General features: G+C 39.2%; 61 protein-coding genes (1 of these 61 running past the window's edge). 19 read left to right on the plus strand and 42 right to left on the minus strand.

Features of this window, described 5'->3' with window-relative positions:
* Positions 1-681: 681 nt before the first annotated feature.
* From rplQ to GQR56_RS10800, 18 genes are all read right to left on the minus strand, one after another.
* Positions 682-1,083, minus strand: coding sequence for a 50S ribosomal protein L17 (gene rplQ / locus GQR56_RS10715; protein ID WP_008168098.1), 402 nt, complete (start codon positions 1,081-1,083; stop codon positions 682-684).
* 39 nt (positions 1,084-1,122) lie between these two features.
* Positions 1,123-2,109 carry a DNA-directed RNA polymerase subunit alpha gene (gene rpoA / locus GQR56_RS10720; RefSeq protein WP_008168100.1) on the minus strand — a complete coding sequence of 329 codons (987 nt, stop codon included), beginning with the start codon at positions 2,107-2,109 and terminating at the stop codon, positions 1,123-1,125.
* Positions 2,110-2,133: 24 nt separating this feature from the next.
* Positions 2,134-2,754, minus strand: coding sequence for a 30S ribosomal protein S4 (gene rpsD, locus GQR56_RS10725; protein WP_002959461.1), 621 nt, complete (start codon positions 2,752-2,754; stop codon positions 2,134-2,136).
* Positions 2,755-2,775: 21 nt separating this feature from the next.
* Positions 2,776-3,162, minus strand: coding sequence for a 30S ribosomal protein S11 (rpsK, locus tag GQR56_RS10730; protein WP_002959471.1), 387 nt, complete (start codon positions 3,160-3,162; stop codon positions 2,776-2,778).
* Between the two features lie 12 nt (positions 3,163-3,174).
* On the minus strand, positions 3,175-3,531 hold the full coding sequence (gene rpsM / locus GQR56_RS10735; RefSeq protein ID WP_007584664.1) for a 30S ribosomal protein S13: 357 nt from the start codon (positions 3,529-3,531) through the stop codon (positions 3,175-3,177).
* A 124-nt stretch (positions 3,532-3,655) separates the two neighbouring features.
* Positions 3,656-3,769, minus strand: a complete 114-nt coding sequence (gene rpmJ, locus GQR56_RS10740; RefSeq protein WP_002959476.1) for a 50S ribosomal protein L36 — start codon at positions 3,767-3,769, stop codon at positions 3,656-3,658.
* Positions 3,770-3,791: 22 nt separating this feature from the next.
* Positions 3,792-5,120: a preprotein translocase subunit SecY gene (secY, locus tag GQR56_RS10745; RefSeq protein WP_024610253.1), complete on the minus strand. Its 1,329-nt coding sequence runs from the start codon at positions 5,118-5,120 to the stop codon at positions 3,792-3,794.
* Positions 5,121-5,130: 10 nt separating this feature from the next.
* Positions 5,131-5,565 carry a 50S ribosomal protein L15 gene (gene rplO, locus GQR56_RS10750; protein ID WP_002959480.1) on the minus strand — a complete coding sequence of 145 codons (435 nt, stop codon included), beginning with the start codon at positions 5,563-5,565 and terminating at the stop codon, positions 5,131-5,133.
* A 4-nt stretch (positions 5,566-5,569) separates the two neighbouring features.
* Positions 5,570-5,752: a 50S ribosomal protein L30 gene (gene rpmD, locus GQR56_RS10755; protein WP_002959482.1), complete on the minus strand. Its 183-nt coding sequence runs from the start codon at positions 5,750-5,752 to the stop codon at positions 5,570-5,572.
* A 2-nt stretch (positions 5,753-5,754) separates the two neighbouring features.
* The gene (gene rpsE / locus GQR56_RS10760) at positions 5,755-6,261 is read right to left on the minus strand and encodes a 30S ribosomal protein S5 (RefSeq protein WP_002959485.1); all 507 of its coding nucleotides are present in this window, start codon (positions 6,259-6,261) and stop codon (positions 5,755-5,757) included.
* Between the two features lie 9 nt (positions 6,262-6,270).
* On the minus strand, positions 6,271-6,621 hold the full coding sequence (gene rplR / locus GQR56_RS10765) for a 50S ribosomal protein L18 (protein ID WP_002959486.1): 351 nt from the start codon (positions 6,619-6,621) through the stop codon (positions 6,271-6,273).
* 9 nt (positions 6,622-6,630) lie between these two features.
* Positions 6,631-7,164, minus strand: coding sequence for a 50S ribosomal protein L6 (gene rplF / locus GQR56_RS10770; RefSeq protein WP_002959488.1), 534 nt, complete (start codon positions 7,162-7,164; stop codon positions 6,631-6,633).
* Between the two features lie 13 nt (positions 7,165-7,177).
* A complete protein-coding gene (gene rpsH / locus GQR56_RS10775; protein WP_007376462.1) occupies positions 7,178-7,570 on the minus strand; it encodes a 30S ribosomal protein S8 in 393 nt (130 codons plus the stop codon).
* A 21-nt stretch (positions 7,571-7,591) separates the two neighbouring features.
* A complete protein-coding gene (gene rpsN / locus GQR56_RS10780; protein WP_024610256.1) occupies positions 7,592-7,897 on the minus strand; it encodes a 30S ribosomal protein S14 in 306 nt (101 codons plus the stop codon).
* A 10-nt stretch (positions 7,898-7,907) separates the two neighbouring features.
* Positions 7,908-8,447, minus strand: a complete 540-nt coding sequence (gene rplE / locus GQR56_RS10785) for a 50S ribosomal protein L5 (protein ID WP_024610257.1) — start codon at positions 8,445-8,447, stop codon at positions 7,908-7,910.
* Between the two features lie 16 nt (positions 8,448-8,463).
* Positions 8,464-8,778 carry a 50S ribosomal protein L24 gene (gene rplX / locus GQR56_RS10790; protein WP_002959496.1) on the minus strand — a complete coding sequence of 105 codons (315 nt, stop codon included), beginning with the start codon at positions 8,776-8,778 and terminating at the stop codon, positions 8,464-8,466.
* A 10-nt stretch (positions 8,779-8,788) separates the two neighbouring features.
* Positions 8,789-9,157 (minus strand): 50S ribosomal protein L14, encoded by a 369-nt coding sequence (rplN, locus tag GQR56_RS10795; RefSeq protein ID WP_002959498.1) that lies wholly within the window; start codon positions 9,155-9,157, stop codon positions 8,789-8,791.
* A gap of 272 nt (positions 9,158-9,429) precedes the next feature.
* Entirely contained in the window at positions 9,430-11,400 is a 1,971-nt protein-coding gene (locus tag GQR56_RS10800; RefSeq protein ID WP_166111190.1) for an AsmA family protein, read from the minus strand.
* 232 nt (positions 11,401-11,632) lie between these two features.
* Here GQR56_RS10800 and GQR56_RS10805 point away from each other — a divergent pair, with 232 nt between their 5' ends.
* From GQR56_RS10805 to GQR56_RS10820, 4 genes are all read left to right on the plus strand, one after another.
* Positions 11,633-12,022 carry a hypothetical protein gene (locus tag GQR56_RS10805; protein ID WP_166111193.1) on the plus strand — a complete coding sequence of 130 codons (390 nt, stop codon included), beginning with the start codon at positions 11,633-11,635 and terminating at the stop codon, positions 12,020-12,022.
* An 8-nt stretch (positions 12,023-12,030) separates the two neighbouring features.
* Positions 12,031-12,231 (plus strand): helix-turn-helix transcriptional regulator, encoded by a 201-nt coding sequence (locus GQR56_RS10810; RefSeq protein WP_166111196.1) that lies wholly within the window; start codon positions 12,031-12,033, stop codon positions 12,229-12,231.
* Positions 12,232-12,386: 155 nt separating this feature from the next.
* On the plus strand, positions 12,387-13,550 hold the full coding sequence (locus GQR56_RS10815; protein WP_024610259.1) for a hypothetical protein: 1,164 nt from the start codon (positions 12,387-12,389) through the stop codon (positions 13,548-13,550).
* A gap of 280 nt (positions 13,551-13,830) precedes the next feature.
* A complete protein-coding gene (locus GQR56_RS10820) occupies positions 13,831-14,511 on the plus strand; it encodes a TorF family putative porin (RefSeq protein WP_024610260.1) in 681 nt (226 codons plus the stop codon).
* A gap of 273 nt (positions 14,512-14,784) precedes the next feature.
* Here the strand turns inward: GQR56_RS10820 and GQR56_RS10825 are convergent, their stop codons facing one another.
* Both GQR56_RS10825 and GQR56_RS10830 read right to left on the minus strand, forming a co-directional pair.
* Positions 14,785-18,363 carry a M1 family aminopeptidase gene (locus GQR56_RS10825; RefSeq protein ID WP_166111199.1) on the minus strand — a complete coding sequence of 1,193 codons (3,579 nt, stop codon included), beginning with the start codon at positions 18,361-18,363 and terminating at the stop codon, positions 14,785-14,787.
* A 9-nt stretch (positions 18,364-18,372) separates the two neighbouring features.
* Entirely contained in the window at positions 18,373-19,254 is an 882-nt protein-coding gene (locus GQR56_RS10830; protein ID WP_166111202.1) for an ABC transporter ATP-binding protein, read from the minus strand.
* Between the two features lie 187 nt (positions 19,255-19,441).
* Between GQR56_RS10830 and GQR56_RS10835 the strand changes: the two genes are divergently transcribed.
* A complete protein-coding gene (locus GQR56_RS10835; protein ID WP_166111205.1) occupies positions 19,442-20,119 on the plus strand; it encodes a nitroreductase family protein in 678 nt (225 codons plus the stop codon).
* Here the strand turns inward: GQR56_RS10835 and GQR56_RS10840 are convergent.
* The gene (locus GQR56_RS10840) at positions 20,112-20,420 is read right to left on the minus strand and encodes a metalloregulator ArsR/SmtB family transcription factor (protein WP_024610263.1); all 309 of its coding nucleotides are present in this window, start codon (positions 20,418-20,420) and stop codon (positions 20,112-20,114) included. The genes GQR56_RS10835 and GQR56_RS10840 overlap by 8 nt on opposite strands.
* Positions 20,421-20,518: 98 nt before the next feature.
* Between GQR56_RS10840 and GQR56_RS10845 the strand changes: the two genes are divergently transcribed.
* Positions 20,519-20,707 (plus strand): DUF2892 domain-containing protein, encoded by a 189-nt coding sequence (locus tag GQR56_RS10845; protein WP_024610264.1) that lies wholly within the window; start codon positions 20,519-20,521, stop codon positions 20,705-20,707.
* Positions 20,707-21,051, plus strand: a complete 345-nt coding sequence (locus GQR56_RS10850) for a rhodanese-like domain-containing protein (protein WP_024599484.1) — start codon at positions 20,707-20,709, stop codon at positions 21,049-21,051. Before GQR56_RS10845 ends, GQR56_RS10850 begins: the two co-directional genes overlap by 1 nt.
* A 22-nt stretch (positions 21,052-21,073) precedes the next feature.
* Here the strand turns inward: GQR56_RS10850 and GQR56_RS10855 are convergent, their stop codons facing one another.
* The 4 genes from GQR56_RS10855 to GQR56_RS10870 form a co-directional block, all read right to left on the minus strand.
* The gene (locus GQR56_RS10855; RefSeq protein WP_166111208.1) at positions 21,074-21,469 is read right to left on the minus strand and encodes a DUF1801 domain-containing protein; all 396 of its coding nucleotides are present in this window, start codon (positions 21,467-21,469) and stop codon (positions 21,074-21,076) included.
* A gap of 42 nt (positions 21,470-21,511) precedes the next feature.
* Positions 21,512-22,057, minus strand: coding sequence for a PH domain-containing protein (locus GQR56_RS10860; protein ID WP_166111258.1), 546 nt, complete (start codon positions 22,055-22,057; stop codon positions 21,512-21,514).
* A 66-nt stretch (positions 22,058-22,123) separates the two neighbouring features.
* On the minus strand, positions 22,124-22,741 hold the full coding sequence (locus GQR56_RS10865; protein ID WP_166111261.1) for a LysE family translocator: 618 nt from the start codon (positions 22,739-22,741) through the stop codon (positions 22,124-22,126).
* A gap of 64 nt (positions 22,742-22,805) precedes the next feature.
* Positions 22,806-23,213 carry a DUF3224 domain-containing protein gene (locus GQR56_RS10870; protein ID WP_166111264.1) on the minus strand — a complete coding sequence of 136 codons (408 nt, stop codon included), beginning with the start codon at positions 23,211-23,213 and terminating at the stop codon, positions 22,806-22,808.
* 88 nt (positions 23,214-23,301) lie between these two features.
* Between GQR56_RS10870 and GQR56_RS10875 the strand changes: the two genes are divergently transcribed.
* Positions 23,302-25,080: an ABC transporter transmembrane domain-containing protein gene (locus GQR56_RS10875; protein WP_166111267.1), complete on the plus strand. Its 1,779-nt coding sequence runs from the start codon at positions 23,302-23,304 to the stop codon at positions 25,078-25,080.
* 44 nt (positions 25,081-25,124) lie between these two features.
* On the opposite strand, the gene GQR56_RS10880 is transcribed toward GQR56_RS10875, so the two are convergent.
* Complete coding sequence (locus tag GQR56_RS10880) at positions 25,125-25,757, minus strand: OmpA family protein (protein ID WP_166111270.1); 633 nt, start codon at positions 25,755-25,757, stop codon at positions 25,125-25,127.
* A 189-nt stretch (positions 25,758-25,946) separates the two neighbouring features.
* Here GQR56_RS10880 and chrA point away from each other — a divergent pair, with 189 nt between their 5' ends.
* Positions 25,947-27,101, plus strand: a complete 1,155-nt coding sequence (chrA, locus tag GQR56_RS10885; RefSeq protein ID WP_166111373.1) for a chromate efflux transporter — start codon at positions 25,947-25,949, stop codon at positions 27,099-27,101.
* On the opposite strand, the gene GQR56_RS10890 is transcribed toward chrA, so the two are convergent.
* From GQR56_RS10890 to speA, 3 genes are all read right to left on the minus strand, one after another.
* Entirely contained in the window at positions 27,058-28,317 is a 1,260-nt protein-coding gene (locus tag GQR56_RS10890) for a mechanosensitive ion channel domain-containing protein (RefSeq protein ID WP_166111273.1), read from the minus strand. The genes chrA and GQR56_RS10890 overlap by 44 nt on opposite strands.
* A gap of 235 nt (positions 28,318-28,552) precedes the next feature.
* Entirely contained in the window at positions 28,553-29,431 is an 879-nt protein-coding gene (locus tag GQR56_RS10895) for an acyltransferase (RefSeq protein ID WP_166111276.1), read from the minus strand.
* Positions 29,432-29,533: 102 nt separating this feature from the next.
* Positions 29,534-31,414, minus strand: coding sequence for a biosynthetic arginine decarboxylase (gene speA, locus GQR56_RS10900; protein WP_024610274.1), 1,881 nt, complete (start codon positions 31,412-31,414; stop codon positions 29,534-29,536).
* A gap of 198 nt (positions 31,415-31,612) precedes the next feature.
* Here speA and speE point away from each other — a divergent pair, with 198 nt between their 5' ends.
* Positions 31,613-32,476: a polyamine aminopropyltransferase gene (speE, locus tag GQR56_RS10905; protein ID WP_024610275.1), complete on the plus strand. Its 864-nt coding sequence runs from the start codon at positions 31,613-31,615 to the stop codon at positions 32,474-32,476.
* 56 nt (positions 32,477-32,532) lie between these two features.
* Here the strand turns inward: speE and GQR56_RS10910 are convergent, their stop codons facing one another.
* Together GQR56_RS10910 and GQR56_RS10915 are read right to left on the minus strand one after the other, a co-directional pair.
* The gene (locus GQR56_RS10910; protein WP_024610276.1) at positions 32,533-33,765 is read right to left on the minus strand and encodes a hypothetical protein; all 1,233 of its coding nucleotides are present in this window, start codon (positions 33,763-33,765) and stop codon (positions 32,533-32,535) included.
* Positions 33,755-34,378: a plastocyanin gene (locus GQR56_RS10915; protein ID WP_024610277.1), complete on the minus strand. Its 624-nt coding sequence runs from the start codon at positions 34,376-34,378 to the stop codon at positions 33,755-33,757. The genes GQR56_RS10910 and GQR56_RS10915 overlap by 11 nt, the downstream gene beginning before the upstream one ends.
* 158 nt (positions 34,379-34,536) lie before the next feature.
* Here GQR56_RS10915 and GQR56_RS10920 point away from each other — a divergent pair, with 158 nt between their 5' ends.
* Positions 34,537-36,579, plus strand: coding sequence for a glycoside hydrolase family 97 protein (locus GQR56_RS10920; protein ID WP_024610278.1), 2,043 nt, complete (start codon positions 34,537-34,539; stop codon positions 36,577-36,579).
* A 68-nt stretch (positions 36,580-36,647) separates the two neighbouring features.
* Here GQR56_RS10920 and envZ read toward each other — a convergent pair whose 3' ends face one another.
* Together envZ and ompR are read right to left on the minus strand one after the other, a co-directional pair.
* Positions 36,648-37,955 (minus strand): two-component system sensor histidine kinase EnvZ, encoded by a 1,308-nt coding sequence (gene envZ, locus GQR56_RS10925; RefSeq protein ID WP_166111279.1) that lies wholly within the window; start codon positions 37,953-37,955, stop codon positions 36,648-36,650.
* Between the two features lie 5 nt (positions 37,956-37,960).
* On the minus strand, positions 37,961-38,680 hold the full coding sequence (gene ompR / locus GQR56_RS10930; RefSeq protein ID WP_024610279.1) for a two-component system response regulator OmpR: 720 nt from the start codon (positions 38,678-38,680) through the stop codon (positions 37,961-37,963).
* 194 nt (positions 38,681-38,874) lie between these two features.
* Here ompR and greB point away from each other — a divergent pair, with 194 nt between their 5' ends.
* From greB to GQR56_RS10950, 4 genes are all read left to right on the plus strand, one after another.
* Entirely contained in the window at positions 38,875-39,354 is a 480-nt protein-coding gene (gene greB / locus GQR56_RS10935; RefSeq protein ID WP_024610280.1) for a transcription elongation factor GreB, read from the plus strand.
* Between the two features lie 114 nt (positions 39,355-39,468).
* A complete protein-coding gene (locus tag GQR56_RS10940; protein WP_024610281.1) occupies positions 39,469-39,780 on the plus strand; it encodes a hypothetical protein in 312 nt (103 codons plus the stop codon).
* A gap of 49 nt (positions 39,781-39,829) precedes the next feature.
* The gene (locus tag GQR56_RS10945) at positions 39,830-40,411 is read left to right on the plus strand and encodes a CBS domain-containing protein (RefSeq protein ID WP_024610282.1); all 582 of its coding nucleotides are present in this window, start codon (positions 39,830-39,832) and stop codon (positions 40,409-40,411) included.
* A gap of 178 nt (positions 40,412-40,589) precedes the next feature.
* Positions 40,590-42,914 carry a Tex family protein gene (locus GQR56_RS10950; RefSeq protein ID WP_166111282.1) on the plus strand — a complete coding sequence of 775 codons (2,325 nt, stop codon included), beginning with the start codon at positions 40,590-40,592 and terminating at the stop codon, positions 42,912-42,914.
* A 169-nt stretch (positions 42,915-43,083) separates the two neighbouring features.
* Here the strand turns inward: GQR56_RS10950 and GQR56_RS10955 are convergent, their stop codons facing one another.
* The 3 genes from GQR56_RS10955 to bioH form a co-directional block, all read right to left on the minus strand.
* Positions 43,084-43,935 (minus strand): putative metalloprotease CJM1_0395 family protein, encoded by an 852-nt coding sequence (locus GQR56_RS10955; RefSeq protein ID WP_166111285.1) that lies wholly within the window; start codon positions 43,933-43,935, stop codon positions 43,084-43,086.
* A 4-nt stretch (positions 43,936-43,939) separates the two neighbouring features.
* Positions 43,940-44,248 carry a hypothetical protein gene (locus GQR56_RS10960; protein ID WP_166111288.1) on the minus strand — a complete coding sequence of 103 codons (309 nt, stop codon included), beginning with the start codon at positions 44,246-44,248 and terminating at the stop codon, positions 43,940-43,942.
* Positions 44,249-44,338: 90 nt separating this feature from the next.
* Positions 44,339-45,076, minus strand: a complete 738-nt coding sequence (gene bioH, locus GQR56_RS10965; RefSeq protein ID WP_166111292.1) for a pimeloyl-ACP methyl ester esterase BioH — start codon at positions 45,074-45,076, stop codon at positions 44,339-44,341.
* A gap of 74 nt (positions 45,077-45,150) precedes the next feature.
* On the opposite strand from bioH, the gene GQR56_RS10970 reads away from it, so the two are divergent.
* Positions 45,151-45,828, plus strand: a complete 678-nt coding sequence (locus GQR56_RS10970; protein ID WP_166111295.1) for a ComF family protein — start codon at positions 45,151-45,153, stop codon at positions 45,826-45,828.
* Between the two features lie 68 nt (positions 45,829-45,896).
* Here GQR56_RS10970 and GQR56_RS10975 read toward each other — a convergent pair whose 3' ends face one another.
* Together GQR56_RS10975 and GQR56_RS10980 are read right to left on the minus strand one after the other, a co-directional pair.
* Positions 45,897-48,017 carry a TonB-dependent receptor gene (locus GQR56_RS10975; RefSeq protein ID WP_024610288.1) on the minus strand — a complete coding sequence of 707 codons (2,121 nt, stop codon included), beginning with the start codon at positions 48,015-48,017 and terminating at the stop codon, positions 45,897-45,899.
* Between the two features lie 714 nt (positions 48,018-48,731).
* The gene (locus GQR56_RS10980; RefSeq protein ID WP_166111298.1) at positions 48,732-51,284 is read right to left on the minus strand and encodes a M14 family zinc carboxypeptidase; all 2,553 of its coding nucleotides are present in this window, start codon (positions 51,282-51,284) and stop codon (positions 48,732-48,734) included.
* Between the two features lie 146 nt (positions 51,285-51,430).
* Here GQR56_RS10980 and nfuA point away from each other — a divergent pair, with 146 nt between their 5' ends.
* Positions 51,431-52,006, plus strand: coding sequence for a Fe-S biogenesis protein NfuA (gene nfuA, locus GQR56_RS10985; RefSeq protein ID WP_007584966.1), 576 nt, complete (start codon positions 51,431-51,433; stop codon positions 52,004-52,006).
* Positions 52,007-52,015: 9 nt separating this feature from the next.
* Complete coding sequence (locus GQR56_RS10990; protein ID WP_024610290.1) at positions 52,016-52,285, plus strand: hypothetical protein; 270 nt, start codon at positions 52,016-52,018, stop codon at positions 52,283-52,285.
* A gap of 14 nt (positions 52,286-52,299) precedes the next feature.
* On the opposite strand, the gene dinF is transcribed toward GQR56_RS10990, so the two are convergent.
* Entirely contained in the window at positions 52,300-53,634 is a 1,335-nt protein-coding gene (gene dinF, locus GQR56_RS10995; RefSeq protein WP_166111301.1) for an MATE family efflux transporter DinF, read from the minus strand.
* Between dinF and GQR56_RS11000 the strand changes: the two genes are divergently transcribed.
* A complete protein-coding gene (locus GQR56_RS11000; protein ID WP_166111304.1) occupies positions 53,614-54,639 on the plus strand; it encodes a polysaccharide deacetylase family protein in 1,026 nt (341 codons plus the stop codon). The genes dinF and GQR56_RS11000 overlap by 21 nt on opposite strands.
* Positions 54,640-54,651: 12 nt before the next feature.
* On the opposite strand, the gene GQR56_RS11005 is transcribed toward GQR56_RS11000, so the two are convergent.
* The 3 genes in view from GQR56_RS11005 to GQR56_RS11015 are tightly spaced (at most 10 nt apart) and all read right to left on the minus strand, a layout consistent with a single transcriptional unit that may run on beyond the window.
* Positions 54,652-55,683, minus strand: coding sequence for a chemotaxis response regulator protein-glutamate methylesterase (locus GQR56_RS11005; protein WP_166111307.1), 1,032 nt, complete (start codon positions 55,681-55,683; stop codon positions 54,652-54,654).
* Between the two features lie 10 nt (positions 55,684-55,693).
* Positions 55,694-56,311: a chemoreceptor glutamine deamidase CheD gene (gene cheD, locus GQR56_RS11010; protein WP_166111310.1), complete on the minus strand. Its 618-nt coding sequence runs from the start codon at positions 56,309-56,311 to the stop codon at positions 55,694-55,696.
* Positions 56,295-57,020, minus strand: the 3' portion of a protein-coding gene (locus GQR56_RS11015; RefSeq protein WP_166111313.1) for a protein-glutamate O-methyltransferase CheR. The gene runs 105 nt beyond the window's last position; only the last 726 of its 831 coding nucleotides appear in the window; its start codon lies off the right edge, out of view; the stop codon is at positions 56,295-56,297. The genes cheD and GQR56_RS11015 overlap by 17 nt, the downstream gene beginning before the upstream one ends.

Raw genomic sequence — 57,020 nt, forward strand, 5'->3', positions numbered from 1 at the left:
CGTTTCCCGTCTCAGTGGGGTCGCATTATAGGGAGATCCGAAAACAGATCAACCCTTTTTTGAAGAAAACTTGAAATAACATACTGTTCGGTGAGAATTTAAGCTAAATGCTTAAAAAGAGGACTAAACACTGCCAGTTTACTTATTTTAATGAATAGATAAGTACTTAAATATAATTATTAACTCTAAATTCGTATGATATTTTCAAATAAATTTCTGCTTGAGCATAATCTATATCTTTAATTCAGGAACTAAGCTCATCTGAAATGCATAAAGGTTCATTGTGGTTTTTATGTATCTATAGCTATCTAAACGCAATCTTACACCGTTGTTCATTTATTAAAATTATTTGTATTTAAATCAATTCACATATTCACTATATAAAGTTAATCGTTAAGTAACTCCTCTGAGTTATTCATTAAAAGTTGAGACTCTTTTACTTATACTAAAAACTTTAGAGAACTGGGCTGCACTACTATAGAGCCTATAAAATCTATCGCTAGAATAAGTTGGGGTTGCAGATGTATAAATTTAAAAAAGGAATATGCCAGGATCAGGCTAAGCTAAATACTATATATGCAGGTAATAAATGAAGGATGTTTAAATTAATAACCAAAGATTATATAAATTTTAGGCAGTAAAAAGCCGAGCATAGGCTCGGCTTTTAGGTTTCTTTAAGACTTACTCTGCAGACTGTGCGTCTTCTTGAACTGCTTCGCTAGTCGCTGGGCGACCAACTAGTTCAATATAAGCCATTGGTGCATTATCACCAGTACGGAAGCCACACTTAAGAATGCGAGTGTAACCACCTGGACGATCCGCATTACGAGGACCGATTTCACTGAATAACTTACCAACAACTTCTTTATCACGCGTGCGAGCAAACGCTAAACGGCGATTTGCTACACTGTCAGTCTTAGCCAGTGTGATTAAAGGTTCAATTACACGACGTAACTCTTTCGCTTTAGGCAAAGTAGTTTTGATGATTTCATGTTTCACCAAAGAACCTGCCATATTGCTAAACATCGCTTTACGATGGCTACTGTTACGGTTTAATTGACGACCACTCTTACGATGGCGCATGACCCTATCCTTCTAACTAAACTAATATAGTGATTTAGATTATTCAGCTAGACTTGCAGGTGGCCAATTTTCTAGGCGCATGCCCAGAGAAAGACCACGTGAAGCTAGCACGTCTTTAATTTCAGTTAGAGACTTCTTACCTAGATTAGGCGTTTTAAGAAGCTCAACTTCAGTACGTTGAACTAAATCACCGATATATTGAATTTGCTCGGCTTTCAAACAGTTTGCTGAGCGTACTGTTAGTTCAAGATCATCAACTGGACGAAGTAGAATAGGATCGAATTCTGGCTTCTCTTCTTTCTCTTCTGGCTCAGTTACATCACGTAAATCTACGAATGCATCTAATTGCTCAGCTAAGATAGTAGACGCACGGCGGATCGCTTCTTCTGGATCTAAAGTGCCGTTTGTTTCCATATCAATGATTAACTTGTCTAAGTCTGTACGTTGCTCAACACGGGCTGATTCAACCGAGTACGCAATACGTTCAACTGGACTAAATGATGCATCAAGCAACAATCTACCAATTGGACGCTCATCGTCATCAGAGGATAAACGACTAGATGCAGGCACATAACCACGACCACGTTCAACACGAATACGCATGCTGATCTCGCTGTTATTTGTTGTTAAATTACAAATAACGTGATCTGGATTAGCAATTGTTACATCGCCATCGTGCTGAATATCAGACGCAGTAACAGGACCTACACCAGATTTAGTCAGGGTCAGAAAAACTTCATCTTTGCCTTCTAACGTTACTGCTAAGCCTTTTAGGTTTAGTAGTATTTCAATGATGTCTTCTTGTACGCCTTCTTTCGCGCTGTACTCATGCAATACACCGTCGATTTCAACTTCAGTTACTGCACATCCAGGCATAGATGAAAGCAATATACGGCGTAAGGCATTACCCAGAGTATGACCGAAGCCACGCTCTAATGGTTCTAAAACTATTTTAGAACGCGTTGGGTTAATAGCGTCGATATCGACTAACCTTGGTTTTAGAAATTCTGTTACAGAACCCTGCATTTTATCCTCTCTTAACTCTTAACTTTACTTAGAGTAAAGTTCGACGATTAGTTGTTCATTGATGTCCGCAGACAAATCTGAACGCTCAGGTAGACGCTTAAAGCTGCCTTCCAATTTCTTACCGTCAACTTCAACCCAAGTCGGCTTTTCACGTTGCTCAGCCAACTCTAGAGCAGCGATGATACGTGCTTGTGTCTTAGACTTCTCACGGATTACAACAGTATCTTCTGGTGTAATTACGTATGAAGGAATGTTCACAACACGACCATTAACTAAAATCGCTTTATGGCTTACTAACTGGCGTGCTTCTGCACGTGTGCTAGCAAAACCCATGCGATATACAACATTGTCTAAACGTTGCTCTAATAGCTGTAACAAGTTTTCACCTGTATTGCCTTTAAGGCGAGCAGCTTCTTTGTAATAGTTACGGAATTGCTTTTCTAATACACCGTAGATACGACGTACTTTTTGCTTTTCACGTAATTGTAAACCGTAATCAGATAAGCGACCTTTACGAGCGCCGTGCTGACCAGGTGCAGTCTCAAGTTTACACTTAGAGTCGATAGCTCTTACGCCGCTCTTAAGGAACAGGTCAGTACCTTCACGACGACTCAGCTTGAGCTTAGGGCCCAAATATCTTGCCATGTTATTTCTCCTAACCTATTGTTAAACGCGACGTTTCTTCGGTGGACGACAACCATTATGTGGTATAGGCGTCACGTCAGTAATGTTGGTAATACGGTAACCAGCAGCATTCAAAGCACGTACAGCAGATTCACGACCTGGACCTGGACCTTTAATGAAAACTTCTAGATTTTTTAAACCGTATTCTTGAGCAGCAGTACCTGCACGCTCTGCAGCAACCTGAGCAGCAAATGGTGTAGATTTACGTGAACCACGGAAACCTGAACCACCGGCAGTAGCCCATGATAGTGCATTACCTTGACGGTCGGTAATCGTTACAATAGTGTTGTTGAAAGACGCATGAACATGAGCCATACCATCAGCAACTTGTTTTTTAACCTTTTTACGACGAATTGGTGTCTTAGCCATAATACTATCCCCTTATCGCTTAATAGGCTTACGAGGACCCTTGCGGGTACGCGCGTTAGTCTTAGTTCTTTGACCACGTAGTGGTAAAGAGCGACGGTGACGTAGGCCACGATAACAACCAAGGTCCATAAGGCGCTTGATATTTAAAGTAACTTCACGACGAAGATCACCTTCAACAGTGTACTTGCCAACTGCATCACGCAGTACGTCAAGAATTTCGTCTGAAAGTTCACCGATTTTTGTGGTTTCGGCGATACCAGTCGCTACTAAGATAGCCTTAGAGCGAGTCTTACCTATGCCATAAATAGCTGTTAAACCAATAACCGCATGTTTATGATCAGGGACGTTAATGCCAGCAATACGGGCCACTAACACATCTCCTATATTCGAATTTGGTAATCATCTGTTTGAAAAGCCCGTAAGGATACTCAAACGAAGACCAAATTACTACTAAAAACACAGGCCGAGAAAACTCAGCCTGCACGCTGTTTACTTAACCTTGCCTTTGCTTATGCTTAGGCTCACTGCAAATTACGCGTACTACACCAGCACGTTTAATAACTTTACAGTTACGGCATATTTTCTTAACGGAAGCACGTACTTTCATTGCTCAACTCCGTAAACTGACCTTATCGACCGTAGCCTTTAAGGTTCGCTTTTTTCAGCACAGAATCATACTGATGAGACATCAGGTGAGTCTGTACTTGTGCCATAAAGTCCATGATCACTACAACGATAATCAAAACTGATGTACCGCCGAAGTAGAATGGCGTTTGCCACGCCATCGTCATGAATTCAGGCACCAGACAGATAAAGGTTATATACAAAGCACCTGCCAATGTCAGGCGTGTCATCACTTTATCAATGTATTTAGATGTCTGCTCACCTGGACGAATACCTGGGATAAATGCGCCAGATTTCTTAAGGTTATCTGCTGTTTCACGAGGGTTAAAAACCAACGCTGTGTAGAAAAAGCAGAAGAAGATAATAGCCGCAGCTAGTACAAGTGAGTACAACGGTTGACCTGGGGTCAACGTAGTAGCAACAGCTTGTAATACATCAGCGACTGGACCTTCACCTTGGCCGAACCAGCTAGCAATTGTACCAGGGAACAGAATTATACTGCTAGCGAAGATTGGTGGAATAACACCCGCCATATTTACTTTTAGTGGTAAATGCGTGCTTTGAGCAGCAAATACTTGACGACCTTGTTGGCGTTTAGCGTAGTTAACAACAATACGACGTTGTCCACGTTCAAAAAACACTACAAGATAAGTAACAGCGAATACGATTACCGCAACCATCAACAGTACAAAAACATTCAAATCACCTTGGCGCGCCATTTCGACTGTCGAACCAATAGCAGACGGCAAGTTAGCTACAATACCAACAAATATTAGAACTGAGATACCGTTACCGATACCACGTTCTGTAATTTGTTCACCCAACCACATAAGGAACATAGTACCAGTTACTAAACTCACCACTGCGGTGAAGTAGAAACCCATACCAGGGTTAACAACTAACCCCTCCATCATGCCCGGTAAGCTAGTAGCAATACCGATAGATTGAATAGTAGCTAGCACAAGCGTGCCATAGCGTGTGTACTGGCTAATTTTTTTACGCCCTTGCTCACCTTCTTTCTTAAGCTCTATAAACGGAGGATACATATGCGTTAATAGTTGCGTAATAATCGAAGCCGAGATATACGGCATAATACCCAGTGCTAACACTGAAGCTCGCTCAAGCGCACCACCGCTAAACATGTTGAACATCTCAACAATGGTGCCCTTTTGTTGCTCGAAGAAATCGGCAAGTACAGCGGCGTCAATCCCAGGGATCGGCACAAATGAACCTAGACGGTAAATTATGATAGCACCCAATACGAAGAGTAATCGACGCTTCAATTCCGAAAGTCCACTTTGTGCACTTTGTGTATCTTGACCTGGTTTAGCCATTAGTACTTCCTTAGTCTTCTACCTTGCCTCCGGCAGCTTCAATAGCTTCGCGTGCACCTTTAGAGGCTTTAAGACCTTTAACTGTAACAGCGCGTGAAACTTCACCAGATTTAACAACTTTAACGAAAAGAACGTTCTTTTTAACTAGACCAGCTGCTTGTAACGCGCTTAGGTCTACCACATCGCCTTCAACTTTAGCGATTTCAAAAAGGTTTATTTCTGCAGATACTAAAGATTTGCGAGAAGTAAAACCAAATTTAGGTAGACGACGTTGCATAGGCATTTGACCGCCTTCGAAACCAACGCGTACTTTACCGCCTGAACGTGATTTTTGACCTTTGTGACCACGACCGCCAGTCTTACCTAGACCAGAACCGATACCACGACCAACACGTTTAGGGGCAGTTTTTGAACCTGCAGCAGGTGAAAGTGTATTCAAATGCATCGAATTAACCCTCTACCTTAACCATGTAAGAAACCTTGTTTATCATACCACGTACACATGCTGTGTCTTCTAACTCAACAGTGTGGTTGATACGACGTAAACCAAGACCGCGTAATGTAGCTTTATGTTTCGGTAAACGACCGATAGAGCTTTTTACTTGTGTTACTTTTACAGTTTGATTTGCCATGGTTACCCCAGTATTTCGTCTACGCGAAGGCCACGTTTTGCAGCGATTGACTGTGGAGAATTCATATTCTCAAGAGCCGAAATCGTTGCACGTACCACGTTGATTGGGTTAGTAGAACCGTAACATTTAGAAAGTACGTTCTGCACACCAGTCACTTCAAGTACTGCACGCATAGCACCACCTGCAATGATACCAGTACCTTCAGATGCTGGTTTCATGAACACTAGTGAGCCAGCATGACGTCCCTTAACAGGATGCTGTAATGTGTTGCCATTTAGGTCTACATTGATCATGTTGCGACGTGCTTTTTCCATTGCTTTTTGAATAGCAGCTGGAACTTCACGTGCTTTACCATAACCAAAACCTACTTTACCTGCGCCATCACCAACTACAGTTAGTGCAGTAAAGCTAAAGATACGACCACCTTTAACTACTTTAGACACACGGTTCACCGCGATTAGCTTTTCAGCTAGATCAGGCTGTTGTTGCTTTGCTTCTACGTTAGCCATAGTCTACTCCTAGAATTGCAAACCGGCTTCACGCGCAGCATCAGCTAGCGCCTTCACACGGCCGTGATATTTAAAGCCACTGCGATCAAAAGCAATCTTTTCGATGCCTTTGTCAGCCGCACGTTCAGCAACCGCTTTGCCAACTGCTTGCGCAGCTTCAACGTTACCGGTGCCTTTAACTGTTTCGCTAATAGCCTTTTCAACAGTAGAAGCAGCAGCCAGTACATTACCCTCAGCATTTACAACTTGAGCGTAGATGTGACGTGGCGTGCGGTGGATAACAAGACGCGTTGTGCCTTGTTCAATATAATTTCTACGAGTGCGTTTAGCACGACGTAGACGAGCTGTTTTTTTATCCATCGTCTTACCTTACTTCTTCTTAGCCTCTTTACGGCGTACATTCTCATCTGAATAACGAACACCCTTACCTTTATAAGGCTCAGGTTTACGGTATGCACGAATGTTAGCAGCTGTTTGACCAACTAACTGCTTATCTACGCCCTTAACTAGAACTTCTGTTTGGCTTGGAGTTTCAATCGTAATTCCTTCAGGAACTGCGAAATTAACTGGGTGTGAGAAACCAAGAGTTAAATCTAATGTTTTACCCTTAGCTGCAGCACGGTAACCCACGCCTACTAACTGAAGTTTCTTCTCGTAACCTTCATGCGTACCAACAACCATGTTGTTGATTAGAGCGCGAGCAGTACCTGCTTGAGCCCATGCATTAGCTACGCCATCACGAGGTAAAGTAGTAATAACGTTGTCATTAACTTGTACTTCAACAGCGTTGTTGATAGTACGAGTAAGTTCACCGTTTTTGCCTTTAACTGTGATTTCCTGGCCTTTTAATGTAACTTCTACACCGGCAGGAACAGTAATTGGTGCCTTTGCTATGCGAGACATAGTTCCCCTCCGATTAAGCTACAAAACCAATGATTTCACCACCAACACCAGCACTACGTGCTGTGCGGTCTGTCATCAGGCCTTTAGAAGTTGATACGATAGCGATACCAAGACCACCCATTACCTTAGGTAATTGGTCACGTTTCTTATAGATACGTAAACCAGGGCGACTTACACGCTGGATATTTTCAATTACAGCTTTGCCTTCGAAGTACTTCAACTCGATAGAAAGCTCAGGTTTTGCTTCACTGTTAACAGCGAAGTCTACGATATAACCTTCGTCTTTTAGTACTTTAGCTAATGCTACTTTCAGCTTTGAAGTTGGCATCGTTACAGATACTTTCTTCGCTGATTGACCGTTACGGATACGTGTAAACAAATCCGCGATAGGATCTTGCAAGCTCATAGTCTTACTCCCATGATTCTATTACCAGCTAGCCTTTTTAAGGCCAGGAATTTCACCGCGCATAGCTGCTTCGCGAACTTTAATACGGCTCATGCCGAATTTGCGAAGGTAACCATGTGGGCGACCCGTAATGTTACAACGATTACGTTGACGTACAGGGCTAGAATCACGTGGTAAAGCTTGTAGCTTAAGAACCGCGTCCCAACGATCATCTTCAGATGAGTTAACATCAGTGATGATAGCTTTTAGTGCTGTACGCTTTTCAGCGAATTGAGCAACTAGTTTTGTGCGCTTAGCTTCGCGCGCTTTCATAGAATTCTTTGCCATAACCCTACCCTTATTTCTTAAATGGGAAGTTAAACGCTTCTAACAACGCACGGCCTTCCTCATCAGATTTCGCAGAAGTAGTGATAGTAATATCCATACCGCGTACACGGTCTACTTTATCGTAATCGATTTCTGGGAAGATGATTTGTTCACGTACGCCCATGCTGTAGTTGCCACGTCCATCAAAAGACTTAGCACTTACGCCACGGAAGTCACGAATACGTGGGATAGCGATTGATACCAAACGCTCAAAAAAGTCCCACATACGCTCGCCGCGTAGGGTTACTTTACAACCAATCGGGTAACCTTCACGCACTTTGAAGCCAGCAACAGATTTGCGTGCTTTAGTGATTAGAGGTTTCTGACCAGAGATTGCTGCTAAATCCGCTACTGCGTGATCTAAAATCTTCTTGTCAGCTAGGGCTTCGCCCACGCCCATATTCAATGTGATCTTTTCGATCTGAGGGACTTGCATGACAGAGCTGAAACCAAACTTCTCTTGAAGTTCAGCAACTACTTTGTCTTTATATACTTCATGCAGTTTCGCCATCATTCTACTCCAACTATTAGATAGTTTTACCAGTAGATTTAAAGATACGTAATTTCTTACCATCTTCAATCTTGAAACCTACACGATCAGCTTTACTCGTTTCCGAGTTGAAGATCGCAACGTTTGATGCATCCATAGATGCTTCTTTCTCAACAATGCCGCCAGCTTGGTTCAATTGTGGAACCGGCTTTTGGTGTTTCTTGATCAAGTTTATGCCTTCGACAAAGATTCGACCAGATTCAGTAACAACTGAAAGCACTTTTCCGCGCTTACCTTTGTCTTTACCTGCTAGTACGATTACTTCGTCATCACGACGTATTTTTGCTGCCATGATTGGCTCCTTACAGTACTTCTGGGGCTAGTGAAACGATTTTCATGAACTTATCATTACGAAGTTCGCGAGTCACAGGGCCGAAAATACGTGTACCAATTGGCTGTAAGTTATCATTTAAGATAACAGCAGCGTTGCTGTCAAAACGGATCAAAGAACCATCTGGACGGCGAACACCTTTTCTGGTACGCACAACTACCGCGTTTTTAACATCACCTTTCTTCACTTTACCGCGAGGAATAGCTTCTTTTACAGAAACTTTAATGATGTCGCCAATCGCTGCGTAGCGACGGTGTGAACCACCAAGGACTTTTATACACTGCACTTTGCGAGCGCCGCTGTTATCAGCAACTTCCAGCTGAGTTTGCATTTGGATCATGTTAATGACCTCCGGTGTAGTAATTACAACGTGTCTAAAATTCGTTTACGAATCAAGACATTTCGATTAAATCCCACTCAAAAACAAACTAGTTGTCTCTTAAGGGCGGGCAATTGTACCAGCATTGAAGAGGGAGCGATAGGTTATTTTTTAATTAATTTAGAGCGGAGGATAATTAAAGTTGAGCAATTACGGCTATGTAACTAAATAACAGGTGGTTACAAAACAAACAAGGCGCTATATAAGCGCCTTGTTTGTTTATATAAATAAAATTAACCAAACAAACCTTTTAATTTGTCTTTAATTTTATCTTTTGCTTTGTCTTTCGCCTTTTCTTTTGCTTCATCAACTTTTTGCTTTGCTTCATCTTTAAGCGCATTGCTTACGTCAAGTTTAATGCCCACATCATGGAAAGGGCCCTCTATACGAAGCGGTATTTTAAAACCGGTGCTATCATCTGTCGTACCCTGCCCTTCGATTGATCCAACTATACCTGTAACTAAACGGTAGTTAACCGTTGTTTGCGGTAAATCAACATCGCCTTCACCTGATATTCTAACGAGTGGGCTAATAAGTGATAAATCAGTGTTTTTACCAACACCATTAGTAAAGTTAAAACTTCCAGTTAGTGCAGAGAAATCTGTTTGCTCTGATTCTTCAAACCCGGTATCCAGCCCTTCAGATGCAGCACCAAAGTTTCCTGAAATGAGTTCCTTACCTTTACGAACCATCTCAGCTATATTCGCACCTTTTACAGCCCCATCAGCAAACTCAAATCCAAGCTTTCCGTTAAGCGCACCAATAAACGACTTTTGACTTTGACCAGTTGTGTTTAGGTTCCAATTTAGAGACCCTTTACCCATTAGCTTGTCAAAACCTGCCGCATCCGTTAATAAAGGCTGTGCATCTATTCCAGCTAAGTCAAAGTTAGTTGATATTTTATAAGGTACTTGTTGTGCGTTTACATTGATAACGCCTTTACCTGACCCTTCATAAGCAGAAAAACTATCTAGGCTTAGTTTTGCAACGCTATTTTTTAAAGCAACAGTAAATTGATTTGCGCCCAACTTAATATCATTAGCTTTTAATCCACTTGAACGAATAACTACATTCGCATCTAGTGAATTTAATGCACTTAGATCAATTTTAGTGTCATCCCATACTATTGGTTCTGCAGGTTTATCATTTTGCTCTACTGGCTCTTCTTGTTTTGCTACGGCTTCAGGTAGGTACGGGTTTAAATCAAGCATACCTAAATCAATATCAGCATTTACAGCTAAACGTTTGCCTAGGTTTAGCTCGCTTTTACCTTTTATTTCTAATGCGTCTAACGTTGCGACTAAATCTTCTAAATTAAACTTCTCACCTGCTAAGTGCATTTTACCGTTGACACTAAATGCGTTAAAAGCATTTTCTTTAGCGCCTAATTCTACACCTTGCCATTTCGCAATATTTTTTACTGATTCACCACTTAGTGCCAATTGCCCTTTAATATCTTGTCCTTGTTTAGCAATATCACCTTCAAACGTTAAATCAACTAAACGAGAATCTAAGCTTTGTTTAACATTAAAAGTAGCACCTTCAATTGCTTTAGCAGGAGTATCTAATTTTATATCAAGCTCAAAACGCTCTTCCATATAAGTAATACCACCTTTTACTTCTAATGTTTTACGAAGTGATGGAAGTAAAATAGCGAGTTCTAAATCGCTAATTTGTTGTTTAGCACCGGTTTGACCATCTAGATAGGTAAATGTACCGCCATAAATAGCAACCTCACCTAACTCAATATCAAAGTTATCTGGAAGCTTAATAGCTTCGCCAGATTCGCTTTGCTCTTTAGGTTGCTCTGCAACTGCATCAAACAACTGCCAATTAGCTTTACCATTTTTATCGGTTTCTAATAGGATATTTGGTTCGTTTATAACAAACTTATCTAATTTAAACTCACCACCAAATAATGAAAACCAAGGTATGTGTACAGCAAGCTGTTTCATACTCGCCATATCGGCGCGCGAACCTGATTCCATATTTGCAAAATGCACGTCGTTAAGTTCTAACTTTAATGCTGGGAATACGCTAAGTGTTTTATCACCTTTAATAGTAAGAGTGCGCCCAGTTGTTTGTTCTACCTGCTGAGACACTTTATTAAAAATAGTATCAGTAGGGATTAAAAACGGTGCGGCAACAATTAGTGCTATACATAGTAAAAGTATTACACCTACAATTTTAAGTAAGGTTTTCATGATCGTCCTTTCAAACGTGCAAATAATGTTCTTATCATAGCGAGTGTTAGCCTTAAAATCATTGTCGTTCTGATAAAAAAGCTTTTTATTAGATATTACATTCTTATCCTGAATCAGCCCTGAAACATTTTGATACCTTTAGGTTACAAATAAATATTGACCCAATGAAACCTTAAGGTTACATTGATACCTACAGGTTACATATTGTAAAAATTTTAAAAGGAAATGAGCTATGTCTAATTACGATATTAAAAGTGAAGAAAAATTTATGGGGGTCACTTTATTAATCATTAGTGTTTACCCAATGCTTAATCAAACATCAACCCCACTATTGTTTTTAGGAACTGCTGCTTTTTTAGGTTCATTCTTTATGTTTGTGATCAGAGGCGGGTTTACATGGAGAATGAAATACCACCTTACATATAAAGATGAATATTTAAATACCATCGACACTATTGCCTATAAACATGTTGTGCTTGGCTTACTTTTTAGTATGGGTGGCGTGTACTTACTCTCCGATACTCTTGCTTTAGAAGTATCTCACAGCATGATGGCTTCATTTTACCTTGCTGTAATGAGTTTAATATACGGCGTATCAATTCTTTGGCAAAGCAAAGATTAGGAGCAAAAGTGCAAAATAAAATTGCAAAATACCGCAAAGAAGCAGGCCTTTCGCAACAAGACTTGGCTGATCTAATTGCGGTTTCACGTAAGACTATTAGTACAGTAGAAACGGCACGATTTACCCCTTCGGTAATAATTGCTCTAAAAATAGCAAAGCATTTTAATATCTCAGTTGAAAGTCTCTTTGTGCTAGATGAGAATGATTGATATATACTAAGGTGTTAACGTTATTCTATTAGCGAAAGTACCGATTTAGCCACTTCAATTACAACGTATGAAGGACAGCGCTGTTGTTATTGTTGTAATTGCGCTAAAATAGACCAGCAAAAAAATATATATCTAATCCGGAGATTCTACAAGGCATGAAAACACTGCTAATTTCACCGTCAAAAATGACGCTAGGCGAACAAGAAAATCAAATCTATCAGAACATTCTGAAGCAATCTTCAGAGTTAAGCCTTAACCTTATGGCCGTGAAAGTAGAAAACCACCCTGATGATTTTTTACCTTGGTGCTATGAACTACTTAATGCAAGTAGAGATCGTATGAACTACGATTTACTAGAACCGCAACAATTACCTGTACTAAAAAAACTACATGACCAGCTTATTTCGGCTATTAGTTTTTTACAGGTTAAAACATTACGCGTAGCCCCTTGGCCTGTAGTAAGCGTATTTGTTGAACAGCATAAAGACGTTATTGCCCTTGACGAGCAACTTCGTTTAGTAAGCTATATCAAAAGCATTCGTGAGCAGTCACTTAAAGATATGATCCCTGAAGACTTACTAGCATTTAGTGGTAAGCACATGGCATCACTTGACCCAAGTACTTACAACTTTGATGTTGAATGGTTTGCATCTACGAAGAGCGCTAAAGGTTTTCATCAAATGCTTGCCGATTTACCAGGTGATTTTGATGCTGCTCTTGCAAACATCCCGCTTGAAGGTGATATAACGCAGTACGAATACCAACAATTTGTTGCTGCTTATTCAAAAGTGTTTACAGACAATAATGAAAAACCAACACTTGCTCCTGCAACTCGCTTGTTAGCAATGCGCCGCCCAGATCTATTTACTCCGATTACAAATAATCGACTAGATGCATTATGTGGTGCCCTTGGTGTTCCAAAACTTAAAAACAGTGATTTTGAACGTTACTGGCAAGATATCGTAAAAGGTATTCAAGCTATGTCATGGTACAAAATGGCTAAACCAAGTAACGAGTTAGAAGAACAATTAGTTGCTATTAAAGCTCTAATACCATGTTTCTTTTACTATGCGGATGCTAAAACACCTGATAACTCTAACTATATCAAGTTACTTAGCAAGCCAAAACGTAGCACAACAACTACTGGTAAAACTCAACGCAGAGGCAAAGAGTCTGCAGAGATTTTAGTAGATCGCGCTCTTACAGCTGACGATATCCCAGAGCATATTCGCAGCAAACGTGACTCTATCATTAATGAAGTTCAAAAAGGTCGCGGCGTTAACGAAACAATTAGTCTAATGCGCACTATTTTTGGCTAAATAAATCTAACCTAGCTGTGTTTTTCTGGTGCAGCTAGGTTAATTTATGCACCAGCAGTGTGCGAACATTTCTTATACTACATATATCCTCTTAATACCTTATACAGCCAACCTTCTGTTTTTAAAATATAAACAACCATTTTTCATTAGATAAAGTAAATTTGGCATATACAGTGCTACTACTACCCCAGTTAAACAATAAAAATGCATCCTGCAAAAAGGTTAAAGCAATACATAATAAAGCCTTGGCATGCAAAAATCATATAACGGGAAATGGAACATGCTCAAACTAAAAACAACAATTGCAATAAGTGCTATAGCATTAATAGTGGCAACATCGTTAACATCAACAGCAGTTCAAGCTGAAGTAACAGCAAATGCAGCTGCAACATCAAACTACTTATGGCGAGGCCAAGAACAAACCGATGGCGATGCAGCTGTATCTGGTGGCATTGACTACGCGCATGAATCTGGTTTTTATGCAGGTACTTGGGCTTCAAACGCATCTTGGGCAGATGAAATGACCTACGAGCTAGATTTATATGCTGGCTTTGGTGGTGCTATAAACGAAAGCGTAAGCTACGACGTTGGTTATATTTACTATGCATATCCTGATGCAGCTTCTGAAGTGGATGCGGATTTTTCTGAAATTTACGGCAGTATCAGTATTGAAAGCTTTACTTTTGGTGCTGCAATTTTAGCTACATCAGATGCAAGCGGTGATGGTACTGACTTTGGTGATTCATTATATCTTAACGCAGACTACGCGTTTCCAATTGGTAGCAATGGTACTGAAATGGCATTACATGTAGGTCACTATTCAGGTGACTTTATTGGCGATAGTAATATTTTTGATTATGGCGTATCAATTTCAAAAGATGGTTTTACTTTTGGAGTATCTGATACAGATATTGCTGATATTAAAGTATATGTTGGCTACGCTGTAGATTTTACTTTATAAAAAAGAATGTGTTACTTGCTGCAACACGAAGGGCCTATGGCCCTTTTCTCATTTAAGAACTTTATAAACCCGTCTCTTTGTATTATTTAGGCTCAATCCAAACCCTAAAATATTAGTAGCGCTTCATATCCATTTTATAAATACCAACCTCTTTGCGCTACAGTAGTTAGTACCCTCCGGTTACTCTAAATAACTTTTAAGCAATTTTCACATAGCTTATTACATTCTAAAGCCGCATAAATGCGGCTTTAGAATAGTTATTGTAAACCTTAATTAAAACTTAGCTAAGTTATCAGTGCTATCCTTATCGACCAATTTAACAAAAGGATCAACCCCCGCAAATAGTGGTTTTTCTTTTACTTTAAGCTCAATCTTATTAGTACCAGTCACTATTTGGTGCTTTTTAGAGTAAATAACAAAATCTTCAGCTAGTAGGTTTTCAGGGTCATCGCTGAATAAAACAATATCAATTAGTTCATCGAGCGGCTGCTCAGTTTCTTCACCTTGGCCATCAGCACGGTGTTTAGCTGCTTCAACATTCAGTGTTACGGTATAAAAGCCATCACTATCAATGCTATCTGTCACCGATACCTCTTTCATCTCAAGCTCATACAAGGTGATATATTTAAACTGATCGTCAATAAAACTTTGCTCTGCTAGCGTTGCGTCTTGTTTTAAATAGCTAAGTAAATCAAGCGTAGTTGGGTATGGTGTTGATTGGTACTGAAACTCATTTAAAAATGCTTTGAGTGCATCATTTAAACGTTTTTCACCTAAACGATCATAAATCGCCATCATTACCACAGATCCTTTATTGTAATGAAGATATTGTTGAGACTGCGTTTTATATAGTGGCATTTCTTCAAAGGCCTCCCCTGTACGCCCTATTAAGTACCTATCAAGCTCATATTTTAAAAACTTACGTAGCTTCTCTGCGCCAAAGCGCTTTTCGAGCACCATAAGCGCACTGTATTGTGAAAGCGTTTCAGAAATAACGGCACTGCCCTCTACATTAGCCGCCGATACTTGATGCCCCCACCACTGGTGCGCTACTTCATGTGCGGTAACATAGTAAGGGTAGTCAACTTTACTCTCATCTCTTAAGTCTGTAATAAACCCCATACTTTCTGAGTAAGGGACTGTATTGGCAAAACTTTGTGCAAACGAGCGATACTTAGGAAATTCAATAATACGTAGCTGTTTATGCTGATACGGTCCAAACGCTTGTGTAAAGTAATCTATCGAGTCTTGTACTGACTCAATCATACGGTCGACATTCCATGCATGATTTTTGTGGTAGTACACCTCAATATTTACCCCATTATGCTCAACCTTTTTACTTTCAAGCTCTGCCGAAAGCACCGCATAAAAGTTTAAAATGGGCGCATCCATTTCATAAACAAAGGTGCGGCGCCCGTCTTTTACACTTTCACTTTGTAAATACCCTGGGGTAATCGCAAATTGCGACTCGTCGGTTGTTACCGTTGCCTTAAAGTTAATAAACCCATTAGCTGCACCAAAATCACTTTGTGTATAGTACTGGCTGTCTTCTAGCTTATGAGCGCGTTCAAGCTCAGGTAAATCATGCTTACGGCGCTCAAATTTATCAGCTACCTGTAAACCACGGTTATAACCAAAGCTAGGAAGGAGTTCCAAATTATTAATAAAAGTGCCATTGGCAACCAATTGTGTATCAGAGTCTTTATCAGTAAAGCCTGTATGATCGCGAGTAACCGACAGTTGCCCTTCTCTTATTTCGTTTGGCATAAGCGGCTGCTCAAACTCAAACCATGCTAAATAAAACGCTGGTAATTGTTCAACTATCTTACCGCCTGCCATAGCTACATCCCAACTTTTAGCGTGTTGAGGTGAGGTGATCAATACTCGCGTAATTGGCTCGTTAGAGGTATTGGTAAATTTAATTTTTGCCACAGCACTTAAAGCACGCTTTTTTGGAAAAATATCAACAGTTAAGTCAACATCGGTCACCATCGGTAGTGCTAAGTCTTTGTATTGTGCAAACTGCTGTTCATAACTTATTTGCTTGTCTTGAAGCTCATCGCTCGTAGTAAACTCGTTCAAAACTCTTGTGTTGTTATAAATATTGTAGCCTGCACCAACAAGCACTAATGCACTAATAACCGCAACCGCTTGCCCTTTTAATGACATATTATAACGAAGCATAGACAGGCGTGTGCGCAGCGTTTGTGAAGGACCACGATGCCATAACGCAAACCCAACAATCGCTAGAACAAGACTTAACGCACCCCAATATAATGTGTACCAATGCGCAGCTTGTAAGAAGTGCCCATAACCATTTATATCAGAATACGGTACGCTACTGCTTTGCGAAAAATGATACATATGATGCTCAAACCCATAAGAACCCATTACTGTTTGCGCTATGTAATACAAAATAAACAAGCCCATTCCTACATATTTATTCGGGCTAATAATCTGTAAAAAGAAGGCGAGTACAGTCAGCATAATCAACGGTAAAATCGATAAATAAACAATCCTAAATAAATACTGTCCTAGCTCTAAATTAAATTGACCTTTAAATAACTGAACCGTAATTGTGAGTATCATTCCCACGAGGAACAACCCAGAAATAGCGGCGATTAAAGCCAGTATTTTTGACACCCAAAAAACACTATTATGTACCGGAAAGCTGTCGACAATATCGCCCATACCACTTTGTCGCTCTCGCCATACAAGCTCAGCACTATAAAAAGCGATAATAACAAACAAAAATAAACCGGAAATACGCCCTATAATATTTACCATATTCTGAGTTAAAGGCCAGTTAGTAGTGCCATAGGCGCCAATAGGAGCAAATAGTGGGATCATAAGCGTTACAATACTTACACCCGCTAAAATCATAAAAGGAGCACTAAATATAACTTGTTTAAGTTCGAATATACTGCGCATTATTAGCTGAGATTTAGTATTGACTCCCGCTGATTTATAATTTTTAGCACTATTGATAAGTGAAGCTTGTTTATTTTGTACAAAAGCAGAGACTTTAAATTGCTTCTTCTGTTTTTTAGTTACCATGCGGTTGCTTAGCTTTCCAAGGCCAAAAAACATTGCAACACTGATTGCCACCCACAATATACGGTTAACTAAAAGGTCACCTGTGAGCGTTAGCACTTCTGTGTTTTTATCATTTACAGTCCAATAACGTGTTAAATCAATTAACGAACCAGAGCCAAATGGGTCGGCGTAAACAACAATATTTCTAAATGCTAAATCATCAAAGTAAACGCCGGCAATTTGATAGGCTATAAAAATCACAACAGCTGCTACATACACCGACATCATGGTTTTAAAATAGACCGCTACACTATTAAAAATAGCCGAAAGCACCAGTAAACTTGGCACTGCTAAATAAAGATAAGGCGCAGCGTAGTACATTAGCTTATTAGGACCTACCAATTCACTATCGAGCCAGCCAACCAACAAACCAAATTGCGACCCTAAAAACACACCCAATGGCACGCTTAAAAACACAATAAGTACAACTAAGTAAGAACCAAAAAAACGCCCTGCTTGATAAGGCACAGGATTAACAGGCTTACTAAATACCAGCTCATCCATTTTGCTTTCACTGTTGCGAATAGCGGAACTGGCAACAAAGTTAACCACTAAAAACATCGCAAACGTACAAAATGTAACGGTTAAAAGCATAATCGAGAAAGGCGAGTTCATATGAACATTCGCCCCACCAAGAGGGAATTTACTGCTAGAGCTTATAAAAAACGCCATCAAAAAAAAGATTAATGAGGTGACATAAAACGAAGGCTGACGCACAAAATAGCGTAGCTCAAACGTGAGCATATTAAAAAACATAACGCCTCCTTATGCTACTTGGCTGTTACGATGATTAAGCAGCGTAGAAAAATACACATCTTCTAGGTTTGCGTTACTAGCTTCAAAGCCTTCAGGTGCTTGCTCGGCTAATACATGTAAAATTGTTTTCCCTGCAAATAAGCGCTTTGAAATAACAGGCAGTTGTGGCTCAAGGTCTTGCGCTTCTTCTTGGCTCATGGCTTTGCGCCAAATTTGTCCTTGCAGTTTATCGGTAAGCGCGATTGGGTTGCCTTCCAATAAAATTTTACCGCCAGCCAGCACCGCCATATTTGGGCAAAGCTCTGCAACATCTTCAACAATATGGGTTGATAATATCACTACTTTTTGCTCACCTAAGCTTACTAATAAGTTATGAAAACGATTACGTTCCTCTGGGTCTAACCCCGCAGTTGGCTCATCAACTATTAGTAAATCAGGGTCACCTAATAAAGCTTGAGCAATACCAAAACGCTGACGCATACCGCCCGAAAAGCCACTTACAGCTTTTGAGCGATGTTGATATAAATTAGTGTGTGCAAGTAATCCTTCAACCGACTCTTTACGCTCGGCTTTATTATGAATACCCTTTAAAACAGCCATATGGTCCAGTAAGTCGTAAGCACTAACACGCGGGTACACACCAAAATCTTGTGGTAAGTAACCTAAGCGTTGGCGCAAAGCTTGTGGGTCTTTAAATACATCAATACCATCAAAAGTAATTGAACCTGAATCAGCCGACTGCAGTGTTGCAATAGTACGCATAAGCGATGATTTACCAGCACCATTTGGTCCAAGCAACCCAAACATCCCTTTACCTATAGATAAATCAACACCTTGCAGTGCATGTACGCCGTTATCGTAGGTTTTAGATAACCCTGTTATTGATAGCATTTTTACTTCCTTGAATATAAGTAATTATTTTTATGATGTTTTATACCACAAGAAAAACAGGAACATAAGTTACCTACTGGCTAAATTTGTAACAACAAATAAACACAATTTAAACTCATAACACTTGCCTGCGCGTTATTCACTCGGTATAAAAACTACATATACTTTTTATAAGAAGCGAAAAGCCATGCAAGATCACCAAAGCCAGCCATTAAACGACTTTATAGAATACCCACACGACGAAATGCTAAATCGCGCTAACGAGTTTTTAACCACTAGCCAACGCCGCCATAGCATTCGCAGCTTTAGCGATCGCCCAGTACCAAAAAATATTATTGAAGCATGTATAAAAGCAGCGGGCACAGCACCAAGTGGAGCGAATCATCAGCCTTGGCATTTTGTAGCTATAAACAGCAGTGATGTAAAAAAACAAATAAGAGAAGCCGCCGAAAAACTAGAACGATCTTTTTACGAAGGACGAGCAGGTGAAGAATGGTTAGATGCACTAAAGCCTCTAGGGACCGATGCTAATAAGCCTTATTTAGAACATGCACCTTGGCTTATAGCTGTATTTAGTCAAAAAAAGGGGGGTGTAAGCACCGATGATAAAAATACGAATTATTATGTGCATGAGTCTGTTGGCTTAGCTACCGGCTTTTTAATTCAAGCTTTGCACCGTGCCGGTTTGGCAACCCTTACTCATACTCCAAAACCAATGAGCTTTTTAACCGACATATGTGGTCGCGATAGAGATAACGAACGCCCGTATATGCTACTTATTGCAGGCTACCCAAGTGATGATGCAACAATACCTGCTCATGCACTCGATAAAAAATCTATCGATGAAATAGCTACTTTTATTTAGTATTTTCTTGTCGGCAAAACCATTCATATAACAAAGCAATGATCGACTCAACTTTTGGGTCGGTCAACGAGTAATAAATAGTATGCCCTTCTCGGCGAGTAACAACCATATCTGCCTTGCGTAAACTTGCTAAATGCTGAGATAGCGCCGACTGTGCTAAAGGTACATTTTTATTTAGCTCACCTACACTTTGCTCGCCTTGTAATAAACTACATAAAATCATTAAGCGATTTTTGTTAGCCATTAATTTTAAAAACTGTTCGGCTTGCTCTGCGTTGACAGCTAGTTGTTCAATATTCATTTTGTTATTTCTCTTTTTTGACCTTTTTAAGTATAGACTTTTACATTAGTAAGTTCTAATATAATTAACATTAGAGTTTACTAATATTAAGGTGACCAATGAAAATTAGCGATGCAATTTTATTAATCGGCGGAAGTGCTGTAGCAGTATCTGTATTATTAAGTTACTTTGTACATAGTAACTTTCAGTTTTTAACGTTATTTATAGGTATTAACTTAATTCAATCTGCTTATACCAAGTGGTGCCCTTTAATGTCTTTTTTACGAAAAAGAGGATTTACAGACTAATGCTTACATCGATCCCTGACTTACTAAAAATTATCACACCTAACCAACGCCGTATTGACGCAGCGCAAGCAAAACTCGAGCTTGAACAAAATAAAGGTTTACTTATTGATGTGCGAGAACCCGCAGAGCACGCTACAAAAGCAGCTGTAGGAGCAATAAATATTCCGCGCGGATTGCTCGAGATGAAACTAATGGAAATAGAAAAAGACGCAGCACGCCCTATTTACGTGCACTGCGCAAGCGGTGCACGCGCAACACTTGGCGCTGAAGCGTTAACGCGTGTTGGCTACGAAAACGTGACTGTTATTACCTGTGACGCAAACCAAATATGTAGTGTGTTTTAAGTATCTACTTAAGTGCATGCAGTTATGCACCTAACAAAGGTAGGCGTTTAACTTTGTGATAAGTCAGTGCTAATTTAATACACGCTTTAACTGGGTACTCTGGTAATGGCTTTTCACTATTTAACACAATTGCTCTATTTCCTTCAAAGGTAAGATTATGAGAGTATAATTCTCTAAATGTGCTTACTAGCTTTGATTGGCAATGAAAAAATAAATAACACGATGAGCCCTTAAAGCCCACGCGAATGGGGCTGCCATTTATTGTGTTATAACTTGGCTCTCCCCACTTTATTGACTCTTCAACAACTCCTAAGCTTTGCTCTTGTGCTACGGTATAAATTAACTCTCGTAATTTTATAAGCTTACTTTTTGCTATTTCAGGATAATTATTAAATATATTTTTTATATCCGTATTCATAAAAATAACCTTATAAGCGCCCTACCTATACTTAAAGGTAAATTACTTTTGTTGTTTTTCATCAAGTAAAGCAAGTAGCATTTGTTCTATATTTTTTACACTATAAGTCAGCGCTCTTAGCAGCTCTTTCTCACTTTGCTCTGTCGGCTGCTGCGAAGTTTTACCTTGGTTAGCCAATATATCTTTTTGCTCAAGTATCGCCTCTCTAAACTCACTCGCATTAACTACACCAAGCAAAGACACTAAAGCACCATTTCCTGACTGCCCTGCCGTTTCAAAGCTTAAACGATATAACCCAAAAAGGCGCATTAGTGGGCCCTGGCTTAATCCAACATCAGTTATTTTTTCAAGCGGAATCGATTTTTCTTCTTTAAATAATATGCCACGTTTAACTACCAGCTTTTGCGATAATAAATCAGCCGACATAGCTGCAAGTATTCGCCCACCCACCAGCCATACAATAAGTAAAATGATAGGTATAAGCGGTATAGTAATAAGAGCCAACATTGCAAATAAAGTTGCCGTAACCATCCAGTATTGTTTTACCTTGTAATCGAATGAAGCACTTTTTAAAATATGTTTTGTCATTGTTTTAATCCTTTATCTATATAACTAAAAATACACTCTGCAAACTTCAATAATCTCTACTCAATCTTACAAACTAATAACGACTTTTATAGCAAGGGCAATAAACACAACACCCAGTATTTTATCAAGCCATGGGTTCTGCTTAGTAAAACCAAAGCGATTTTTTGAAACCTCAGTAAGTACTGCAACTAGCAAATACCAACCTGTATCAATTACAAATACAGTTAAGCACATAATAATGCCAATGCTTAAAGTCAGGTTTTGCGGGTCTATAAATTGCGAAAACAACGCTAAAAAGAAAATTGCCAATTTAGGGTTTAAAAACGCAATGGCGAATCCATCTTGCAGCGCTTTGGTTGCGCTTAGCTCACTTTTTTGTATTTGCAGTTCGTCATTACTGGGTTTTGCTAACAGAATTTTTAAACCTAAATAGGCTAGATACCCAGCGCCTAAATATACAAGGACTTGGTATACCGTTGGAAATTGAGCCATCAATGTCCCTAAACCAAGTAACGAAGCTGCCGCGTAAAGCCCAACACCCACGCCATGACTAAGCGCAGCAAGCATACCGCTTTTCATTCCGCCACTCATTGTATGCTTTAACACAACTGCAAGGCTTGGACCTGGCGACATTGCACCCATCATGCATACAACAACTAAACTAAACCATGCCGTTAATGTCATTTTTTTCCTTATAACTTATCATTTTTAACAGTTGAGATTCGAATACTAAAACCTATACCAAGCTTTACTTACTTTCAAACACGTAGTCAAAATCGTAATAGTGAATGCCCTGCTCAATGCGAATTTTCATACTGCCACTTAAACCCTCTAGCTCGCCAGTGCCTGAATCAGGAATAACAGTTAAAATTAGGCTGTCTTGACCCTTATCCATAGTGCCAAAATGTTGTAATACAAAGCTACCTTGCTTTCCTTCAAGCGTACCAATAACTTGTTCAATAGCAACATAACCTGCGCTGCCTTGGGTTGGTGTCATTGCGCTAAGCATCTCGCCTTGGCTTGTAGCATTTAAGTCACCTTTAAATGTTTTATCAATCGACATACGTCCCAAGTTAATACCTTGCTGCCCTTTGACGTAACCTTCAATTGGCGCTAAAGACACTATAAATTCACCACTTATTATTTTTGTTGTCATAACAATTCCTTATTGATGATATTTAATACTATTGATTTTTAATCCGATGATGCCATATCTATACCTTAACCTTTAAAAAGAATCCACTATGTCAAAAAACACCTCTGCATCCGAAAAAGCTGCTTTTAGCAGCCTATTACCTGTTTTTGCTTTTATAAAACCTTACAAATGGATGGTAGTAGCTGCGCTAGCTGCACTGTTAGTGACTGCGGGTGTTAATTTGTCGTTGGGGCAAGGTGTTAAGTTTGTTATTGATCATGGGTTTATTGCAGGCTCCAAAGATCAATTACAGCAAGCTGTGCTGGTACTCATTGGTTTAATCAGCTTATTAGCGATAGGTACTTTTAGCCGTTTTTATTTAATGTCGTGGATTGGCGAGCGGGTAAGTAACGATATTAGAAAAGCAGTGTTTAATCGCATTGTAACGCTACACCCTAGCTACTTTGAAGAAAACCGCAGTGGCGAACTTATGTCGCGTTTAACCACCGACACCACATTACTGCAATCAATTATCGGCTCATCATTTTCTATGGCGCTGCGCAGTGTACTTATGTTGATTGGTAGCTTAGCTATGCTGCTATTTACTAATTTAAAACTTACTTTAGTGGTTGTAGCCTGTGTACCGCTGGTACTTGTTCCTATGATGATATTTGGTCGCAAGGTACGCAAACTAGCAAGCTCTAGCCAAGATGCCATTGCCGACATAAGTACCTATGCCGGAGAAATCATACAAAACATAAAAGTAGTGCAAAGTTATAGCCATGAAGAACAAGAACAACATGCCTTTGCGCTTGAGACCGAAAAAGCCTTTAACGTTGCTAAAAAACGTATTAAGCAACGTTCATTTTTAATAGCCGTGGTGATTTTTTTAACCTTTAGTGCTATTAGCGCTATGTTATGGGTAGGTGGTAACGACGTACTTGCAGGCACCATGAGCGGCGGCGAGTTAGGTGCGTTTGTGTTTTACGCTATTATGGTTGCAATGTCGGTGGCAACCGTTGCTGAAGTATATGGCGAACTACAACGTGCAGCAGGCGCGGCTGCAAGGTTACTTGAGTTACTTGCTGTTAAAAGTGAGATAGAAAACCCGCTAGATCCACAAGACGATAGCTTACTGCAAAACATTAACAGCCCTGCTATTACACTTGAAAATATAAGCTTTAACTATCCTTCTCGTCCAGACGTGAGTGCGCTTAATAAAATAAACTTAACGATTGAGCAAGGTCAAACAATGGCAATTGTTGGTCCCTCTGGCGCAGGTAAAACAACGTTATTTGAATTACTACAGCGATTTTACGATCCGGCTAGCGGAGCCATTAAATTTAAAGATGTAAATATTAAAGACTTATCGCTTAATACTTTGCGTAATAAAATGGGCATGGTAGCGCAAAACCCTATTTTATTTAGCTCCGATGTAATGCATAACATTCGCTATGGCAACCCAAGTGCAACCGACGAGCAAGTATATGCCGCAGCAAAATATGCGCATGCCGATGAATTTATCAAACAGCTACCGCAAGGTTATAACAGCTTTTTAGGTGAGCAGGGTGTGAGGTTATCGGGTGGGCAAAAGCAGCGTATTGTGCTTGCACGTGCCATATTAAAAGACCCTGAAATACTCCTTCTTGATGAAGCCACCAGCGCGCTGGATGCGCAAAGTGAGCAACATGTACAAGCTGCACTTGAGCATTTAATGCAAAACAGAACAACGTTAATAATTGCCCATAGGCTGGCAACGGTAAAACATGCAGATGTAATTGTAGTAATGGAAAATGCAGAAATCATAGCAACGGGTACTCACCAAGCGTTATTAGCAAGTAACCCGTTGTATCAAAAACTGTGTGAATTACAGTTTAATAAGGATTAGGGTCTGTTGACCTTTCAAGGTTAAATTTGCAAGGTTCAAGAACCCTAACCTTCGGTATTTGGCACTATCTGAATTTCTACACGACGGTTTTGAGCACGGCCATTTGCACTATCGTTAGTCGCAATTGGGCGTGTTTCGCCATAACCCATAGTACTAACTCGTGTAGCCATAATTTGCTGGTTCACTAAGTAGTCTTTCACACTTTTTGCACGCTCACGCGATAGGTTCATGTTGTAGCTATCTTTACCTGTACTATCGGTATGCCCTTCTACACTAAGGTAGGTTTTTTCGTACTTGTTCATTACTTTAGCAATCGCGTTTAACGTATCGTTAAAGCCTGATGAAATATAAGATTGATCCGTTGCAAAGGTAATATTTGATGGCATAACTAAACGTAAGTTATCACCCTCTCGTACTACTTCAACACCCGAACCTGCTAGCTCATCACGAAATGCTTCTTCTTGCTTATCCATGTAGTCGCCAACAGCTGCGCCAGCAAGTGCACCAATAGCTGCACCAATAAAAATACGTTTATCTTTATGATTACCCGTAGCCTTACCTAATACACCTCCGGCTGCAGCGCCAATAGCGGCACCTTTACCTGTGTTATTCATTTCGCAACCAGAAAGCAACAAAGCTACTACGGTTACGCTTAAAAGTGATTTAGTTAAAGTCATGGTGATACCTATTCATTAAGAATTTAGCAAGAGTATGCAAATACATGTATGAACAAACTATGAAGAGAGTGTTAAAAGCAACGCATCTAGCTCGATAGTTAAGCATACCCTAAACTAATGTGTCGTTTTAATAAAAATGTCATACTCCCCTGTGACAATTTAATGAACTTTACAAAGGATATTGGCGCAATGTTAATTGCTATTTTTAGACAGTTTTTTTTACTCGGGTGTATGAGCTTTGGCGGTCCTGCTGCGCATTTAGGTTACTTTAAACGCCACTTTGTAGACTCGTTAAATTGGCTTACTAACACGCGTTACGCACAACTTATTAGCTTAAGCCAAGCTTTACCAGGTCCTGGCTCTAGCCAAGTTAGTTTTGCAATTGGCGTTGAGCGTGCTGGTGTACTGGGTGGTATAGCTGCATTTGTAGGCTTTACTCTACCTTCGTTTTTAATAATGGTGCTACTTGCGGTTAGTGCTCATCAGTTTGACGCTATTTACTTTGCTATTATTGCAGGCTTAAAGTTATTTGCCGTTGTTATAGTTGCTGATGCAACGCTTAGTATGGCTAAAAGCTTTTGTACAAGTACCGCACTTAAGCTACTTGCTGTAATGAGTACACTTGCTTTGGTGTTATTACCAATGCTGGGCACTCAAATCGCTATTTTAATAATTGCTGCAGCAATAGGTGCTATATGGCCTTTATTAAAACTTGGTACAGCCACGGAAGATATTAGTAGCAAAAAAAGTAATATTAACTGGATTGCTCTGGGGTTATTTGCGCTTCTACTTGGTGTTAGCTTTATTCCGCTTGGTCAAGAGTTTGCTTTATTTGCGCCTTTTTACCAAGCAGGTGCAATGGTGTTTGGTGGTGGTCACGTAGTACTACCAGTACTTCAAGCAGGCGTACCAGCATTGAGTGATGATCAATTTTTAAGTGCTTACGCCAGTGCACAGGCAGTGCCAGGACCTATGTTTACTATTGCTACTTACTTAGGCGCACAACTTACCACTGAGCAACCATTAGTAGGTGCTTTTATAGCTACACTGCTTATATTTATGCCTGGTTTTTTACTTATACTGGCGTTTCAGAAGAGTTGGATTAATTTGGCAAACAAACCACGCTTTGCAAGTTCAATAGCTGCACTTAATGCAGTAGTAGTTGGTTTCTTAGCGGCTGCACTGTATTCGCCAATTTGGACATCAGCGGTGCATAATCTTTGGCAAGTTGCGTTAGTAATAATTGCATTTACATGGCTGCGATTTAAAAAGCCACCTATTTGGTGGCTCTTAGCTTTATTTATTGCTGTGGGTCTTTTGCAACACTACTTGCCATCACTCTAAATGTTGGCTTATCTGTCTGTTGCTCACTCGGTGGGCTTAATTGCCCGCTTACACTTTGATATGCCCTAAGACCAAACACCGGTAACACCGCAAGCAAATGGTCCATTATCTCGGCCTGTAAGTGCTCGTACGAAATCCAGCGTTTATCTTCACTAAAGCAATAAAACTCAATAGGCAAACCATGGTTTAGTGGTTGCAGCTCTCGTACCATTAACGTAAGCGACGTATTAATTTTACTGTGCTGTTTTAAATAGCCCTCCGCATAACGGCGAAACAGCCCTAAATTAGAAACCTGAGCGGGTAATGTCGTCACTCGAATGTAGTCATGCAGCGGAATAGCCGCATCAATTTGTTTTCTAAATTCGTCACTCACCAAACAAATACTGTGCATATCTATATTAAGCGACCGCTTAATACGTCTACCGCCCGACTCTTGCATTCCGCGCCAGTTTTTAAACGAGCCCGCTACTAACATATAAGTGGGAATAGTGGTTATAGTGTTATCCCAGTTACGTACCTTTACCGTGTTTAAACCCAAATCAATTACTTCGCCATCAGCGCCGTAATTTTCTACTTGAATCCAATCACCATAGGTTACTAAGCGATTTGCTGCTATTTGAATACTCGCTACAAAACCTAAAATAGTGTCTTTAAATACTAATAACGTAACCGCAGCAATCGCACCAAAACCAGAGAGTATATAAGTAGGTGACTTTTCAAGGAAAATACTAACTATTAAAATAGCACACACTATAAAGGTGACTAGCTTAACAACCTGAATTAAGCCCTGAATAGGAACTTCACGTGCAAACTCTAATTGATTATAAATAGTGCCCGCAATACTCACAATACTACTAAAAATAAAACCGACATAAATAATGAGTAAAGCTTGCCCTATCGTTTTTAGTATTTCTCCTGCAATTTCATTAACTGGGTATACGCTATCAAATGTAGCTAAAAACAATACACAACACAGCATTCCTGCAATACGTTTGTTTAGCTTATTAAGCATAGGAGAAAGCGCGCCAATACGCTCAGGAGAAAGCTTCGTCACTATTTTTTGAATGCCAGGCAACATTAAACGACGAGTAAATAAATACAGTACTAATAACGACACGACCCCAATTGCTACTGCAGTAATAGAGCTAAGAAAATCCGCGTCGGGTACTTTTTCAAACCAAGGAGCAATTAGCTCTTGCAAGTGTGTATTGGTCATAGAAATTCAATTTCCTTACTGATTTTAGGTTCATGTGTGGGATGCTGTTTATAAATATTGGTGAGTTGTATATTTTAGTAACTTACAACTCACTCATATGTTTTGAAAATAATGCCTAAATGCTTTACCGTTTTAATTAATCGTTTTATAAACGAAATACCCATATATCGCAGTCAATAAGCGATACATACTTTAATTCACTTAAAGTATGTATCAGTAATTCGTTTATTACTTTTTATTTATGGTTATTCTCAAGCTCTTGTAACGTTAGCTCTTTGTTTTCCCATAAACGGTTTAACTCGCTTTGAAAGCGTATTCTAAAATCAGAATCACCCGTGTAATCACCAATTAGCTCTTCGCTTACAGGCCTTACTTCAACGTGTATATTAATATTCTTTACCTTACCACCAGCAAAATCCATAAACGTAGGAATGCCATCAGGGTAATGAATGGTTACATTAACTACTTTAGTAATTTGCTCGCCCATTGCTTGCATAACAAAAGCGATACCGCCCGCCTTTGGTTTTAATAAATGTGGGAACGGACTGCTTTGACGCTCATGTTTTTGCGCAGTAAAACGAGTACCTTCAACAAAATTAACCACACTTACCGGCATTTCTTTAAATTTTTCACACGCTTTACGCGTTGTTTCTAAATCTTTACCACGGAGTTTTGGGTTCTTTTTTAACTGGCTTTTGCTAGTGCGGGTCATAAATGGGAAATCAAGCGCCCACCAACATAAACCTAAAATTGGCACGTAGATAAGCTCTTTCTTTAAAAAGAAATTTAAGAATGGAATTTTGCGATTAAATACGCGCTGCAACACTAAAATATCTACCCAGCTTTGATGATTTGCAATAACCAAGTACCAATCTTTTAATTTAAGATCTTCAAGCCCTGTTACATTTAGTTTAGTTGGAGTAAATAACTTTTGGTTTAAGCTATTAAAAGTAACCCAAATAGTTGCAAATTGCTTGGCCGCCCAGCTCATCAGCTTTTGTAGCGGCTTAATAGGAATAAGCTTTATAAGCCCGCAAATGAAAATGGGCACAAACCAAAAAAGAGTATTTATTGTGTAAAAAATAATACTAAATACACTGCGGATAACTGACATTACTTCTTTTCCTTTAAACATAACGCAGTAATCTATTACTGCGCTTTTCTTATACTTAGTGACGTAATTAACCTAAATTAAGAATAATTAATGATGACACCATTAATCTTCAAAATAGGTGTAGCCTTCTAGCCCTGCATTAAGCTCAGCTAAATAGCCTTCTTTACATTGTGCAGATACATCAAGTTTATTAATTTGATGTGCAAAGTTGTCCGCTAAAATGTCGCTATCATAGTCAACAAACTTTAATACATCCTTAACGCTATCACCTTTTATAGCATTGGTTAACACATAACCATCGTCGTTAAGCTCTACATGTACTGAATCGGTGTCACCAAATAGGTTATGTAAATCACCCAAAATTTCTTGGTATGCACCAACCATAAACATGGCAATATGATATTGCTCACCATGTTTATACTCAGGAATCGGTAAGCTAGTTTCGATACCAGCACCTTCAACGTATTCACGAATTTGCCCGTCAGAATCGCAGGTAATATCTTGAATAATCGCGCGCTGAGTAAGTGGCTGAGTTAAGTTTTCGATTGGCATAACCGGAAACAACTGCTGAATGCCCCACACATCAGGCAACGACTGAAATAATGAAAAGTTAACAAAGAGTTTATCAGCAAGCTTTTCGTTTAAATCGTCTAGTACTTCACGGTGAGCGCGTGCGTTATTACTAAGTGATGCACGTACGCGGTGTAAAATAGTAAAGTAAAGCTGCTCTATTTTCGCCCACTCTAACATGCTTACTAAGCCATGCACGTACTGATCGTGCGCTTCGCTAAATAAGTGCATAGCATCATGATAAATCTCTAATGCCATACGCGGATTTAAACGCTGCAAACATTGCCACATTTCATCAAGTACTAATGCACTGTTTTTAACAGGTGCTTCTGGGTTTAAATGATTCGGCGCTTTTTCTACATCAATAACATCCGTAATTAACACCGCATGATGCGCGGTTAAAGCACGGCCCGACTCGGTAATAATAGCTGGATGAGTAAGGTTATGTTGATCGCACACTTCTGCAAATGCATTTACTACATTACGCGCATATTCTTCAACGGTGTAATTCATTGAACACGCACTACGTGAGCCTGAGCCCTCATAATCAACGCCTAAACCACCGCCAACATCAACGGTGTTAAGTGGCACACCTAATTGAGTAAGCTCAGCAAAGTGACGCGCACATTCACGCAAAGCACGGTGAATATCACGAATGTTGGCAATTTGAGAACCAATATGAAAATGCACCATTTGCATTAAGTGCAATTTATTATGCTTTTTAAGCACTTCAACTGCGCTAAGCACTTGCCCAGCAGTTAAACCAAACTTGCCTTTTTCGCCACCCGTGTTTTGCCACTTGCCTTTGCCTACTGAGTTTAAGCGAATGCGAATACCAATAGCTGGCTCAATACCTAGGTTGTCTATTTCTTCGAGTAGCGTGGTAAGTTCTGAAAGCTTTTCTACAACAATTTTTACACTGTGCCCCATTGCTTGACCAATACATGCTAAACGTAAAAACTCACTGTCTTTATAGCCGTTACACACAATAGTGATTGGCTCTTTTGCTACACCCAAAATAGCCATAAGCTCTGGCTTTGAGCCGGCTTCTAAGCCTACAAGCCCACTTGGATGCGCTAATAATTTACTCACAACAGAGCGCTGCTGATTTACTTTAATTGGATAAACACAGGTGTATTTACCGTTATATTCACGATTTGCTCGTGCTTGAGTAAATGCATTAGTAAGCGTGTCTACACGATTTTTTAAAATATCGGTAAAGCGCACTAAAACCGGCAACGTTAAACCTTGTTGTTTAAACTGCTCAGTTAATTGCGTTAAAGAAATTGCGGCTTTTGTTTGGTCGCCATCTGGGTAAGCCACCAGTTCGCCTTGTGCGTTAATATCAAAATAACCATCGCTCCAATGAGCAACGTTATAAGTAGCGCGTGCTGTTTCTAAACCCCAGGTCATGGCAACTCTTCTTTAGTCAATTAGGTATAAAGGCGCATTTTAATACGTCACTATCCACTAGGCTAACAAAAATTGAACTTTCACTCACTCCTAACTAACTTTATTCGTCAAATCAGTTAAAATGTCATTGAGCAATACGCCAAGCACTGGCAAAATTGCCCCTTTTTCATACTCAACCTAAAAAGTGTAATAGTAACTATGGCAAATTTAGATCAAAGTAAGTGGTTTACTGAAATTAGCGACCGCGATGGCAGCGCATTTTCATTACGTATTAATAAAAAGTTAGATGAAAAACAATCTCCTTTTCAAAAGGTAGAAATGTTTGAAACCACAGACTTTGGTAATTTAATGATCATCGACGGGTGTACTATGGTTACAACCCGAGAAAACTTCTTTTATCATGAGATGATCAGCCATCCTGCACTTTTAGCGCACCCAAACCCTAAAAACGTGGTTATTATTGGCGGCGGCGACTGCGGTACATTACGTGAAGTGTTAAAACACCCAGGCGTAGAAACTGTGACGCAAATAGATATAGACGAAGTAGTAACGCAAATGTCGTTAAAATACTTCCCAGAACTTTGCGAATCTAATAACGATCCTCGTGCAACGGTTATGTTTGACGATGGCATTAAATACATGCGCGAAGCAGCTGGCGAATCTATTGACGTTGTTATTGTTGATGGCACAGATCCAGTAGGTCCTGGGGAAGGTTTATTTAACCATGCGTTTTACACTAGCTGTTTAGATGCACTGCGCCCAGGTGGTATTTTAGTACAGCAAAGTGAATCGCCACTTATGCATATGCCATTATTAGTTGAAATGCGCGAAGCTATGTTAAGCGTAGGCTTTAACGATTTACAAACATTGCCATTCCCGCAGCCAATTTACCCAAGCGGTTTATGGTCGGTAACACTTGCACGTAAATCACAAGCATTTGACGGTTTTAGAGAAGATGCAGCTGCAAATATTGCGCAACATAGCGAATACTACAACAACGGTATTCACCATGGTGCACTCGCTACACCTAACTATATGAAACGCGCATTCGATAAAAAGTAATTTACATAATTTGTAAAACTAAAAAGGGAGCGTTTAAACGCTCCCTTTTTTATACTTTAAAAACGCCACTGAGCGTTTATCATTACTTGTTGTTGCGAAGTACGTTGATTAAAACCTATTGCGGCTCTATTTTCAGCAAAGCTTTTAAGCGCAGAAGCTTCAACTCCTACCTGAACCTTTTTATTAATATTGTAACGCCACGTGGCCGTTACCCCCTCGCCATGGCTAGTATTAGGGTCATATGGAGTAATGTCGTTATCGGTTACTTCAAAATAGTCGTAACGTAACGAAACTCTGTTTTTACCTTCTTTATGGCTCAGCATTAAATAGTGACTATAAAATGCATTATCTATTAGTTTATTATCACCCATCTCGGTTTTACCATTTAACACTTGTGCTATAAAGCGTGTTTTATTATTAAACTTATATAACCAAGCAGCACTAGTAAAACGGGTATCCCATGCATACTGCCCCGAACTAATATTAAGCTTAGTTGGGTCGCCATTGTTGTTGTAATAATAAATTCGAAATTGTGACTTTTTTAAGTAATCCCAATGCACACCGGCATAATAACCAAAGCGACCGTCGACTTCTTCAAACGGTAAAACTTGATTAGCTTGCCAGCGTAGCGCGTATTCATTTAATGACGCGACAGGTGCAAATTTAACACCTTCGTTAAATGTTGTTTGCCTATCGTGTAGTGCAAAACCACGCCACGCGAGTAAGGTACCCGCAGGGTCATTGCCTTTAAATGTAGCGCCTACAAAGCTAAAGCTATGTGCGCTGTTGAAACGTTTAGCTGAGCGCTTAATAGTTACCTCAGCGCCAACAGTACGTAACTCCTCTCCTATCCAGCTATTAATAGCTGAGTTTGTATAGTTATAAGGAGAAGTCCAACCTATGTCTGGATTTTCTAAAGACATAAGTGGGTAAAAGCCCCCTACACGCACATGCCATTTATAGTTGCTATTAGATAGCGGTTGATACTTTACATAAGCTTGCGTAAAACCTAAGCCAACATCAGGAGCCTGATTAAGATTTAACACCCCATGAGCCGACCAGTTAGATGCTAAATCTATATTAAAATCTAAAATACCTTGCGATAAAATAAGCTCATCGCTTTTACTATCATGCCGATACAATCCAACGCCACCTTCTTGCCAGCTCAGTATGTCATCGCCTTGTACAGCCCTAACTTGCAATAAACCTCTTACTTGTGCGCTCAGCGTATTACTAAAAAGTACAATACAACTTAAAAAAGTCAGCTTTAGCAAGTTATTAATAGTCATCAAATTCATCCGTAGCAAAATCAATTTGCTCGGTTATAGTTTGCTTAATTTTGTAGGTAAGCGGTTTTGAGCTTACAGATACCACTTCAGATTCAACATTACTTATATCACCAAACCCTGAGTGCCATACGCTAAGTGTGTACTCGCCTGCCATCGCTGTTAAATCAACTTTTCCGGCTTCATCTGTAATCGCAAAAATAGTGCTATCAACCACCACTATATAACCTAACATCCAATCATGAATATTACAGCCAAGCTCAACAACACCCGTTTGATCAAAAGTAATGGGCGCTTTTGGGTGCTCCTTATATAGCTTTAATTCGAACGTTTTGGCTTTAGAAAATGAATAAACATGATGCATGATTGAGTCCGCATTCGGAAACTCTACCTTTGCATTTTGTGGGACAACTAAAATACGTGGCTTAAATTCTCGATTTTGCTGGGTCATCGCATAAGGTGCTTCAGGAGGAATAACGCTAGAGGGGTCTCCTGCAGTTAGCCATACAACAGCATTAGGTAATGGGTCATTATTAGCATTTTTAATTGTAATATTTGCTGCAAAAACTCCAGTACTAACACTTAGTAAAAATACATAAAGTAAGCTTTTTATCATTTTCTTGTCGCTATTATCAATTTATTTACATTATAGACCGATTAAGCCACCAAATTCTTTCTATTTTTTAAAACATTGAATACGTATGTAAGCAGTCGTATTAATCATCAACAGTCATTATCCTTAGATGTCACCACCGACTCATCTAAGGACACACCATGAGAATACCAGCACTTGTGCTTTTAGCCTTTGCTAGTAATAGCTACGGACAAACCGTAGAGCTAAAATCGCCAGACACACAAATAACAGTAAGCATCTCTGACGAAACCAACACGCCTAGCTACGCAATAAAATTTAAAAACAAAGCGGTTATAAACAAATCTTTACTGGGGTTTGAATTTAAAACACAAGCGGCCTTTAGCGACAGTTTTAAAATTAAAAGCATTGAACAACAAAGCGTTAATACACAGTGGCAACAACCCTGGGGCGAGCGCCAAAACGTTGTTGACGAATATAACGAAGTAGCCGTTACCTTTACAAAAAACGAGCCAAATAAAGGCACCTACACAATTCGATTTAAAGCATTTGATAGTGGTGTAGGTTTTAGGTACGAAGTACCACAACAAGCCGGGTTCGAACATACAGAAATAACCAAAGAGTTGACTGAATTTGCAATAAACAATAGCCATAATGCAACAGCATGGTGGATACCTGCTCGTGGCTGGAACCGCTACGAATATGTTTACAACACCACTCCACTTAACGAAGCTTCACTAGCTCACACACCATTTACGTTTAAAACAAGTGACGGTACTCATATTAGTATTCATGAAGCCGCACTTGTTGATTATGCAGGCATGGTGCTAAATCAGCGTCGCTCTGGTACGTTCACTGCCGATTTAACGCCGTGGTCAGATGGTGTTGCCGTTAAAAAACAAGGTGCTTTTAAAACACCATGGCGCACCATTCAAATAGCCGACAGCGCTGTTGGCTTAGTTAATTCAGATATAATACTAAACCTAAACGAGCCTAATGAACTCGGTGACGTGTCGTGGGTTAAGCCTGGCAAATACGTGGGTATTTGGTGGGGTATGCATATAAACACGCAAACTTGGGGTAGCGGTAAAAAACACGGCGCCACTACGCAAACCACAAAATACTATATGGATTTTGCAGCGCAGTATGGTTTTGATGGCGTACTCGTTGAAGGCTGGAATATTGGCTGGGATGGCGATTGGTATTTTAATGGCGATGTATTTAACTTTACCAAACCGTACGACGACTTTGATATAGCAGCGCTTACTCAATACGGCAAAGAAAAAGGCGTACAACTCATTGGTCATCACGAAACATCAGGTAATGTAAGCAACTACCGTGACCAAATGGAAGGTGCTTTTGCTCTTTACGAAAAATCAAACGTAAGCCAAGTAAAAACAGGTTATGTAGCCGATGGCGGAAATATAAAACGTATAGACAAAAACGGTATTGCTCGCCACGAATGGCATGACGGCCAGTTTATGGTTAACGAATACCTTTATAACGTAAAACTTGCAGCTAAACATAAAATTAGCATTAATACTCACGAGCCAATTAAAGATACAGGCCTGCGCCGTACTTATCCAAACTGGATTGCGCGCGAAGGTGCACGCGGACAAGAATACAATGCATGGGGTTCACCACCTAACCCACCAGAGCATGTACCAATGCTTGCTTTTACCCGCATGCTTGCAGGACCAATGGACTTTACGCCAGGTATTTTTGATATGAGCTTTAATGGTTTAGGAGGCGATACAAACCGCCCACAAACCACACTCGCCAAACAACTCGCACTTTATGTTGTTTTGTATAGCCCAATTCAAATGGCTGCCGACTTACCTAAAAACTATTTGGCTAAGCCCGATGCGTTTCAATTCATTCAAGACGTACCAACAGATTGGCAGCAAAGTATTGCTCTTGATGGCGAAGTAGGCGACTTTATTGTATTTGCACGCAAAGAGCGTAAAAGTAATAAATATACAGGAAATGATTGGTACTTAGGTGCAGTTACCGACGAAAAAGCACGTGCTATTGAGGTGAAACTAGACTTTTTAGAACAAGGGAAGAAGTTTGAAGCGCAAATTTATAAAGATGGTAAAAATGCAGAATGGAAAAATAATCCATACGATCTAACTATTGAGAAGCGTATTGTAACTGCAAGCGATAAACTAACGCTTAATCTCGCCACCAGTGGCGGCACCGCGATTCGCTTCAAAGCTCTTTAATATATAAATTATATTTATTTTATAAAAAAAAAAGCCATCCGTAAATTTAGTCAACGATGGCTTTTATATTAACTGCTAATTTTAATTGGTAAATAAACCTTTGCGCTTAAGCCGCCTTCCGGTCGATTAGAAAGCTTCACTTTACCATCGTGCATATCAATAATGCGTTTAATAATAGCGAGCCCTAACCCACTACCTTCACTGCCGCGCGCTGCATCACCTTGCTTAAATGGTTCAAACACAGACTCTAATTCACTCTCAGGAATGCCAGGGCCATTATCTTTTACTTCAACAACCACGTACTTTTTATTAGAGTTGTAGTAACTAAGTACTTCAATATCACCCTCTGAATAACGCCGCGCGTTTCCTATCATATTCGTTATAACACGCTTGATAGCCACTATACTTAGCGGAATATTAGTTATGTTCGGATTACTCTTAAAAGTAATTAAACGCTGATGCTGTAGCTCTGAATGTACAACTTCGGCTATTAAGCCATTTATATCTTCACAGATTACCTCTTCACGCTTGTGGTGCCGTAAATACTCAATGAACTGATCAATAATGCCGTTCATGTCTTCTATATCGTAAATAATGCCTTCACGTAAGTAGTCATCTGTATCAGCCATCATTTCGGTAGCTAAACGAATACGTGTAAGCGGTGTACGTAAATCATGAGACACACCAGCCATTAATAAACGGCGGTCATTTTCAAGTGCCGCAATACCGCGCGACATTTGATTAAATGCACGTGTTACCGCAATTACTTCTGTTGAACCTTCTTCTGCTAACTTAGTGGTAAAGTCACCTTTACCTACTTTTACTGCGGCTTGTTGCAACGCTTTTAATGGTCTGTTGAGATGCCTTGCAAATAACCACCCACCCAGCACACTTAAAAAACCGATACTTGATAAGTAAAAAGTTAAAAACTCTAAGTTATTTTCTTTAAAGCCGGTTAACGGTACCTTTACCCAATAACCTGGTGCTTGTGGTGCTTCTACCCAATATATAAGCGGGCCTGTTTGGCTAATACGTACCCGTGAAAAACCACCTAATTGCTCAGACATACTTCGCGATAATCCTGAGTATTCACGAGTTTGCCCAAGCCCACTACGCATAGCTTCACGCTGGGTCATTACTTCAATACCTGTTATTTCAAAAAACTTTTCTGAAATCTCATCGTTTATCTCTACGCCATCTTCCCAGTCAATAAATACCGTTTTTATTTGCTTAGCTAGCATTAAATTAACTTGCTCAATAGTCGGCTTTACAACGTATAAGCTTACTGTAACGTAAGACACTATTTGATTTATAAGTAATAAAGCAGCTACCAAAAAAACAGTTTTTCCAAACGCACTACGCGGAAAAAATCCCATATAAGTTACTTTTCACCGTCAGGAACAAACACATAACCCAAACCCCATACGGTTTGAATATACCGTGGATTAGCAGCATCTATTTCAATCATGCGGCGTAATCGAGATACTTGTACATCAATGCTTCGCTCAAGAGCACTGTAGTCACGTCCACGTGCTAAGTTCATTAACTTGTCGCGACTAAGCGGCTCTCGAGGGTGCGATACAAGTGCTTTAAGTACGGCAAACTCCCCACTAGTCAGTGAAATAACTTTTTCACCCTCACTCATTTCGCGTGTTGCTAAGTTAAGGGTAAATTTACCAAAAGCGATTAAGTTTTCTTCAGCAGCTGGCGCACCAGGCACTTCTTTTGCGCGGCGGCGTAAAATAGCTTTAATGCGGGCCAATAACTCCCGAGGATTAAATGGTTTAGGAATGTAATCATCTGCACCTAGTTCTAAACCAATAATACGGTCAACCTCGTCACCTTTTGCAGTTAACATAACGATAGGAATTTCGTTTTCTTTTTGACGTAACCTACGACAAATAGACAAGCCATCTTCGCCAGGAAGCATTAAATCGAGAACCATTAAGTGAAAGTTTTCACGCTCAAGAAGTCTATCCATTTGCTCCGAGTTTCCTGCTGTTCTAACAATAAAACCTTGCTCGACTAAGTAACGCTCGAGCAAGCTACGTAAACGCATATCGTCATCAACAACTAATACTTTTGTGGTTTCGTGTCCCATTTTTATATTTCTTATTTTTATATCCAGTTAATAGTTAATATAAATGAAAAACTTAATAATCAAAAACTAATTACCCGCTTAGATTGTTACTGAACATTTCAAAAACACTTATTACCACGCTATAAATTTTAAACTCGACAAGTTTCACTAATTTTAATACCGTGCCCAATATTAGAGTTTGAGAAGAATATACCGTGAAAACAAATTTAGTTACCCGCGAAGGCTACTTACAACTGCAACAAGAACACGACCAATTATGGAACGTAAAACGTCCAGAAGTTACAAAAATAGTGAGTTGGGCAGCAAGCTTAGGAGATCGCTCTGAAAACGCTGATTATCAGTACAATAAACGATTACTTCGTCAAATAGATCGTCGCGTACGCTACTTGCGTAAGCGAATCCCTGATTTAAAAATTATTGATTACTCTCCAGTGCAAGACGGAAAAGTATTTTTTGGCGCCTGGGTAGAAATAGAAAATGAAGAAGCTGAAACTAAAAAATTTAGAATAGTGGGACCCGATGAGATTTACGATCGTAAAGATTATATTTCTATCGACTCACCTATGGCGCGTGCATTGATTAAAAAGCAGGTTGATGACGAGTTTGAGGTAATGACACCTCAAGGAAAAAAAGAGTGGTATATAAATAGCATTCACTACCAAAAAAATAAATAACATGTTTTGATTCAGATCATGTTAACTTTCTATTGTGTAAATTAAAACAATACGCTATAAGTGAATTTACTCCAGCTATAATTTTTTAGTTTGAGATTAGTTAAGGTAATGGTTATGTCAAACGTAGTACAGCGCATATTAAGTAATGCCGTATTGTTTGCACTTTTAATGGGTGTAAGTCTAACCCTGCACGCCAATGCCAAAGAAAGTAATTTAGACCATGTAACGGTTTCAAATCATTTTATTGCTTGTGATATTCCTGACCAAGCTAACCTAGACTTTGACGTAGATTCTCACGTTAATGTTATTTCCTTTACGGCGCCTCAACCACTCCCTAAAGACACAAACTCTTTTTACACTAGTTTAATTTTAACCAGACCTTTTAGCACTGCTTATCAGCGCGGACCACCTAGTAATTTAATTTAACTCATTATTTTTAAACATTGATTAAATTTTATAATTATAGGTGACTAATATGTCTAACTTTAAAGAATTACGTGCTCAAAACATTTCTCATGGCGTTATTGCTAACACATTTGCTGAAGATCAACCGTTAATTGATTTAACATCTCCGGCATTAAAAATGGTAAACAACTTTACTCAAAAAACGCCTATTCGTGCACAACACGAAACAACGATTGAAGAAGCGCTTAAACAAATAAGCACTCAAAAATCTGATTTTATATTAGTAACTGATGATGCTAATAAGCTAATTGGTATTGTTTCAAGTGCAGATTTGCAAAGCTCTAAAATAGCTATAATTGCACAGCGCCTAAACTCACCACATAAAGAAGTGAGCTTACGTCATATTATGACGCCAATAAGCCAGCTAATGGGTGTTAGCATGCAAAGCCTAAGCCACGCATGTATTGGTGATGCACTGCAAACAATGGAGCATCAAGGTGTGATGTTTTTATTGGTAACAACAGCGAATAATGAAATATGTGGGTTAGTTTCAGCAAGACAAATTGCCAGAACACTACAAATTCCTGTACACATTACACCAATAGCTAACTCATTCAGTGAAGTACTAGAAAACGTAGAGCACCCTCACTAGGGGCTCTTCACACCTTATAATTCCCCCCTCCATTGCAACATCTTAAAGCAAGTAAAATAGCTTGCTTTAAGAGCTTTTTATTACTTTTTATTACTACCTCGTGTGATATTATTCAAGCAATTAGTCGTATCAGTTAACTGCGTTAACTGGTCTTATTTTTGTTTAAAAAGGTTTTTGCATGAGCGATATCTCTGCACGTTTAGCCATTGAGCTAAATGCACAGCAACAGCAAGTTGTTGCGGCAACAAAGTTACTTGATGAAGGCTCAACAGTGCCTTTTATTGCCCGTTACAGAAAAGAAGTAACCGGTGGTTTAGACGACACTCAATTACGTCTTTTAGAACAACGTTTATCTTATTTACGTGAACTAGAAGAGCGTCGTAGCTTTATATTATCAACCATCGAATCACAAAAAAAACTGACTCCAGAATTAAAGAACGATATAAATACAGCGCAAAGTAAAACTGAGCTTGAAGATTTATACCTACCTTATAAAGCAAAACGTCGCACTAAAGGTCAAATAGCAATTGAAGCAGGCTTAGAGCCTCTTGCAAATGAGTTATTCAACAATGCAAACCTAGACCCTGAACAACAAGCAGAGCAATTTATTAATGCTGAAAAAGGCTTTGCTGATACAAAAGCAGTGCTTGATGGTGCTAAGTTTATTTTAATGGAACGCTTTGCTGAAGATGCAAAGCTACTTGCTAAGTTTAGAAGTCACATTAGTCAAAATGGCGCTATTGAAAGTTCGCTAATTAAAGGGCAAGAGCAAGCTGGTACAAAGTATCGAGATTACTTTGAGCATCAAGAGCTTCTTAAAAAGGTCCCTTCTCACCGAGCCCTTGCAATGTTAAGAGCGCGTAATGAGGGCATACTTCAGCTAAGTGTGAATCCTGAGCCAAGTTCTGAAAATTCAGCTCAATTGTGCGCTCAAATGATTGCAGATCATTATCGTCTAGATATTAAATATAAAGCGGCAAGCCCTTGGCTATTAAGTGTTGTGCAATGGGCGTGGAAAATTAAATTAGGTTTACACCTCGAAAATGAATTTTTTGCAGCTATGCGCGAAAAAGCAGAAACTGGTGCAATTGATGTTTTTGCTAAAAATTTAAAAGATTTATTAATGGCAGCCCCTGCAGGTCCTCGTACTACACTTGGTCTTGATCCTGGTTTACGTACTGGCTGTAAAATCGCGATAGTCGATAGCACAGGTAAATTACTAACCACACAGACTATTTTCCCGCATGCGCCGCAGAATCACTGGGATAAATCAGTTCGCACATTAGAGCAGCTTTGTCGTCAACATAAGGTTGAGCTTATAGCCATTGGTAATGGTACTGCATCTCGCGAATCAGATAAGTTAGTTGCCGAACTAATGAAGGCAAATACTGAGCTTAAACTAAATAAAATTATGGTAAGTGAAGCCGGTGCATCTGTTTATTCTGCATCTGAACTTGCTGCTAATGAATTTCCAGATTTAGATGTATCTTTACGCGGTGCCGTGTCTATTGCTCGTCGCCTACAAGACCCTCTTGCAGAGCTTGTTAAAATTGAACCTAAATCAATTGGTGTTGGTCAATACCAGCATGATGTATCGCAAAGCCAATTAGGGCAAAGCCTTATCTCAGTAGTAGAAGATTGTGTAAACTCTGTTGGTGTAGACCTAAACATGGCATCTGTACCACTGCTTACACGCGTTTCTGGTTTAAACAAAACATTAGCACAAAATATTGTAAATTATCGCGATGCTAACGGCTCATTTTCTAAGCGCAGTGAACTTAAAAAAGTTGAGCGTTTGGGGCCAAAAGCTTTTGAACAAGCAGCTGGATTTTTACGTATTAATAATGGCAGCGATCCGCTAGATAACTCATCGGTTCACCCTGAGGCTTATCCTATAGTTAAACGTATTTGCGAGCACAATAGCGTTGATGTAAATAGTTTAATTGGTAACAGCGACTTTTTAAATAAATTAGCTGCTAACGATTATATCGACGAAAAATTTGGTTTGCCTACCGTTACCGATATTATTACTGAGCTTGATAAACCAGGTCGAGATCCACGCCCTGAATTTAAAACAGCTGAATTTAAAGCCGGCGTTGAAAAAATTAGTGATCTAAAACCAGGTATGATTTTAGAAGGTGTGGTTTCTAACGTTGCCAACTTTGGTGCTTTTGTTGATGTAGGCGTTCATCAAGATGGTTTAGTGCATATTTCAGCTATTACTAATAAATTTATATCAGACCCGCGCGAAGTAGTTAAAGCTGGCGATATAGTAAAAGTTAAAGTAGTAGAAGTCGATGCAGCGCGTAAACGCATAAGCTTTACTATGCGCTTAGATGACGATATTGATACCAGTAATAAAGCAGCTCCATCAGCTCAAAAACCACAAGCGCGCACTAATAGTTCACAACCTCGCGCTGCAAAGCCAAAACGTGATAGCGGTAATGCTTTAATGGGCAATGCATTTGCTGATGCGTTTGCAAACGCTAAAGTGAAAAAGTAATAATTAACCTGAACTCTGAGCAATAGAGTTATTCCATATTAAACCATAATAATATTTAGGTTTATTATTCAAGGTTCAGGTTACTTAAAGTGACAAGCAATAACTAAAACAAAAAAACCGCGTAAGCGGTTTTTTTAATCACAATTTTATTAAATTTATCGAAGCTAAATTAACTCAGTGCCGAAAAGCCGCTTTGATTTGCAGGTGATGTTGCCATTTGATAAAAGTTAGCAATACGTCCAGCGCGTGCCTCAACATCTACATCTCGTTGTTTCTCATCACTCTTAGCTGTTTTAGTATCACTGCTTTCGTCACTAGAAAATGAAGCTTCGACTTTATTACTTGCGTCATCTTCTTCACTTTCAGGCTGTGCTAGCTCAGCTTGGGCTGCAGCTAGCTTTTGTGTCGCATTAGCAGCAATAGAGCGATCTGCTCCCGAGGGCTCAGCAGGCGCTAATGCTGCAGCGCGCACCGTTTGCATCTTATCTATAGTTGCTTGTGGATCGCCTGGGACTTCAGATACATCTATTTGTACCTCTCCGCCAACTGCGTAGTTAGTACCATCGGGACCACGTTGATATTCATAGCTAGGCGAACCGGCATGCTGCCCACCTACAGCAGCATGTGCTTGCTCATGTACTCTTACTTCAGTATCACGAGCCTTGAGTTCTTTAATTTGTGATTGTTCTTGCTTTAAAAGTTGCTCTTCTTGTTCAGATTCCTGTTTTTCAACTGTTTCGGCTTCTTGCTCAGAGGTTTCTGAATTTTCTGATTCTTCATCACGTTGCTGAACCGATTTTTCGTCTGCTATTTTCCCCGTCGCACTATACGTTACGCCATCACCACCGCCTGGTAACTTTGCCTTTTCAGCATCGCTTTGTGTTTTGGTTTCTGTATTGCTGGCACTGCTTGGTGCCGGCGCAGGAATAACTTCACGCAGTTGGTTGTCACGACGCGCGGTTTCCGTATAAACATTTGCGGTGTTTATATTAATAGACGGAAATGGCGTGACAATATTCATTATATTAAACTCTAATGTCTATTAGCGTGCCAAGAACATCATCGGCAGTTTGAATCGATTGCGTATTGGCTTTAGTATTAAACTCTTCAACTTTTAAGTTTACAAGCGCTTCATCAATACGTGCAGGTTGTGCGACAGGTGCTGTAATGGCTTCCTCTGGACGTGCTGCAGTGAGCTGACGTTGTTGCGCTAATTGCGCATCGTCTTGCTCCTCAATATTGGCGCGATTAATCTCTGCGCTGGCTTTTTCAATACCTTGGCTGGCACGATTAAACCCTTCAACACCGTTATTAAATACAGATCCGATTGGCATATTAAAGCCTCCACCAAATAAACATTGTTTAATTATCGCTCAGGTTATGCACAAAATAAAGCTTTAAACCGAGCAATTCTTACCTCAATTTTAAAACATTGATTTAACGACAGATAAAAACTCACTTTTATGAGAAATAAATGGCGCATGCGACGCTTTATCAAGTATTACGTACTCAAACTCAGCATTTAGGGCTGCCATTTCTGTAATTGCTTTATATGGCACCAAGGCATCTAAACGACCAAATACAGCTTTAATAGAGACCGGACAACTTGCAAATAATTCTCGTAAGTCTTCATTTTGTAATATATCTAAGCCACCACTCAACGCTCCGTCTTTTGGTGGATTGTATTGCTTTAGCAGTAGTTTAAGTTGCTTTATGTCATCGCGAGCAGATTCACTACCCATTGCTTGAATAGCTAAAAAACGTTCAATCGTTTTTTCAGGGTGATTAACTAATTGTTCTTTAAATTGCGCGAGTACTTTTTCTTTTATTCCGGGCCAACTTTCTTGCTCTGCAAAAAATGGCGTTGATGCAACCAATATTACTTTTGATACTTTTTCGGGCCAATGCTTAGCAATATACAATGCAAATAGCCCACCTAACGACCAACCCATTAAAATAGATTGTGGTTTTAGTTGGTCACTTAAAAGTACTGCCGCATCATGTAATGTATAAGGGTTCGGGCAGGTAACACTATTCCCAAATCCTGGTAAATCAAGGCTACGCACTTCTCCTGAATATAAAACTTCAAACTCAGGTTGTACTAACTGCCACACCCCCTGATTCATTCCCCAGCCATGTAATAATACTAACTCGTTTTGCATATTTGCATAATCTTGACCAAACTTAGGCTCATAATAACGATTAAAAAGATGATTGCAATGTGCGGTGTTAACCAATGAAAAAAGCTATTTTTGACTGGCTCTTCCCATCTTATTGCGTGCAATGCGAAAACATCATTAATGCATCACAAGGCTTATGCAATTACTGCTTAGAAGACTTACCATTGTTTGATTTAAGTGAGCGCACTAACTTACTGCATCGCCCCGATATTATTGAGATGTTTCCTAACTGCGAGTTTGATAAGTTATTTGCATGTGCATTTTATCAATCCCCATTTAAACAGTGGCTTAAACAACTAAAATTTAATAATCAAATTCATTATAAAAAGGCATTACAGCAAGTTATACAAAAGCAATTAGTGCAGTTTTTTACTCATGAGGCTGTTCTACCTGATATTTTTATTATTTTACCATTACATAAAAGTCGATTTCTAAATCGTGGGTTTAATCAAGTAACACAGGTTTGGCAACCGTGTCTATCAGGCTTATTATCATCGAACAATGCGCTTGTGCGTAGTAAAAAAACATATTCACAATCTAAGCTATCTAAAGCCAAGCGTATTAAAAACCTTAAAAATGCATTTATATGTACAAAAGATATGAGCGGTAAAACTGTCGCTATTATTGACGATGTTATGACCACCGGTGCCACACTCAATGCTGCGACTAGCGCATTAAAAAAAGCAGGTGCTAAACAAGTCTGGGCTTTTGTAACGTGTTTAACACCTATTTAAAGCAAGTGAGTATCACCCTTTATAGCGACTCACTTGCTCTAGTGATTTTAATGGTTAGTTATTAACGATTAAAAGCGAGCTCTTACACCCAAGCTAACTGAACGACCAGGTAAAGGTGCTTCATCTTTTAAGTATGAAGAATGTACCCGCCCTTCTTGATCCGTTAAATTATCGCCTTTGATATATATTGTCATATCAACATCACCTAAATCTAAGTAATAATTAGCTGATGCAGAAAGCATAGTATAACCATCTGTATTAGTTTCATTCTCGGCTATTTTATCTTGTTTACTATTTCGGATAACTTCTACTTCAGTATGCCAATTTCCATACTCGTAATGCACAGATGAGCCAAACCTCATTGGCGGCATTCTTGGTACATTACCGCCTGCATCTAATTTAGCACGTGTATAATCAGTAAATACTTCTAAGCGCCAGTCATCATTTAAATGCCAATCAACTTGTGCTTCGTAGCCGTATAAGCGTGCGTTTTGCTGGGAAAACAAAACAACCGGTAAACCATCTGTTTCTTCATCTGGTTCACCTGATATAGCAACTTGCTCCTCAAAGTCAGCTGATGTGATAAAGGCACCATCGCTGATAACTAAATCTGTAAAATCTTCAAAAATATAATTATTAATCTCATTATTAAACACACTAACGCTGGCATTCCATGTGTCTGCATTATAGCGATAAGTAATGTCTATATTATTCGAGACCTCTTTATCCATGCTTTCACCGGTTTGAACTACATTATATTGACCATTGTCGCTATTGAGCTCAAAAACGCCACCTATTTCATAAGTCCCAGATCCAATATGAGGTCCATATGAAAACATCTCTGAAGCCGATGGGGCTCGCTGTGAGTAAGCATAATTAAAGGCTAAAGAGTGATTGTTGTTTATACTCCAAACAACCCCTGCTGAGCCAGATACAGCGGTGTAATCTTTGTTATCGAATGAAATAGTATTTGATGGACTAAGATCAGAAAAGAAATCGTTATCTACATTATGCGTTAGTTGCTCAACACGAGTACCTAATTGCCATAAAAGAGGGCCTACTTCTCGTTCTTCCATTAAAAATGCAGCAATGCTGTCTGTTTTAGTCGGTGGTGTAAAAGCTTCTTCGCCAATAGCTTCAAAATCACTTTTGTTGTAGTGCAGACCTACAACTCCTTTCCATCCATAAACTGGCGCATGTTCAGCCCATAATCTAGATTCTATACTTTCATTTTTAAAAGTTGTGCCAATTTCAGTGCCCTCTATCTCAGAGTGTTCGTAATCAGTATAAGCATTTTGCCAATGCACTGATTTAATAAAGCCATCTAAATTATTCCAATCAACAACGCCTTGATAGCGGTCTTGATTTAATTTAATAAACACACCCTCTTCGCCTGGCAAACCATACTCTGATTCCATATGTCCGTATGCAAATGCAACACGGTTATCATCAGTTATCCAACCAGTACCAAGATTATAACCACTTGAATCAATAGCTGAATTTGCAAGTGTAGTACTCCCGCCGTCCTCATCTATATCAGCCGGTACAGGAATTTTATAATCGTCGGTGCTGCGGTTATAACCATCTATATGAAATACAAAATCTCCTGAGCCTGCGTTTAAATCTGTTGAGATTGTTTTTGCATCAGCAACATTGTCGTATTGTGCAAATACTTCTCCACTTAACCCTTCTTGCTTTTCAGATGGCAAGCGGTTATCAACAACATTTACAACACCGCCAATCGCACCGCTCCCGTATAAAAGGGTTGCTGGTCCTCTTAAAACCTCAATTTGAGTTGCTGTTGAGGTTTCTGTTGCAACTTGATGATCTGGACCTACTCGCGACGCATCAGATGCACCTAATCCATTTTGTACAACCTTAATTCGCGGTCCATCTAAACCCCTAATAATAGGGCTACTCGCAACAGGACCAAAATAAGAGCTGTGTACGCCAGGTACGTTTTTTAAGGTTTCTCCTAGCGTTGCAGCTTGATTTTGATCTAATGCCTCACCGCTAAGAATGGTCACAGGCGTACTCGACTCAAGCACTGTGCGCTTTAGTGGAGATGATGTGATCAGCACTCTTTCAATATCACTTTCATCTTTTTGAATGTTTTTTTCAGCAGCATACGCGCTACTACTTACAGCCGCTAATAAAGCTAAAACAAGTGGAGAATAGTTATTTTTCATATTGTGATCTCTAAAATACACATTAAAACTCACTAGCTATCGAGCGATAGCTAGTATTAAAAATACGTTTAACAGGTTAATTTTAGATAAAAGTAGGAGGGTCTCTATTTCCAGTAATCGCAACAAATTCAGTATGGCATTGCAGAATATTTAACGTTATAAAAGAAAAATAATTTATGTCAGATTCAAAAAGGGTTATTTTGGCAGGTATAGACTGCTCTAAATCAAGATGACCTAAACATAGCTCGCATTGTTGATCTGTTTTTAATACATGAACAGTGCTGTGCCAACCCGAAGATATACTGAGAAGCAGAAAAACCACCAGTATATATTTCAACAGTGTTGTTTGGCTTCTTAGTGAATGTAAAATAAATATGCGCATTGTGGATATAATATAACATTACCATTAAATGTGTCGATAAATTAATTCACTTTTTACGTCGTATAAATACATTATTTGTTAAATAATGCTCATGCAACTTTACTAAATACACTGCGTGATAGAACAATAAATGCAATTACCTCGCACTATAAAGACTCTGAACACTCATAACTTCATGGAAATAGATTACCCATCGTAATTCGATATTAGGCTGTGCCTGCTTATAAAACTACTTTTAAAGAAAATTTAAAATTTCGTAATCAATAGTAATTCTAACGATTAATAAAGGCTCTTAAATTTAAGGAGTAATAAGAGCCTTCTATTATTTTTTATTATCTCTCACCATTAGCACGAAAAGTATGTCCAAAAAATAAAGCATTGCTTAGTAGTCGGCTAGTACCATACCAATATCCTCTAAATACAGGGTCGTCGGTCATACCAATCACTGTGCCTCGTCCATATGAGTGCGCAATTAAGCCAGCACCACCAGCAACCTGCTCAACATTAACAGCATCGGTAAAACCCGCTAACAATGGCTTTTTAGTATACGTAAGTACATTTACAAACGGTGCGTCTGACGCTTCAAGTAGCCACGTGCTATTTTTAAATACGGGCAATGTATTGCGGTTAAGTGAAAATGTAAGTGGGTGTGTTAAGTCTACATTCGTATTAAAAATGGCACCTGCAATGCGCTGACGCCCTGCTAAATGATCTTTATCACCATAACTTAAACCTGTTGTATTAAATGCACTCGCTACATCTTGTCGTGATAGGTAGCTTGCTTTAAGTAGTTGCTGATCAGCTAAAAATTTAGCACCACCTTTATGACCCCAAATAACGCCGCCTTTTCTTACCCAGCTTTTAATTGCCACTTTGTCAGCGTCAGATAAGCTATTGTAATTGCCATGAGCAAGCACAATATGGCTGTAGTCACTTAACTCGAGTGAACTAAAGCGATTCATTTCAACAATTGTTGGCGCTACACCTACAAAGCGATCTAGGTAATACCACACTTCGCCTACTTCGTACTGGCTTGCGCCTTGCCCGCCAATAAGCAGTACTTTTGGAGCACTAACAACCGCCATTGATCGCGACCCTAAATCGGCTCCTTTGCTTGTTAAGCCTGATGTAATTGGTTTAATTGCAATGCCAAACTCATTTTGTGCTTTATTTAGCAAGGTAATCCAATCTGTATTTGTTTGTAGACCCGCCGGTATAATAATACTTCCAGGTTTAAAATTAATTTCTCCTGATGTTGATTTAGCCGTTAATGCTTTTAGCGCTACACGTGCTTTTATACCTTGCTGTAATAAGCTGTTTAACATTTTAGGTGCTAAATAATCATCCCACGAAAAACCAAATGCATAACCCTCTGTGAGTGAAGCAAATGATGGAGTTGCTACTTTTTCCCATGCTTTATCAGCAACCTTTAATCCCCAACTACTTTTAACTTTAGAAAATGGCAGATTAAACGCATGCGCTAATGTCCAGCCAGATACATCGTAAAAAGTATTATCAGCAAAGTTTTTTTGCTCACTAAAAATCGCTTTTACCAAACGATATTGCGGTTGTGCTAATGGTACAAAGTAACTATGCGTACTGAAATTTTTACCATCTGCTTTTAATGATTTAGTAAGTGGGTAAGCGTTAATTTGATGCTGCTTTAATAATTCTAAAAAGTACTCAATACGGGTGTTGTCGCTTGCACCTTCAACAACATAACCTTCAAAGCTTTCATCGCTGGCTAAATCAGTAGCCTGATTATAAAATTTAGCTTGGTAATCCAATAACGCTTGGCGGTTATCAACTGCTGCCTTAAAGGTAGATAAACTCGTTAACAGTTGATTTTTAATAGTGAAGGGAAAGCTCAAAGGTCCATTTATGGTTTCTTGAATATGTCCGCGAGAACTTGCTTGTTCAAATAAAATGCCTATGCCGCCATTTACATCTGGGTAAGTTGAGCCTTTTCCATAGTAAAAATCGTCAAAGCTTTCTTCTGTAAAATAAAGTGCATTGTTTTCATCTAAGGTTTTTGCATGATAGTTGGCAATTGCCTTTGTTAAGGTAACATTTTCATCAGGTGTTATAGGGTGCTTACGACTTGGAATACCTGGTTGAAAAAAGTAACTGCTGTTTGGACCCATCTCATGAAAGTCAGTTAAAATATTTGGTTTCCACTGATGAAATTTAGCAATACGTGCACGCGATTCAGGATGCTGTAGCAGTAGCCAATCGCGATTTAAATCAAACCAATAGTGGTTAGTACGGCTGCTAGGCCAGTTTTCAACATGCTCACGGGTTTTAGGGTCACTTGATAAGTTCATTCCACGGTTACTGTTTGCCCAATTAGCAAAGCGCGCCAAGCCATCTGGATTAAGTGATGGGTCGAGTAAAATAACCGTGTTATTTAACAGATTATTTATTTCATCGCCTTGAGCTGCAGCTAAATAATAAGCCACCAGCAATGATGAGTTACTACCTGATGATTCATTACCATGAACGCTATAACCCATCCACACAACAGCGGGTTCATCTTGGGCTTTGTCATTATTATTACTTAAACGTGCCAGATGAGCTTGGCGTGTTTGTTCTATGTTTGATAGCTTATTAGCCGCAGTAATTGTTAGCATTACAAGCGGGCGCTGTTCATGCGTGCGACCAATCACTTCAAAATTTATACGGTCACTTTTTTGCGCAAGTATTTCCATATAACGTACGAGCTGATCGTGCCTCACATGCCACTCTCCTACTTGATAACCAAGTACTTCTTCGGGAGTTGGAATTGTGGGATCAAACTTTACATCTTGCTCAAAATAATACGAAAGTGGTTTAGCTACACTTGAAAAGCTAAGCAATACCACCATTAATGTTAATACCAAACGCATATAAATTACTCAAAAAATGTTCGTTGTTTGCACGCTACCATTGCTTAAAATAGATGCCAACTTTTTACGCTCAACACTAGCCGCAACACGATGAGCGGAGTATGATACGCAGTATCCGAGTAATTTAGTCAAGTATAGATGGTTTTATGATTTCTATTTCCGAAACAGCGCAAGCGCATTTTGCTAAACTATTAGCAGATCAATCACAACAAACTAATATCCGTGTGTTTGTTGTAAACCCTGGTTCATCACAAGCGGAATGTGGTGTGTCTTATTGTCCAGAAGACGCTGTAGAAGCGAGCGATATTCGCCTAAACTTTAACGGTTTTGATGCCGTTGTAGATGCAGAAAGTGCTCCATTTTTAGAAGAAGCTGAAATCGATTTTGTTACCGACAAAATGGGTACTCAGTTAACGCTAAAAGCACCTAATGCAAAGGCGCGTAAAATAGGTAACGATGCATCGCTAAACGAGCGTGTACAGCACATGCTAGAAACCGAAGTAAATCCACAACTTGCTAACCACGGTGGTCAAGTAAGCCTTGTTGAAATTACAGCTGCAGGTATTGCTATACTTCAGTTTGGTGGTGGTTGTAACGGTTGCTCTATGATCGACGTAACGCTAAAAGAAGGCATTGAAAAAGAAATGATAGCGAAGTTTGAAGAAATCACCGGTGTTGCTGATATTACAGAACACGAAGCGGGCGATCATTCTTACTATTAAGCCTTATAAATGTTAAAGCCAATTATCTACCGTTTAGGAAGTAACCCTAAACTGAGTTTAAAGCGCTTTTTTCGCGGTCTAGCACTGTTTGTGCTAGCCGTGATATTTATATCTATTGGGTACTACACCCATTACAGTTTGCAAATTATTGGTGTTGTGATTTTAGTTCCTGCTCTGTTTTTTGCAGCTTGGGGTTACAGCGGCATCTTTGCAAATCGATTTTCACAAGTTATTAAAGGTATAGGTCCAAAAAATCACGATCCCGATTTATGGAAGTAACCTACTAAACGTATTTAATCTAGTAGCTGATTATTTACTTTTAACTTTTGGTACTTAAAAATTAACGTCACGCCTCGCATCAACATAAAGCAACTCATGGCAAGCCATAGTCCATTATTTTCCCACTGATGAAACACCAAAAACACACCAAAAAAACCAACAATCGCCGAAAGTAGCATACTGTTACGCATATCTTTTGCGCGAGTTAGTCCAACAAATACACCATCAAACAAAAAACAACTCATAGCAAGTAACGGTAATACAATTATCCAAGGTAAATATAATGTAGCTTCGTTAATAACCTCAGGTACATTAGTTAAAAGTGTAATTATATAGCGCCCAAATATTGCAAAAAATAGGCTATATACTAAACCAAATAACATTCCCCAAAACACACTTATTTTCACCCAAAGCTCTATATTAGTTACGCTTTTCTGTCCTTTAGCGTGCCCTACCTTTGCCTCTGACGCATAGGCAATACCATCTAGTGCGAAGCTCACTAACATTAAAAAATTTAATAATACTGCATTAGCCGCTAACGTAGTTTCGCCAATACGTGCACCATAAAATGTCATAAAACTAAAGCATAATTGCAATATTAAAGAGCGAATAAAAATATCGCGATTCAAGCTCAATAAAGCAGACATTTTTTTAAGGCTAAACCAGTTAGGTACGCTTAATTCTATCCCTTGTTTTTTAGCTAATTTAACCACTAAAAAAAGTGCAAACACTAAAGCTGTATAATCCGCAATAAGTGACGCCCAAGCCGCGCCAGCAACCGCCCAATCAAGATAAACAACAAAGTAAATATCGAGCACTATATTTACAATATTGGTCACTAATAATAAATAAAAGGGGCCTCGTCCGTAGTGCACTCCTAGCATCCAACCAAGCAACACTAAATTACATAAAGCTGCTGGAGCACTAAAAATACGAATACTAAAATACTGATACGCTTGAGTAAGTACATCACTATTTGCAGCAGATAAAAATGCAATAGCGTGCTTTATTAAAGGAGATAAAGCGATAAGTAATACGGCAACAATGCTTGCAAGTAATAAACTACGTTTAAGTAAAGCGGCTAATTGGGTTAGATCGTTTTTTCCATAAGCCTGAGCAACCATCCCGGTTGTGCTCATTCTTAAAAATCCAGCTAACCAAAATAAAATAGAAATAACAGCAGAGCCCAGCGCAATACCCGCTAAATAATGAGCGCTCCCTAAGTGGCCAATTACAGCTGTATCAACAATTCCTAACAAAGGCACAGTAATATTTGATAGTATCATCGGACCGGCTAACAACAGCAGGCTTTTATGGTGCGCCTTATTATGTATAAAAAATTGTTTCATTTAGTATTATTTACCCTCATTAGCATATCTTTACGTGCTCAAGCAGCCGTCATCTTACAGTATCATCATGTTAGTGAAACCCTACCTGCGGTCACAAGCATCAGTGCAGATGCCTTCACCAAGCATTTAAGTTATTTAAAAGAGCATAATTTTAACGTTATTCCACTAAATGAGTTAATTTCGGCTTTGCAGCAAGGGCAAACCTTACCTGAGAAAACTGTCGCCATCACCTTTGATGATGGTTATAACAATAATTATGATCAAGCAGCGCCAATTTTAGAAAAGTTTGGCTACCCGTACACTATTTTTGTAAACCCTAAATTAATAGACGAAGGTATGAGCTATGTAATGGGGTGGGATAAACTCAAAGAACTCGCTAAAAAAGGGGTGATAATTGCAAACCACAGTGCTCAGCATGACTACTTACACATTAAGCTTGATAACGAAACAGATGCGCAATGGCAAGAGCGTATTAAGCAAGACATACTCGATTCACAAAAACGTATAAAAGAAGAAATAGGACAAGATTACAAATATTTAGCTTACCCTTATGGCGAGTTTAATAACGAACTTCAAGCATTAGTAACACAGCTTGGTTTTGTTGGTATTGGTCAACACTCAGGGGCTGTGAATAAAGACTCTAACTTTAGCCGTTTACCGCGTTTTCCTGCATCCGGTTTTTATAGCAAATTAGATACATTAACCACTAAACTAAACTCTCACGCTTTTAATATTGCAAAGCTTACTTACATAGACAGCGTTACTACACAAAACCCACCAAAATTAACTATTGAGTTTAAAATGGGTGATTTTCATAAAACACAATTTGCTTGTTATGTTTCAAGCGTTGGGCAGGCAAATTTAACGTGGATAAATGAAAATACAGTTGAAGTAACTTCACCTAAAGCACTTCATAAAGGCCGCTCTCGCTTTAACTGTACTGCACCCTCAATCGAGAAGCCGAGTAGCTATTATTGGTTCTCGCAACCTTGGGTTATTCAATAAACGACGTACAAACTATTTTTTTATTGCCTGATTTAATAGTCGCTGGGTTACTTTCTCCAGCGACACAACTTCATTAGCGGCATTTAACTCTATAGCCGCTTTTGGCATACCCCAAACAACTGACGAAAACTCATCTTGTGCTATGGTATAAGCACCGTTTTGCTTTAATGCTAGTAGCCCCTTAGCGCCATCACTTCCCATACCAGTAAGTATTGCTGCAATTACATTTTTAGCACCCGTTTCAATTAATGAATTGAATAACACATCTACAGCAGGTTTATGCCTATTAACTAGCTCGCCATCATCAAGCTGGCAATACAAGCTTATGCCTTGCTTTTTAATACTTAAATGAAGCCCTCCTGGTGCGATATAAGCCCAACCAGCACGAAGTTTATCGCCATGCTCTGCTTCTTTAACATTTATTGTACATATACGATTCATTCGCTCAGCAAATGAAGTACTAAATACCGGAGGAATATGCTGAGTAATGACTATTGGTGGGCAATTCTCAGGCATTGTAACTAACACCTCTTTAATAGCCTCTGTGCCACCTGTTGAGGCGCCAATAGCAATAACTTTATTAAGTAAAAACTGGAGGCTTGGTAATAATGGCTCTTTAACTACAGCAGCTTTTTTAAAGCTTCTTACTCTTGCATTAGCAGCAACTCGTACTTTTTGTTGTACTAAATAAGCATACTGGCTAAATTTTTCTTTTATATTTGTGGTGGGTTTTGCAATAAAATCTATAGCCCCTAGCTCTAAAGCCTCTAATGTAATTGGTGAGCCTTTTTGAGTTAGAGTCGAAATCATTACCACTGGCATTGGTCTTAAACGCATTAGATTTTTTAAAAAACTTATTCCATCCATTTTCGGCATCTCTACATCCAATGTAAGTACATTTGGATTGAGTCTTTTTATCATTTCGCGAGCTTCGAAAGGATCCTCTACGCTACCAACCACAGTAATATCTTCTGCTTGTTGTAGTATTTCTGTTAGTAGCCTTCTAATTAGAGGCGAATCATCAATTATTAATACTTTAATCATGTCCGCATTCCTAAAACAGTTCAATATCAGTCGTTACTTCTTGTTTGTTAAGGTTTTGTAAATAACGAGCCTCACGTTTTTCAATCGTACTGTTGTGCAAACTCTTTAGTTTTTTCATTTGAACTTTTCCTGTATGGGGATGAAAAAAAATTTTTCGTGGCCAGTGCCCTCCCATATCATGCGCAACTAAGTTTAATGCTTCTTCTTTAATATAGGCATTTGCAAAACTAATGTTACCCAGCCCAATATCGCTCATCGCACTAATTATTTTGCCACCACCGAACAGTTTTATTTTTAAATTATCACGAGAAGCCCCATTTTTAAGTACTTCATTAATTAAATACTCCATAGCCCAATTACCATATCGGCAACTCAGACTGTGTGCGTTGTTAGATTCAAATCCTTTTTGTATTGGCAACATAAAGTGATTAATGCCGCCTATACCTAACTTGTCATCATAGACACATGCTGAAATACACGAACCAAGTACAGTAGAAATAAGTTCATCATTCTTAGAAACATAAAATTCGCCAGGTAACACTTTCGCAATGACACTCTCACGACTCGAATCCCAGTATCGCTTAACGTGTTCAAAACCTGCGAGGACAGGTTTAAACTGCGTGTACATTATCTGTTTTTCGATACATAGTTTTTCCTAAATTTTTAAACTGACTATGCTCTTTACCCATAGTTTCTGAGTGACCTAAAAATAGGTACCCTCGCTCATTCAATATATTGCCATACCTCTTAAAAAGCTGATCCTTCGTTTCTTTATCAAAATAAATTACGACGTTACGACATAAAATCAGATCAAACTTTCCTTTCATTGGCCATTCTTGTAATAAATTTAAACGCTTAAATGATATGAATTCTTGCAACTTAGGTTTTACTTTATAGCTTTCTCCATCCTTACTTTTTAAAAACCACCGTTTTAGCTGTTTGCTATTAAGCCCGTTAACATTAGCCGCCGTATAAATACCATTTTGAGCCTTAGTTAATACATTTGAATCTAAGTCAGTAGCTAAAATTTTTACATCCCAATCACTTGGAAATAGCTCCTGTAATGTCATCGCTAAGCTATAGGGCTCTTCACCTGTAGAGCAGCCTGCTGACCAAATTCGTATACGTTTACTTTGCTTATTTGCCTTTAAAAGTGTCGGAGCTAGCTGGGCTTTAATAAATTCAAAATGATGATTCTCACGAAAAAAAGACGTCAAATTAGTCGTAATCGAATTTATAAAAGCATCAAACTCTCGATCCTTATGCTCTTTTAAATACTCTAAATACGTTTTAAAATCTGCTAGCTTCAGCTCTCTAATTCGCCTTGCTAGTCGCGA

This window comes from Pseudoalteromonas sp. Z9A5, from assembly GCF_011378875.1.
Taxonomy (GTDB): domain Bacteria; phylum Pseudomonadota; class Gammaproteobacteria; order Enterobacterales; family Alteromonadaceae; genus Pseudoalteromonas.

What these genes read in the sequence shown, in the direction of transcription:
- rplQ (WP_008168098.1), bottom strand. Translation starts at nt 1,083, where the DNA reads ATGCGCCATCGTAAGAGTGGTCGTCAATTAAACCGTAACAGTAGCCAT.
- rpoA (WP_008168100.1), bottom strand. Translation starts at nt 2,109, where the DNA reads ATGCAGGGTTCTGTAACAGAATTTCTAAAACCAAGGTTAGTCGATATC.
- rpsD (WP_002959461.1), bottom strand. Translation starts at nt 2,754, where the DNA reads ATGGCAAGATATTTGGGCCCTAAGCTCAAGCTGAGTCGTCGTGAAGGT.
- rpsK (WP_002959471.1), bottom strand. Translation starts at nt 3,162, where the DNA reads ATGGCTAAGACACCAATTCGTCGTAAAAAGGTTAAAAAACAAGTTGCT.
- rpmJ (WP_002959476.1), bottom strand. Translation starts at nt 3,769, where the DNA reads ATGAAAGTACGTGCTTCCGTTAAGAAAATATGCCGTAACTGTAAAGTT.
- secY (WP_024610253.1), bottom strand. Translation starts at nt 5,120, where the DNA reads ATGGCTAAACCAGGTCAAGATACACAAAGTGCACAAAGTGGACTTTCG.
- rplO (WP_002959480.1), bottom strand. Translation starts at nt 5,565, where the DNA reads ATGCATTTGAATACACTTTCACCTGCTGCAGGTTCAAAAACTGCCCCT.
- rpmD (WP_002959482.1), bottom strand. Translation starts at nt 5,752, where the DNA reads ATGGCAAATCAAACTGTAAAAGTAACACAAGTAAAAAGCTCTATCGGT.
- rpsE (WP_002959485.1), bottom strand. Translation starts at nt 6,261, where the DNA reads ATGGCTAACGTAGAAGCAAAGCAACAACAGCCTGATCTAGCTGAAAAG.
- rplR (WP_002959486.1), bottom strand. Translation starts at nt 6,621, where the DNA reads ATGGATAAAAAAACAGCTCGTCTACGTCGTGCTAAACGCACTCGTAGA.
- rplF (WP_002959488.1), bottom strand. Translation starts at nt 7,164, where the DNA reads ATGTCTCGCATAGCAAAGGCACCAATTACTGTTCCTGCCGGTGTAGAA.
- rpsH (WP_007376462.1), bottom strand. Translation starts at nt 7,570, where the DNA reads ATGAGCTTGCAAGATCCTATCGCGGATTTGTTTACACGTATCCGTAAC.
- rpsN (WP_024610256.1), bottom strand. Translation starts at nt 7,897, where the DNA reads ATGGCAAAGAATTCTATGAAAGCGCGCGAAGCTAAGCGCACAAAACTA.
- rplE (WP_024610257.1), bottom strand. Translation starts at nt 8,447, where the DNA reads ATGGCGAAACTGCATGAAGTATATAAAGACAAAGTAGTTGCTGAACTT.
- rplX (WP_002959496.1), bottom strand. Translation starts at nt 8,778, where the DNA reads ATGGCAGCAAAAATACGTCGTGATGACGAAGTAATCGTACTAGCAGGT.
- rplN (WP_002959498.1), bottom strand. Translation starts at nt 9,157, where the DNA reads ATGATCCAAATGCAAACTCAGCTGGAAGTTGCTGATAACAGCGGCGCT.
- GQR56_RS10800 (WP_166111190.1), bottom strand. Translation starts at nt 11,400, where the DNA reads ATGAAAACCTTACTTAAAATTGTAGGTGTAATACTTTTACTATGTATA.
- GQR56_RS10805 (WP_166111193.1), top strand. Translation starts at nt 11,633, where the DNA reads ATGTCTAATTACGATATTAAAAGTGAAGAAAAATTTATGGGGGTCACT.
- GQR56_RS10815 (WP_024610259.1), top strand. Translation starts at nt 12,387, where the DNA reads ATGAAAACACTGCTAATTTCACCGTCAAAAATGACGCTAGGCGAACAA.
- GQR56_RS10820 (WP_024610260.1), top strand. Translation starts at nt 13,831, where the DNA reads ATGCTCAAACTAAAAACAACAATTGCAATAAGTGCTATAGCATTAATA.
- GQR56_RS10825 (WP_166111199.1), bottom strand. Translation starts at nt 18,363, where the DNA reads ATGTTTTTTAATATGCTCACGTTTGAGCTACGCTATTTTGTGCGTCAG.
- GQR56_RS10830 (WP_166111202.1), bottom strand. Translation starts at nt 19,254, where the DNA reads ATGCTATCAATAACAGGGTTATCTAAAACCTACGATAACGGCGTACAT.
- GQR56_RS10835 (WP_166111205.1), top strand. Translation starts at nt 19,442, where the DNA reads ATGCAAGATCACCAAAGCCAGCCATTAAACGACTTTATAGAATACCCA.
- GQR56_RS10840 (WP_024610263.1), bottom strand. Translation starts at nt 20,420, where the DNA reads ATGAATATTGAACAACTAGCTGTCAACGCAGAGCAAGCCGAACAGTTT.
- GQR56_RS10845 (WP_024610264.1), top strand. Translation starts at nt 20,519, where the DNA reads ATGAAAATTAGCGATGCAATTTTATTAATCGGCGGAAGTGCTGTAGCA.
- GQR56_RS10850 (WP_024599484.1), top strand. Translation starts at nt 20,707, where the DNA reads ATGCTTACATCGATCCCTGACTTACTAAAAATTATCACACCTAACCAA.
- GQR56_RS10855 (WP_166111208.1), bottom strand. Translation starts at nt 21,469, where the DNA reads ATGAATACGGATATAAAAAATATATTTAATAATTATCCTGAAATAGCA.
- GQR56_RS10860 (WP_166111258.1), bottom strand. Translation starts at nt 22,057, where the DNA reads ATGACAAAACATATTTTAAAAAGTGCTTCATTCGATTACAAGGTAAAA.
- GQR56_RS10865 (WP_166111261.1), bottom strand. Translation starts at nt 22,741, where the DNA reads ATGACATTAACGGCATGGTTTAGTTTAGTTGTTGTATGCATGATGGGT.
- GQR56_RS10870 (WP_166111264.1), bottom strand. Translation starts at nt 23,213, where the DNA reads ATGACAACAAAAATAATAAGTGGTGAATTTATAGTGTCTTTAGCGCCA.
- GQR56_RS10875 (WP_166111267.1), top strand. Translation starts at nt 23,302, where the DNA reads ATGTCAAAAAACACCTCTGCATCCGAAAAAGCTGCTTTTAGCAGCCTA.
- GQR56_RS10880 (WP_166111270.1), bottom strand. Translation starts at nt 25,757, where the DNA reads ATGACTTTAACTAAATCACTTTTAAGCGTAACCGTAGTAGCTTTGTTG.
- chrA (WP_166111373.1), top strand. Translation starts at nt 25,947, where the DNA reads ATGTTAATTGCTATTTTTAGACAGTTTTTTTTACTCGGGTGTATGAGC.
- GQR56_RS10890 (WP_166111273.1), bottom strand. Translation starts at nt 28,317, where the DNA reads ATGACCAATACACACTTGCAAGAGCTAATTGCTCCTTGGTTTGAAAAA.
- GQR56_RS10895 (WP_166111276.1), bottom strand. Translation starts at nt 29,431, where the DNA reads ATGTCAGTTATCCGCAGTGTATTTAGTATTATTTTTTACACAATAAAT.
- speA (WP_024610274.1), bottom strand. Translation starts at nt 31,414, where the DNA reads ATGACCTGGGGTTTAGAAACAGCACGCGCTACTTATAACGTTGCTCAT.
- speE (WP_024610275.1), top strand. Translation starts at nt 31,613, where the DNA reads ATGGCAAATTTAGATCAAAGTAAGTGGTTTACTGAAATTAGCGACCGC.
- GQR56_RS10910 (WP_024610276.1), bottom strand. Translation starts at nt 33,765, where the DNA reads ATGACTATTAATAACTTGCTAAAGCTGACTTTTTTAAGTTGTATTGTA.
- GQR56_RS10915 (WP_024610277.1), bottom strand. Translation starts at nt 34,378, where the DNA reads ATGATAAAAAGCTTACTTTATGTATTTTTACTAAGTGTTAGTACTGGA.
- GQR56_RS10920 (WP_024610278.1), top strand. Translation starts at nt 34,537, where the DNA reads ATGAGAATACCAGCACTTGTGCTTTTAGCCTTTGCTAGTAATAGCTAC.
- envZ (WP_166111279.1), bottom strand. Translation starts at nt 37,955, where the DNA reads ATGGGATTTTTTCCGCGTAGTGCGTTTGGAAAAACTGTTTTTTTGGTA.
- ompR (WP_024610279.1), bottom strand. Translation starts at nt 38,680, where the DNA reads ATGGGACACGAAACCACAAAAGTATTAGTTGTTGATGACGATATGCGT.
- GQR56_RS10940 (WP_024610281.1), top strand. Translation starts at nt 39,469, where the DNA reads ATGTCAAACGTAGTACAGCGCATATTAAGTAATGCCGTATTGTTTGCA.
- GQR56_RS10945 (WP_024610282.1), top strand. Translation starts at nt 39,830, where the DNA reads ATGTCTAACTTTAAAGAATTACGTGCTCAAAACATTTCTCATGGCGTT.
- GQR56_RS10950 (WP_166111282.1), top strand. Translation starts at nt 40,590, where the DNA reads ATGAGCGATATCTCTGCACGTTTAGCCATTGAGCTAAATGCACAGCAA.
- GQR56_RS10955 (WP_166111285.1), bottom strand. Translation starts at nt 43,935, where the DNA reads ATGAATATTGTCACGCCATTTCCGTCTATTAATATAAACACCGCAAAT.
- GQR56_RS10960 (WP_166111288.1), bottom strand. Translation starts at nt 44,248, where the DNA reads ATGCCAATCGGATCTGTATTTAATAACGGTGTTGAAGGGTTTAATCGT.
- bioH (WP_166111292.1), bottom strand. Translation starts at nt 45,076, where the DNA reads ATGCAAAACGAGTTAGTATTATTACATGGCTGGGGAATGAATCAGGGG.
- GQR56_RS10970 (WP_166111295.1), top strand. Translation starts at nt 45,151, where the DNA reads ATGAAAAAAGCTATTTTTGACTGGCTCTTCCCATCTTATTGCGTGCAA.
- GQR56_RS10975 (WP_024610288.1), bottom strand. Translation starts at nt 48,017, where the DNA reads ATGAAAAATAACTATTCTCCACTTGTTTTAGCTTTATTAGCGGCTGTA.
- GQR56_RS10980 (WP_166111298.1), bottom strand. Translation starts at nt 51,284, where the DNA reads ATGCGTTTGGTATTAACATTAATGGTGGTATTGCTTAGCTTTTCAAGT.
- nfuA (WP_007584966.1), top strand. Translation starts at nt 51,431, where the DNA reads ATGATTTCTATTTCCGAAACAGCGCAAGCGCATTTTGCTAAACTATTA.
- GQR56_RS10990 (WP_024610290.1), top strand. Translation starts at nt 52,016, where the DNA reads ATGTTAAAGCCAATTATCTACCGTTTAGGAAGTAACCCTAAACTGAGT.
- GQR56_RS11000 (WP_166111304.1), top strand. Translation starts at nt 53,614, where the DNA reads ATGTATAAAAAATTGTTTCATTTAGTATTATTTACCCTCATTAGCATA.
- dinF (WP_166111301.1), bottom strand. Translation starts at nt 53,634, where the DNA reads ATGAAACAATTTTTTATACATAATAAGGCGCACCATAAAAGCCTGCTG.
- GQR56_RS11005 (WP_166111307.1), bottom strand. Translation starts at nt 55,683, where the DNA reads ATGATTAAAGTATTAATAATTGATGATTCGCCTCTAATTAGAAGGCTA.
- cheD (WP_166111310.1), bottom strand. Translation starts at nt 56,311, where the DNA reads ATGTACACGCAGTTTAAACCTGTCCTCGCAGGTTTTGAACACGTTAAG.